The following is a 56278-nucleotide window of genomic DNA, read 5'->3' on the forward strand; positions in this document are numbered from 1 at the left end:
TGCAGATTTTAAGGCTGGCTGGCTTCCTAGAGTCCAGATTCTCCATTAAATATTTTAAGGTTAATCCAGAGTCTATAATATCCTCAACAATTAAGACGTGTTTACCTTTTAAATTTGTTTCTAAGTCCTTTAAAATCATTACTGCCCCAGATGTCTTTGTATCATCGCCATAACTAGATACAGCCATAAAATCAATTGCTAAAGGAATATCTATAGCTTTGATTAAATCGGCCATAAAACAAACTGCGCCTTTTAGGATACAAACTACTAGCAATTCTTTGCCTTGGTAATCAGCAGCAATTTGCTTGCCTAATTCTTGTACTTTTGCCGCAATTTCATCTTTGGTAAGTAAAACTCCTTTTACATCATTCATTAAAGATTCGGACACTATAATACCCCCAAGCTAGCTTTTATCTAAATTATTTTTTGTTTAGAAAAAATATTTATACCCATAAAAAAACAGCGAAGCTATATCTTCGTGACATACTTCGCTAATTTTTACGCTAATTCCTGCTTATTTAATTTTTTTTACGAATGTTTAATTATCAAAACAATTTATCGTTCGGGTAATGAATAAATTATTACTTTTCCTGCGGTGGATGCAGTTTGATTTTCGCATTATAATCTTTTAGTTCTACTAGCATTGATAATGTATCAGTTGGCTTAGCTTTACTATTGGCTGTTACTTCCGCTTTGACTATTCTCCTGCTGCCTTGTTCGACCCAGATTTTATATTTAAAATTATGCCAGAACTTGGCTAAAAACTGATTATATACAGTAGGTGTACATTCAAATACATAATATTTTTTAAATTTCTCCTTAGTTTTCCCTAAATAATTAAGCTTAATTAACTCTGAAAAATTAAAACTAGAAATAGGGTTAATTTCGGCCAAAAAAGACTCTGTTTCAAAAACAGGATTATCGGGAACTACAATCCATTTTTCCTGAAGGCCATTTTTTAAATAAGTAACATTATTAATTTGAAAAACTTCTACGTCTTGGTTTTGCATTTTTCCTTTAATATGAAAGTCTTTACTATTTGCTTTTTCACCTTGAACATCACTTAACTGAACTTGGCGGCCATCTACCTGCAGTTGCAGTTTAACATGAAAACGATAACTATCCGTCTGCAGCGTTTTCTTTAGAGTTTCTTCTATTAACTGGTTAGGGTCTATCTTTAGAAAATTGTTGTAGTAATAATAGCCTCCCCATGTCACAAAAGCTAGTGCCAGCATCAGTAAAATTACCAGCCAAATAATTTTCCAACGTGTCACCCGCACCCACTCCTTTTATTACCTCTCCTGCACTATGTTTACGAGTAATGGGTGCAATTTATTACTATTGTTTACATGAATTATATTGTTCAAGAACTTTTGTTACAGACTGCAAGTTCTCAATAGGTATGTCCTGGCTCAAAATTCCTGCAGCGCTGCTAAAAATAAATCCTCCTCCAGAAGCGGCTGCATTTAATATGTTTTTAGCTGCCTCCTGGACTTCGCTAACACTTCCCATTGCAAGTAAACCTAAATCTAGGTTTCCCATTAAACAGAGCTTATGGCCAAATTCCTTTTTAATAGCTCCAATTTCCATACCTGCTCCTGGTTCTAAAGAATGGAGACCATGAAAGCCTATTTCCACAAGATCACCTAAAATTTGATTTAAGTTTCCATCGCTATGCAAAAAAACCGGTATACCTTTTTGACGAAGTTCATTTACAACTTCAAAGTAAACAGGGAAAAATATCTTTCTTAGTGCTTCAGGAGAAATTAGAGTACCTCCATTAAAAGCAATATCATCGCCGATTAAAATACCGTCTGCCCCTGCTGCCAAAGACAATTGCACCTGTTCATATAAATACCGGGCTCTTTCAGCAGCCATTTTTTGAATGATTTTAGTGTTATTAACTGTAGCCATTAAAAATTGATTAAAATCAAGTAAGGAGGAAACACCTTCAAAAACTCCATCTACTAAGGCGAAAAGAAAAAAGTCTGTCTTTTCCCGCCATTTTGTGATTTTGGTATAGTCACAATCTTTAGCATTTGGAAATAGGTAATCTTCAGCTAAAGCAAGATCTTTAATGGGAGGTTCATTAAAAACTTTAAGCTCCTTTAGTTTTGTGTACTTACGTCCCCACATATCTTTATAAAGAGGTTCTTTACCTGAGAAATCTTCAGTTGCTGGCGGCTCCTTGGGGGAAATAGCTCGCAAGTCGAATTTTAAAGCATTTAAAGCTTGTACTTCTGCTTTAAAATCCCCTATATCCTCTATATCTGAAACTAATTTTTTAACCAAACCTTGTTCCAACCAAAACTCCCCTCTGGGAACCCGGTCAGGTTCTTGGTGGGCTATGGCCATCAATACTCTTTCAATATGATTCATATATTTATCACCTTTCAGCTATTCAATAAAGTTACTCCTTCCATAAGATTAATATACTATGCTTGTGACATCAAGATACAAAAAAACAAAAAACCCAGGCAAGGACTATTAATCCATTACCTGGGTTTTACCCGTTACATTCATGTACTATAAAGCTTTATTTTACAGAAGGAGTAATTCTTCTCCCGATTTCACCTAATTCCTTTGCGAACTCGGAAACAGGTCTTCCTTGTGAAATACCTTTGGCAATTTTATCTAGTCTAGTAACAGAGTCAGCATCAGCAGTAACTGCAACGTTGTCAACCCTCTTATCTGCCCTTTTCAACCTTTCCTGAACCATGTCCTTTATTTCATTAGTTCTGCTTTGTTCCGCATTAGCAGCCAGATCAATTCCACAGTAAACTGTATCCTGGAAGATTACAACGGTAGCTGATTTTACACCCTCAACTTTAGTTGCTTCTTTAGCTAAGTCTTTAGCAATTCTATTTGCTTCCGCTGGATCTGTGGGTAAAACTGTGTTTGGTTTATTATTATCTTGAGCTTGTGGATATACCCTATTTTGAGTATCATTAGGTTGAGGAGCAGGTTTTTGAGCAGGAGATCCGCAACCAGCCAGTAGTACAGTTAAAACAAAGGTAAAAATAAGCATGATTGCGCTGATTCTGCGCAGCTTAGTCATATTTTCACCTCCTTTTTGTCAAATCACAAACCTAATTGGCCTTATAATTCACTAGGTTTGCCTTATCACTAGGATTTACTGTTCAGGAATGTTTATACCCAGTAAAAATTGACAATAGGGAGGAAATTGTGCTTAATGTAAAATATTAAGATTTTTTAAATGCTTGTAAACATTACCGGCGATTGCTCCAGTTAAAAGTCCGACAGGTACTCCGATCAGTAATAAAAAGGGAAGATAAAAGAAAATACCAGGAGTCTCTGTAGCAAAGAAAGCAATTGCTAATTGAGCAATATTATGTACAACAGCCCCAGCAACACTTATTCCCAATATGCTAAACGATTTAATATTGTAGTATAGCAAACCCATTACTAATGCACTTAGGAGTGCACCAGCTAAACTCATTGTAAAGTTAAGTGTCAAGAATGTTCCCGTTAAAAATGAAGCAAATAAAACACGTAATAAGGAAACAGCTAAACCTTCTTTAAAGCCAAATTGCAATAAAGTTACTAAGGTTACCACATTTGCTAAGCCTAACTTTGTTCCAGGCAGAGGTAAGGGGTTTGGTATAAGTAATTCTAAAGCATGTAAGGCCGTGGCAAGTGTAACTAACATTGCTAATAGAGTTAATTTTTTAGTTTTGTTCAATTTAATCACTCTCACCTGGTAACATCATCTAAATCGCTTCTTTTACCTATTATTTCTACAGATACTTGGTTAGGTACACAAACAGCTGCTTCTCCGTGGTGCTGAATCCAGCCCCTGCGGACACAGATCTTATCACGGCATGGAGAATCAATAAATCTAATTTCTTCATCTTCAATTTTTAGAACAGATGTACCAATTAACCCCTGTACTTTTATTTCCTGTCCATTTTGTATCTCATTTAGCCTAATTTCTTGCTGAGGCTGCCCTTTAGCCTTAATAACGACAATTTCCCCCTGAGAACGAGTTTTTAACCAACCGAAAGAAAAAACAAGGGTTAACAGTGCTAGAAATAAAGTTCCATAAATAATAAACTTATCTGCCTTGGTCATAGCTATACTTTTTCCCCGCCTGTACTGTTACCTTATTTTTTAAACCAGATGAAATACGAATCTTTTTATCAGCTCCCACATAAAATGCTTCCACCCCATCTAATTTTTCTACAAATTTAAGACCCTCTTCAGGTCCTAAGACAAATAATGTTGTCGATAAAACATCGGCTAAAGCAGAACTTTTGGCAATAACAGTTACACTCCAAGTACCCCTGGCCGGTTTACCAGTCTTTGGGGAAAGTATATGATGGTATAATACTCCATTTTCCACAAAATTCCTTTGATAATCTCCTGATGTAACTGTAGCTTCATCCTCCAAGGAGAGAATGCCTACTACATTTTGCGTGTCCCTAGGATCTTCAATGCCGATTCTCCACAAATTATCCTGATCTTTTTTACCTATGACTACCACATTGCCGCCGGCATTAATCAAAGCTTGTTTTATGCCAGCTTGCTTTAGTACTTCTGCTGCCTTTTCGGCAGCATACCCTTTGGCTATAGCTCCTAAATCTATCGACATTTTTGGTTTTGCTAAAAACACTGTTCTATTGTCTTTGTTTAAAAATACTTGGTCACTGTCAACCAAAGATAATTTCTCTTGAATTAAACTTGCAGGAGGCACATGTTGTTTTTCTTTTTTTCCGAACCCCCAAATATCCATTAAAGGACCAATAGTTATATCAAAGGCTCCCCCGCTGAAACGCTCGTACTTTAAAGACATTTCAATCATCTCATAAACATCTTCTGAAACTTGGACAGGTTTTTTCCCTGCAGCATTATTAATTTTCACTACTTCACTCTGCTCATAGGCTGCTGTTCCCGGTTTGGCAAAACGATCAGTTAATAAAGCGATTTTATTCATCTCCTGATATGCTTTATCTACTGCTGCTTTTAATTGCTTTTCATTTTGCCCATAAGCTTCGATATTGATTAAAGTATCCATTAGAAACTGCTGGTCAGAATATTCTTTAGGTCCAAATAAGGAAGAGCACCCTACCAAAAAAGGAATTAATAAAAAACAAAGCATTATACTGAGTAATTTAATTGGTTTAACCACTTTACCACCCTCTCGGCATTAAAAAGCACTATTCTATACTCTGAAGATTACTATTGATGTATATCTTCTATAATATAACAAAAAAAGCAAAATACCAATAATCCAAGCATAAAAAAAGTCGCTGTTCTTTAGGAACAACGACTTTTTTATAAATTTTTTACATCATCCCAGGAGGCATGCCGCCGGGCATAGGAGGCATTTCTGGTTTTTCTTCAGGAATATCAGCTACAATAGCTTCTGTTGTTAATAACATGGCAGCAATACTAGCAGCGTTTTGTAAAGCGCTACGGGTAACTTTAGCCGGGTCAACGATTCCAGCAGCAAGCATATCTTCGTAGACATTTGTTAATGCATTATAACCAACACCTACTTGAGCTGCTTTAACTTTTTCAACAACTACAGAACCTTCCTCACCAGCGTTAATGGCAATTTGACGAACAGGCTCTTCTAAAGCTTTTTTCACAATGAGAACACCTGTTTTTTCGTCGCCTTCAACATTAATTTTGTCAAGGGCTGACATTACATCAATTAAAGTTGTTCCACCACCGGCAACAATACCTTCTTCTACAGCGGCTCTAGTAGCAGCTAAAGCATCTTCAATACGTAATTTTTTCTCTTTTAATTCTGTTTCAGTTGCAGCACCAACTTGGATTACACCAACGCCGCCGCTTAATTTAGCTAAGCGTTCTTGTAATTTTTCTTTATCAAAATCAGAAGTAGACTCGTCATGTAAGTGGCGAATTTGAGCAATTCTTTGTCGAATTTCTTCTTGGGAACCTTTACCTTCAACAATAGTTGTATGTTCTTTATCCACTTTTACTTGACGTGCTTGACCAAGCATATCAATTGTTACACTATCCAATTTGATACCAATGTCTTCGGTAATATATTTACCGCCTGTTAAAATAGCAATGTCTTCAAGCATTGCTTTCCGGCGATCACCGAAGCCAGGAGCTTTAATTGCAACACAGGTAAAGGTACCACGAATTTTATTAACAACTAAGGTAGCTAGTGCTTCCCCTTCAATATCTTCTGCAATTAGAAGTAATGGTTTACCTGTTTGGACAACTTTTTCGAGGATAGGTAATAAATCGTTGATTGCAGCAATCTTTTTGTCTGTAATTAAAATATAAGCATCATTTAAAACTGCTTCCATTTTTTCAGTATCAGTAATCATGTAAGGAGAAATATAACCGCGATCAAGTTGCATACCTTCAACAACTTCTAAAGTAACGCCCATACCTTGAGATTCCTCAACGGTAATAACTCCATCTTTGCCAACCTTATCCATAGCGTCAGCAATTAGATTACCAATTTCTTTATCATTGGCTGAAATTGAGGCTACTTGAGCAATAGCATTTCTGCCTTCAATAGGTTTGCTAATATTCTTTAACTCATTTACAGCAACTTCAACAGCTCTCTCAATACCTTTTTTAATAATCATTGGGTTTGCACCAGCTGCTACGTTTTTTAAACCTTCTCTAATCATAGCTTGGGCTAAAACTGTTGCAGTTGTTGTACCGTCACCGGCAACATCATTAGTTTTGGTAGCAACTTCTTTAACTAACTGAGCACCCATGTTTTCAATAGGATCTTTTAATTCAATTTCTTTGGCAATAGTAACACCGTCGTTGGTAATTAATGGACCTCCGAATTTTTTCTCAAGAACAACATTGCGTCCTTTTGGTCCTAGTGTAACTTTAACAGTTTCAGCCAGTGCATTAACACCTTTTTCTAAGGCATGTCTGGCATCTTCTGTAAATACAATTTGTTTCGCCACTTTAATTCCCTCCTATGTACAATACTATTTAATTGCTACAATATTATTTAATTACAGCCAAAATATCGCTTTCTCTAACTATGAGATATTCTTCGCCATCTAATTTAACTTCAGTACCAGCGTATTTGGAGTAGATTACTTTATCCCCTACTGCTACTTCTAATGCTGCTTTCTGGCCGTTATCTAATGCTCTGCCAGTACCAACAGCTACTACCTCACCTTCTTGGGGTTTTTCTTTGGCAGTATCAGGGATTACAATACCGCTTTTTGTTTTTTCCTCAGAAGACAATACTTTAATTACTACTCTGTCACCTAATGGCTTAATATTCATCAATCCTACCTCCTTGTAATGCTAATATTTATTGTTAGCACTCATTTTCGTTGAGTGCTAATATACACTTATAATAATAATTTGAGGTTTTAGAAAAAGGCAAACCCCTAAATTGACTATTATTTACCTTCAAAGCTAATATATTGCACTTTAAGCCTAATTATCTTAATTTTTCTTTATAATACAATATTATTCACTAGGGATTTGCTGGAAAGTATAAAATAACCATTAATTATAGATATTTCCAATAAAAAAATTTTTATACACTTTATATTATAAATTTATTTAGCTGCTTCTTGGGCTTTATAAAGAAGTGCTTTTTCAATTAACTCCTGCAGTACTTTTTCTTTGTTAGTAGAACCTTGACGAAGGACGCTTTTTAAATCAAATTCAGGCCCTTTAATTAGGCAAGGTTTAAGCTTACCATCTGGGGTTAGCACCATCCGGCTGCAAGTACTGCAAAAACTACTTTGTTCTGCAATAAAACCTATTGTTCCCCTAGCTCCCTTAACTTGATAGTAAACTGCCGGCCCATTGCCAGTTATCCCGGTAACGGGGTGCAGCCCGTAATGGTCTTCAATAACTTTTTTAATCTTTGATACTGTGAAATATTTATGTTGTGGACTTTGATTGTTTTCATCCCTATACTGCTCAATAAATCTGACATGCACAGGTATTTCTACTGAAAGATCGACTAAATCACAAATTTCCTGCCAAGTAATTTCCCTATTTACGTTGACATTTAATTTAACTGGGTCTAATCTAAAAGCCCAACCAGCAAAAATTCCAATATCAACTTTAGCATAATCTATCTTTTTTCCCTTTTTGTAATTTAAAGGATCAATGGTGCTTAAATTTATATTCACTCTTTTTAATCCAGCTCTTCTAAGCCGTCTTGCATATTTGGTTAACAACAAACCGTTTGTGGTCAACGAGACTTCCTCAATTTGCGAAATATCCACTAATTCCTTAACAAGATTAACTATGCCAGGCCGATCAAGAGGTTCTGCACCTGTCAGCCTGACTTTGGTAATGCCAAAGGGAACTAAAGCATTAACAATTTGGACGATTTCCTCAACTATTAATATTTCCTTTTGGTCATAATTTTCTTGACTGTTTACTGCTATCCTCAAATATTTTATTTGACGGTGGCACTGTTCGTGCAATTCGCTCCCCCCTTAAGCACCATTCACCATTTGTAATCATAACATAAATTACTAATGAGGAGGCTGATTTTCATGAAAGTTGGTATTGCATTAGGGGGAGGCGGCCTACGGGGTTTTGCCCATATCGGCGTTTTAGAAGTACTTTTAGCTAATGGAATTGAGCCAGACATTGTAGCTGGAACTAGTGCCGGCAGTATTGTAGGCAGTTTATTTGCCTCCGGGGTTCAACCTAAACAAATAATTAATTTTTTAACTATGTTTTCAAAACTTAATTTCTTTAATTTAGAAAAAAATTTGGAAGCTTGGCCAGGTAGAAGTTTTGGTCGTGAACGAATTTCCTTGCTGCCTAAAGGGCTAGTAAGTACAAAGCACTTAGAAGATGGTCTGCAGAAACTTCTTGGTCAAAAAAATTTTGACCAGTTGGATTATCCCTTAGCCGTTGTGGCTTCAGATTTAAATAGTGGTAATACAGTTATTTATACAACACACAATCAAAGGGGCCACGATTTTGGGATAGATTCGGCGGTTGTGGAAACTGGGGTTTTAGTTAAAGATGCTGTTGCAGCAAGTTGTGCTATCCCAGGTATTTTCACGCCAAAGGTAATAGGTACAAGGACATTAGTAGATGGAGGTTTAGTTGATAATGTACCTGCAGATATTCTGCGAGCTATGGGCGCAGACATGGTAATTGCAATTGAAATAGGATTTGCAGTAGAACAGGAAAGGCCTATTAATAATATGTTAGATGTGCTTTTGCAAAGCTACGATATTATGGGACATCGTTTAGTAGAAGCAACGCTGCCCCAATATGCCGATGTAATCATTAAACCTACAATAAGTCATGTATCTTTAACAGATATGGAAAAAGTGCCGGGGATTATAGAAGCCGGACGAAGAGCAGCCAATGCAAAGATTAAAGAAATTAAGAGGTTGCTTAAATTTACTTATTAAATGCAAGAGGTTATGCTGATTAAACACAAAAACACCCTTACAGGTGTCTTTGTGTTATCTACATATTTAAATTACATCAATAAGTTAAACATGTTCTTTTGCTGGTTTCGCAGGTTTTGCTTCAGCTTCTGCGCAAACATGGCAAATAGCATCTGCACTTTCTTGAGTTTCCGTACCTGGAACGATGCCCAGCACTGCAGGGCGAATAGCTCCTGTAGGACATTTAGCAATACATACAGCGTTATCACATTTCTCCATACAAATATGATAATCAACAGCAGCTAAGAAATTCTCAACTTTAATAGCTCCATAAGGACAGTCTTTAGCACAGCGAGAACAGCCGATACAAGCTGCGCTGCAAGCTTTCTTAGCAACAGTACCTTTATCCTTAGAATTACAGTTCACACGGACATGAGCTCCTAAGGTCATCATGGAAATAACATTTTTCGGACATACAGTTTCACATTTACCGCAGCCAGTACATTTTGCAGGATCAATAACAGGTAACCCATCAGGGCTCATAGTCATTGCGCCGAAAGGACAATTGCCTACACAGGTGCCTAAACCTAGGCAACCATATTGACAAGTTTTTTGTCCCCCCAGCATTAAGCTGGCAGCAACGCAATCTTGTACACCTTCGTAGTTATAATTTTTAACAGCCTTACTATTTGAACCGGCACATCTAACTTGAGCAATTCTTGGCTCAACAGCTTCAGCAGTTTTACCCGTTAAGTCCGCTACAATTTTAGCAACTGCTTCTTTACCAGGAATACAAAGGTTAGGCGGTACATCTGGATTCATGACAACTGCTTCGGCGTACTGCATACAACCAGCAAATCCGCAGGCACCACACTGACCTTTCGGCAAGGCATCTTCTACTACATGAATCAAAGGGTTCATTTCAATAGCAAACTTTTTATTCGCAAATGCTAAAACAAAGCCAAAAAATACCCCAACTGAGATCATTACGACTAGAATCAACACTGAAGTACCCATTTTCTATTTCCTCCCCTCCTCATATTATGCCGGAATCATGCCGGAAAAACCAAGGAAGGACAACGCTAATAAACCTGCTAGAACAAAAGCGATGCCAAGTCCCTGCAATGGTTTCGGAACATCTGCATATTGTAATTTTTCCCGGAGGCTAGACATTAAAATAATAGCTAAGGCGAAACCTAAACCTGAACCAAGAGCATTTACAATACTTTTTAGGAAACTGTAATTTGATTCAGCATTCAATAAAGGAATCGCCAAAACAATGCAGTTAGTAGCAATTAACATTAGGTATATACCCCACATACTGTATAAGGTGGGAGCATATTTTTTAATAACCATTTCCAACAGCTGCACAAAGCTAGCAATCAAGATAACAAAAACAACAGTAGTTAAAAATTGTAGCTGCAGTGGTACTAAGACATAATTATACACGACCCAGCCTAAAATTGAGCTTAAGGTCATAACACAAGTTACGGCCATACCCATGCCAACAGAAGCACTAAAGTTTTTGGAAATACCAAAGAAAATACATAAACCTAAGAATCTTGTTAAAACGTAGTTATTAACAAGCACTGCTCCCATAAACAGGGTAAAATATTCACCCACTATGCCTCACTCCTTTACTACGAGGATTTGGCCCGACGTTGGCCAATAAGATTAAACAATCCAATTAATAAACCGATAGTAATAAATCCTCCAGGCGGCAAAATCATAATTAAGGCAGGATTATACCAAGATCCCAAAATATGAATACCAGCTAGAGTACCGTTTCCAAATAGTTCACGAATTACCGCAATTAAAACCATAGCTCCTAAAAATCCCCAGCCCATACCAAATCCATCAAAGAAGGAAGGTATAACGGGATTCTTCGTTGCAAAAACTTCTGCACGAGCCAAAATAATCGCAAACACAACAACTAATGCTAAATAAATACTTAATGCTTTATAAATTTCAGGAGCAAAAGCTGATAATAACAATTGTGCTAAAGTAACAATTGTCGCAATTGATGTAATATAAACCGGAAGCCTAACTTTAGGATTCACCAGTTTACGAACAATTGAAATAACCGTATTATTTGCCGTGATAACGAACATTACTGTAAAACCCATACCCATGGCACTAATTAAATCTGAGGTAACAGCTAATGCGGGGCAAAGGCTCAGAGCAAGCACGAAAATTGGGTTGGACTCAAACAAACCATTTTTAAATATGGACCATAAGGATTGTTTTTCACTCATCGCTTATTTCACCCCCGTAAATTCCGTTACTTCTTCCACAGCCTCACGAACACCTTTAGTTACAGCTTTGGAAGTAATGGTGGCCCCAGTTAAAGCTTGAATATTTTCCTTATTTCCCGGGTCTTTTGTAACTTCTAATTGTTCTGCCGTTTTTCCTATAAACTGAGTTTTAAATGGTTCCTTGGCACCCTTATCACCCAAGCCTGGGGTTTCATTCATCTTCAAAACACTATAGTCAATAACTTTACCATCTGCGGTAACTGCCACTAACATTTGAATAGCTCCGCCATAACCTTTGCTTTCGCCAGGTACAACGTAGGCAATTTCTTTTCCACCTTTGATAGCAGCATACCAATCTTTCTTACCATCAACGGGTTTAAAAGTTTCAGCATCTTTAACCAATTCCTGCATGGCTTTATTCTTTGCCTCAATTTGCTTTTGTACTGCAATAGGATTTGTAAAAGCATAGGTTCCAGCAATAATCGCACCTGATACGAAGCAAGCCATAATAAGGTTAAATGCAATCTTTACGATGCTGTCGTTTTTTTCAGCATGTGCATCAGACATCTTCTCTACCCCCTTGCCCCAAATCTTGCAGGTTTGATAAAGCGGTCAATAAGAGGTGTTACACAGTTCATTAAGAGAATGGAGTAACAAACACCTTCCGGATAACCGCCTAAAAGTCTAATTAGAGTTGTAATAGTACCAGCGCCCACTGCAAAAATAATCTGACCTTTAGTTGTGATCGGAACAGTAACCATATCAGTTGCCATAAAGAAAGCACCGATAACTAAACCACCAGCCATCATATGGAAAATCGGGTCACCGGTAAAGAGGCCATTGGCACCACCAAAGGCCCAGGTTAAGATCCCTACTGTACCAATCATACAAACAGGAACTTGCCATTTGATATAGCCTTTGTAAATTAGATAAATTCCGCCTAGAACTAATAAAATAGTTGAAGTTTCACCTAAACTACCGTTACGAGTACCTAAAAACAGAGCTTTATACAATTCAGGTTGGCTGCCAAAAACTTGGATTAACTGATCGTAGCCATGTTGTTTTAAAATGTTTAATGGTGTAGCTGTTGTTAAAGCATCAACTTTACTTAATGGATTTACTGTCCAAGTTGTCATAGCTACAGGCCAGGATGCCATTAAGGCTGCCCTGCCAATATGTGCTGGGTTAAAGATATTAAAGCCCAATCCACCCATAGTATGCTTCGCTATGGCAATGGCAAAAGCAGCACCAAGTGCTGTCATATAAAATGGAATAGCCGGGGGCAGACACATTGCTAACAACAAACCGGTTAAGCAAGCACTTCCATCATTAATAGTAACTTCTTTTTTCTGCCATTTTTGAATTATAAATTCAGTTAACACAGCAGATGCAATACTCACTAGAACTGTAACTAATGCAGGTAATCCAAAATAGAATATCCCAAATAGGGCTGCTGGGGCAACGGCTAGGTTAACATTCCACATAATTTTAGGGATAGATTCCTGAGAACGAATATGTGGTGATGGTGAAACAGTTAAAAGATTTCCTCCCAAACTTGTTTGTCCATTCATTTGTATCACCTCCTACTTATTTTGCAGCTTTTGCTGCAGCAGCATTTTGGTATTTTAAGAGCTTAACATAATGAACAATATTACGTTTGGCGGGACAAGCATATACGCAAGTACCACATTCGGCACAATCTAAAAGATTATACTCTTCTTTTGCTTCCCGGAATAAGTTGCGCTGTCCTAATATGCTAAACATGTTTGGAACAAGACCCATTGGGCAAGCATCTACACATTTACCGCAGCGAATACATGGTGATTCTTTACCGGAGTTAACTTCGCTTGGGCTCAAAACTAAGATTCCAGAAACCCCTTTAATAACTGAAACATCCAGTGTATGTTGAGCCATACCCATCATTGGCCCGCCCATAACAATTTTTTCCGGTGTTTCTTTTAAACCTCCGCAAAGTTCAACAGCTTCTGCAAAGGTAGTACCGATTCTCAGCAATAAGTTTTTAGGCTGATTTACTGCTAAACCTGTAACAGTGGTAACTCTCTCAATCAGAGGAATGCCCTTAGTTACAGCATCACATATTGCAACTGCTGTACCGACGTTTTGTACAACTACACCTACATCCATCGGTAGGCCGCCTGAAGGTACCTCGCGGTTTACAATCATTTTTATGAGCATTTTTTCAGCACCCTGCGGGTACTTAGTTGGCAATGAAACTACTTCTACGTTTGAATTAGCAAATGCTTTTTTCATTGCTTCAATAGCATCTGGCTTATTTGCTTCGATGCCAACATAACCTTTATTTACCCCTAGTATTTTCATTGCAATCTGTACACCAGTAACCATGCGGTCAGCGTACTCTAACATAACCCTGTGGTCTGCAGTTAAATAAGGCTCACATTCAGCACCATTGATAATAAGACAATCAATCTTTTTGTCTTTTGGCGGTGCTAATTTTACATGTGTAGGGAAAGTAGCTCCACCCATTCCAACAATACCGGCTTGATGAACAATTTCCCGCAACTCATCAGCATTTAATTTCTGCCAATCGCGCTTTAGAGGTAACCCCTCTACCCACTCATCGAGGCCATCGCTTTCGATAACAATAGATAAGCATTTTCCTGAAACAGAGTGGGGATATTCAGCTATATCTACTACAGTACCCGAAATGGATGCATGAACAGGACTAGAAACAAATGCATCACTTGAAGCAATCAGCTGTCCTTTTTTAACTACATCACCTTTCTTAACAACCGGCGTACAAGGTGCGCCGATATGTTGGCTTACAGGGATGATAACCTTCTTGGGCAGCGGCGCTACTTCAATCGGTTTGCTAGCTGAATAGCTTTTTCGGTCGTTAGGGTGTACACCACCTCGAAAACTATTGGGCATATTTTCACACCTCTCCTCATTTAAATTTAAAAACAGCGGTTCGTCCTAAATAAAACGGATAACATGGCAAACTTTAGGGCAAAATACGGGTAATGACAGGTTGCATCTTATTATTGTCTTGGACATTTTTATCAAAAATTTTGATATAAATTATTGACAGAGCAAAAGTTAGCAACCCACCACCAACTTGGAAGTATATTGCCGGATGGTTCAATTTATTGGCCAGCCAGCCGCCGGCTATAACTCCTAAAAACATAGCAATCAGCGGCAAAATATACACAATAAACGCAGCCTTTAACATATTGGTTTCTTTAATTTCAAAAGCAATACGTTGACCCGGCTTCGCTCCAACCGGATTTTGTGCATCTAAAAGCATTGCCGTATTACCGGGACATGCACCGCAATTTTCACAATCATTATGCCTAGTGGCTCTAATCTTAGCTAAATTGCCTTCAATAGCAACAACAACGCCTTCTTTTTCTGATTTCATACTTCAACCCTGCTTTCTACAGACACATCTAATAATATTACTTTATTAACTAGTAAATTCGTTATTGTATTATAGCAAATTTTAAGAAAAGCCTTTTTGTCGATTAGGACAGTAATTAGCAAGAATATGTCTAATTTGCAATATAATGTCGTGTTTTTTATTTTTTGTGCCTGTTAATATTTTTCAAGCTGATCTAAAATCAAGAATTCTTTCCTCGGTTACGATAAATTGCATCTGTTTGTCATGGCTTTCAGGAAAAACTCGCTGAACAATTTGCAGCTCAAAAGCTAAAGCAAGAATAGTAGTATCTGTCCTAAGTTGAGGAATAAAGCGATCGTAGTAACCAGCCCCGTAACCTAAACGGTAGCCTTGCCCATCGAAAGCAACTCCGGGCACAATTAATAAGTCAATTTCCTGAGGATCAACAAAATGAAAAGCCTCTTTTTTAGGTTCAAGAATACCATAAGCCCCTTCTTCTAAATCCCCCGGATAATTCCTAAGCTCTGTAGGAATCAAGGCGATATTTTGCATATCGCTAACCGGAATAACCACTTTTTTACCTTCTGTCATTGCGTGCTTAATTAATAAGGTTGTATCAACTTCATTACGAAATGCAAGATATAGCATTATAGTTTTTGCCTTTTGATATTCTTCAAGAGCAATAACCTTATTAATAATTAAAGAACTTTTCTCAGCTACAACTTCTGGGACTAATTCTTTTCTTTTGGTCAGCACCTCCTGCCTAAGGTTCTTTTTCATAGTTTTAAACACCTCCTTATCCATTTTTATTAGATTATCATATTAAGATAAATATAATAATATGCATAGATAGATTAGATTAGCGTATATATCATATATAGTTTACTTTATATAACTATAGTAGGGATAGCAGTAAAGTCTTCCAATGCCCCAAAATATTCTCCAGTTAAATCCCTGCCTTGATTATCAAAAGCTTTAGATGGCAGAAGAATTAAATCGCATATGTCTTTCTTTTCCTTGGGCAGACATTGCCATTGCTTTTTAAAGTCATCTACCGTTAGTAAGCCTGCTACAAAAATTGAACCTCCAAAGAAATTATTTTTAACCGGTATTATTTCTGGAGCAACCTCAGTGCAAAGCTTTTTTAAGGCTGCTTTCAGCACTTGAAAGCCTGCCTGAGAAGCCATAAGCAATGGATAATGAGCTCGGTTAATATTAATTTGCTTTAGAATATCTTGTACTTCTTCAACACTTAAATCATAATCCATTACAATACCTGAAGTTTCATCTGCAGCTTTTGGCAGACGAAGAAATTTTATTTCATTACCCCTTTGGATTTCTAACTGAGGGGACTCTAAAGCAGCTATTTTGCGAAAAGCATCAACTCTCGAAAAAACTGGGCTTTCGTTAACTCGGCAAATGATATCTCCTTCCTGAAGCCCTGCTTGAGCCCCAGGAGAAAATTTAATAATCCCTGCTATTTCAGGAACTAAATCCTTTAAAAGAGGAGGTTCTAAAGTTAAAGGAACTGATACCTGTTTTCTCAAGTCTAATACAAAGTCCGTAAGTTCTTCCCATAATCCACTGGGTACTTGCAGCTCTCGAGGTGCATACTTGCTGTAGCCCGGCAAAAATATACGTACGGTTTTAGCATTCCATCTATCTAAGGATCGAATTGTTTGTTCAATGTCCTCCCAACCTACCAGCCAGGGCATCGCCACTAGACTGCCATGGTATGGCAATCCGGCTGCAGCTAAATTTTCCAGTATATCGGAATCTAACGAACAACTTTTTCCCATTAACCTTTCACGGCCCTTAGGGGTAATACTGTTAATTGAAAGGTACAATTCCATCAGCCCCAATTGTTCTAAATGCTGAATTTTATCCTTTGTCAACAACTTGCCATTAGTTGTAATTTGAATTGGAGTTTTAGGAAATTTATTGCGTAAATACTCTAAATATTCTAATAAATCTGGATATAAAAAAGGTTCTCCTTCGCAAATCCTTGTAGCAGACTCCCCAATAATAATTTTTCGGAAAGGATCAAGATATTCCGCAGCTTCTCTAAGGCTTTCCATGTTTTGTTCAGTAACAGAGTAAGCCTGAACCCCATCAGGATTTTGACGATGGCTGCAAAAAATACAGCTGGCATTGCATTTGGAAGTAATTGCTAAAATATTGTCTTCCTGGGCAGTTTGAAGTAATAAATGTTTTGGCGCTTCCAACTTTAAGCCATCCTTTCTTCTAGCGAAATATCTTAAAATTACAAAAGAATATCGTCTACTTTGGTGCTTTTGCACATTACCCACAAAAAGCATTATTAAGTGTGGATAACTTTTTTCCACATAAAAAACCCTTTGTGCTACAAGTTATCAACAGTTTTATCCACATTATCCACAAGCCTTGTTTCCACAAATTAATAACTATTCTGTGCATAACTTTTCCACTTTTTCTGGAAAACATTTAACAGTTGCACCTAATTAGTTAAATAGTGGCAAATTAGGTACAGCATTTAAATCTAAGCCGGATGTTTCGCCGCGCAAATATTGAAAATATGCGGCGCAGCCAATCATTGCAGCATTATCTGTACAATACACTAGTTCAGGGAAAATAATTTTTATACCCTTAGGCTGCCCTTTAGCAAACAGCTCCTCTCTTAGCCGACTGTTTGCAGCAACACCTCCGGCCAAGGTTAAGGTTTTAACACCTAACTGTTCGGCAGCAGCTAAACTTTTAGTTACTAAAACTTCTACAACTGCCTCTTGAAAACTAGCTGCCACATCTGGCACATTTACTTCCTGACCATTTTGCTTTAATCTATTTAAATAATTTAAAACACTAGATTTTAAACCACTAAAGCTGAAATCGAAGCTTCCCTCTTCCAGCCATGCCCGAGGGAAATCAATTGCCCTGGGATTCCCCTGAAGAGCTGTTTTTTCAATGGCAGGGCCCCCTGGATATCCTAAATGGAGTGCTCGTGCAATTTTATCAAAAGCCTCTCCTGCGGCATCGTCTCTAGTGGAGCCCAAAAGTTTTAATCGTCCATGTTCCTGCCAGTGTACCAAATTCGTATGTCCACCGGACACAACCAAACAAGCTACAGGCAATTCAAGATGAGGTTCAGTTAAAAAGTTGGCATATATATGCCCAGCTATATGATGCACTCCAATAAGAGGTTTATGCAAAGCATAAGCAATTGCTTTAGCAGTTGAAACTCCAACTAAGAGAGCTCCAACTAATCCTGGTCCATAAGTAACTGCTACCGCATCTAGATCGGCAAGATCCAAATTAGCTTGACGTAGTGCCTCATGCACTACTCCAATAATATTTTCCAGGTGCTTCCTAGAAGCAATTTCTGGAACTACACCGCCAAATTTTTGATGAGTAGCTATCTGTGAAGAAATAATGTTTGACTTGACTTCAACTCCATTGCAAACTACTGCTACTGAAGTCTCATCGCAAGATGTTTCTACCCCCAATATTACAATATCTTTTTTCATTCCTACACCTCTATCACTAATTTAACAAACTTATCCACTAATTAGAACAGGATAAAACATCGACTTCTATAAAAAAAAACGCATTTGTCAAGTTTTATATTGATTAAAATATTAAAAATCCAGCTTTACTTTTCTTCGGCAATATAGTTAAATTAAAGAAAAAGATACTTTAGGAGGATATTAATGAAAAAATTTCTTTTTGGAACTACAGCTGCACTTGTGATTTCTTCTCTTTGTTTACCTGTTACAGCAAGTACGCCTCTTAAATTATTTTTCAATGGTAAAGCATCTTCCATAAACGCAGTCATGATTAATGGCTCCGCTTACGTGCCTGTTCGCTACGTATCAGAAAATTTAGGGGCCAAAGTTACATATATAAATGGTACTATCAATATTACCTCTAAAGATGCTGCAGCAACTTCGGGTAATGTGTTAACCTTTAGTAAAGATGAGCTCAGTAAAATGCGCATCTTAAGAGTAGGTGAAAAGCTAGAAATCAATGACCTTAAATATAGTGTTTTAGCACTTGTTCACGAACAGAAAAAGGGAGTTGACTACGACAAAATTATCTACTGCGAAGAAACAACTGGGATAGTCGGCAACTTTGGCGAACTTCCCTCTTTTGCTATTCAAATTAATGGAAAAATAACTAAACTAACTGACTACTCATTTTCTGCTGAACAGGATACTAAAGATTACAAAAGGGTCTATTCCTATAGCTTTCCCCACAAAGGAGAAATTCAATGTATTTACTACTTTGTAAATGGCTTTCAAAAATCTAAAACTCCCATTGGACGTTGGATACCCTAAGAAAAAGCCTCAGCATAAGCTGAGGCTTTTACAGGTTAAATAAATCCTTCCACATAATCAGCGCATCTTCCTTTGTATCGGAATAATACCCTTTTCGGATGCCCACAGGAGCAAAGCCCATACTTTGGTATAGCTTTCGTGCTATAGTATTGGAGATGCGCACTTCTAAAGTAATCCGCTCAGCGCCTAACCGCATAGCCTCCGTAAACAAGTTAGTCAATAGTGCTCTCCCAATTTTTTGACCGCGAAAATCAGAGTGTACTGCAATATTCGTAATATGTGCTTCATCAAAGATAATCCACATTCCCGAGTAGCCTACTACTCTTCCTTGATAGGTACATACATAGTAATAAGCTAAGTCATTATCCCTCAATTCACCTAGAAAGGAGGCTTCTGACCAAGGAGTAGGAAAGGAAACCTGCTCTGTTTCTAAAACACCGGGAATATGCTGCTCTTTCATAGGTACAATTTCAAATTCCAACAGAGCCACCATCCGGCTGAGGATTTTTCTTTTTCCAGTTAACTTCTGCTTCCGAAGCTCTAATATAAATTGGTTCCAAAGTAAAAGTGTCTGCTATTTCCCCAGCTTGTAGTTTTTTTAAGCCTAAATCGGCAATTTGACTAGCACGGCATAAGGAATTAGTTGCAGCAGTAAACCTAGCTTGTGGGTATTTCTCCTGCAAAAAATTACCATAAATAGGAACGCCATCCCCTAAAAAAGTGACTTGTTCCTGCTTCTTCTGCAGTATGGACAGCAGCCCTTCAGGCGAAATCGCTAAATATTCACTAATGCGCTGTAAATCGTCACTTTCCCAACGATAAAGAGCCGTATATACTTCATTCTTTCCGGCGTTTAAAATAGGGCAAATTAAACCTTCCTGATTTCCTAAATTAGCTGCTAAACCATCTAAAGTTGAGATTGCCAAAAGAGGCTTTTGTTCAACGTATGCTAATGCCTTCATCGTCGCCAAACCAATCCTCAAACCTGTAAAAGAACCCGGCCCTGCCGCTACAGCAAATCCATCTAGATCTTTCAGGCTAAGCTGAGCTTCCTCTAACATCCAAGCAAGCATAGGCATTAAGCGTTCTGAATGATTTTTTTTAATATTAAAAGTAACTTCCGCTAATAATCGTCCTTCCTCAACCAAAGCAACGCTGCCCACATTAGTGGCACTATCAAGTCCTAACACTCGCACTTAGCCTTCAACTCCCCTACTAGTACCCTGAAGCGTTCTGAATTTATTGGTGTAAATTTGATTAGTCTTTCATCTTCTTTTTCCCCAGGCAGAAGTTCTACCTGCAAATAAGCATTTGGCAATAAGGAGCTGACTTTTTCAGCCCATTCAATTAGGCATACTCCATCACCTTCAATAAATTCCTCTAAGCCTAGTTCATTAAGTTCCCCACTACTTTCGATTCGGTATGCATCTATATGATACACGGGTATTTTACCCTGGTACTGATGTAAAATTGTGAAAGTAGGGCTGGTTACCTGACTCGTAACACCTAATCCAGCACATACCCCTTGGGTAAATGTTGTTTTACCCGCTCCTAACCCTCCTTCTAAACGCAAACAGTCTCCCGGCTGTAGTAATCCGCTTAGTTTAGAGCCTATCTCTTTAGTATCCTTAGCACTTTGTGCCCGTATTGCTAACATATCTCTCACTTCCTAAATAAACAAAAACTAGTAAACATCGTTTAAATATTATTCGCTTTTATAATATAACTCCTTTATCCCTTTAATAAACTTTGCCTATAATTATAATAATCATCGTAAATTGTCAAATAAAAAAGCTCTCGAAAAGAGCTTATAAACAAATTTAAACTTAATTTAATATTTCTCCCGCTTTTGCTAACAAATGCTCTAAATCAATTGGTTTAAAGAAGCATTCCACAGCGCCTAATTTAAATAGCTCTTTCATCTTTTGAGCATCAGTGTAAGCTGTCATCATAATTACAGGTAAATTAGGATTTATTTCCCGAATATTGGCAAGAGCTTCGTCCCCATCCATTACGGGCATTTTAACATCCATAATAACCAAATCGGGTTTTTCTTGTTGCGTTATTTCTACAGCTTCCCTACCATTACTAGCAGTGGTTATTACATAACCTTCTTCTTGCAAAAATAATTTCAAAAGCTGTCGTACCCCTTTCTGGTCATCAACAACCAAAATATGGTGCTGAGCCATGATAACCCTCCCCAACGGAACTTTTATAGTCAAAAAATCTCAAACCATGTACAATTCTAGCACAAATTGTAAATGCTGTAAACTTGTTTTCCAGCAATTAGGACAAATTCTACTTTAACATTTAGATCTAAAATGGAGCCTTCGGTTACAATTAAATCAGCATTTTTCCCTGGCTCAATACTTCCCAGCTGTTTTTCCAAACCGAGAATTTGCGCAGCCTTAATAGTAATAGCCTCAAGAGCTCCTGTAGTCGATAACCCAGCTTTAGCCGCCAATGCCGCAGATAAAGATAAATACTCAATGGGAACTACAGGGTGGTCTGTCATTAAAGCAACTGTTAAACCCTTTTGAGCCAAAATCCCCGCTGTTTCTAAAGTACGTTCTTTCAATTCAACCTTAGCCCTATTTATTAATACAGGGCCTACCACAAGGGGTACATTTTTTTTAGCTAACATATCGGCAATAAGGTGGCCTTCCGTACAATGTTCAACAACTATCTGCACTCCAAATTCTTCAGCAATTCTAATAGCTGTTAGAATATCGTCAGCCCGATGGGCATGGGCACGTATGGGGATTTTTCCCTCAAGAACTAAGCCTAAAGCCTCTAATTTTAAATTTCTATCTGCGTTTACTCCTTTTTTCAAATAATTCTCAGCAGCAACTAAATTTTCCCTTAATAAAGCAGCATTAGCCATTCTAGTTACAGGCATCTTTTTTTGTTCCCCATAATTTCTTTTAGGGTTTTCTCCGAAAGCAACTTTCAGTCCGGCAGGGTTTCTAACCAGCATTTGTTCAACTGAAGAACCACAAGTATGTAGGACAGCACCTAGACCTCCAATTATATTAGCGCTTCCCGGCAAGCAGCACACCGTTGTAACCCCGGCTTTTAAAGCATCTTGGAAACCTATATCCATTGGATTAATACCGTCAATGGCTCGTAAATGAGGAGTAATTGGTTCGCTTTCTTCGTTAGCGTCGTCGCCTTCGTACTGGTATATCTCTTCAATAATTCCAACGTGACAATGGGCATCTATTAACCCAGGATAAATATTTTTCCCAGCTACATCTACAACCTTTGCTTCTGCTGGAATTCCAATTTCCCGTCCTCCAACTGCCAATATTTCCTTATTCTTTATTAAAATACGCCCTTCCTTATATATGGGCCCTGCCATTGTATATATACAGCCGTTAATTAAAGCAAGCATAATTAAAACCTCACTTAAGCTTGTTTAGGATCTACAACACCGCTCATTCTTGTTACGCTTAGACCCTTTCTTTCTAACGCCTCAATAACTTTATTAATCCCAATTGAATCGCTAGCCATATGCCCTGCCACAATAACATTGCCAATGTTTTGTTCCCTTACAGCCCTAAGGACATCCTCAGGCATATGCATAACTACCAAAGTCCCTATTCCCGCTTCAAAATAAGCTTTAGCTACATTTTTTCCTCCACCTGTCCCGCCAGCCATGGTAACAAAGATTTTACCTGCATAACTTTCTTCAGAGCCTACCCTAATTTTTGGTTTAGCTAGGGTTAACTTGTACTCAGGAATTTCATTTAGGGCATTGATGATATCTTTTAATTTAGTTTTCTGGTTAGTACTAAATTTTTTATCTAAAAAATCCTGGACTGTTTTTTCAGCCAGTATATCAGCCGGCGTATGGATTCCGATAAAAGGCATTTTTAATAATTTTGCTGCCGAAACTGCTCGATCATAGTTGCCTACGTGGTGACCCCTATCCACTTCACCCATCCGCTCTTCCAGGGCCTTTTGTGCTTTATTAATAGGTACTCCCGCTTTAACCATTCGGTCAATTTGATTGTTCATGACTTTATATAGGTTAACCATAGGTTCCCCACCCTTGGGATGATGGGTAATAACGGCATCATAACCTAACTCTTTGGCAATGAGCATTTCCGTTCCTTCCACATCCACTCCAAAAAGAACCCTCTTAATATTATCTCCGTCCACAATTACTCCCGAATCCTCAGGCACTTCTGTTAACCCGCTGGCTCTAAGGGCAATGTTTAAAATTTCCTGTGCATTCATATTGATTTTCTCCTCCTTACTAGATTTTGATTAATCTTATTATGTATCTAACCTTGACAGGCCAGAATAAGTGCTTTAAACAATTCTAACTGCAAAGGATTTTTTTCCCACATACATTCCGGATGCCACTGAACTCCCATCTGAAAATTAGCTGTCTTAGACTCTATAGCTTCTATTATACCATCTTGTGCCAGTGCACTAACCATAAATTCTTCTCCTAAATTCTGTACAGCTTGATGATGAAAACTATTTACCCGAGTCTTGGCTAATCCCGTAAAAATACTAGACAATTTTGTATGGGCTAAAATATGAATTTCATGAGTTGGATACCATTTAGGGGCTTCTTGACTATGTTTTAAAGACTTTGGGCATTGGCTATTAAGGTCTTGCCAAATGGTTCCTCCCCCAATAATATTTAATACTTGCATTCCCCGGCAAATGGCCAAAATTGGTTTACCCTGATCTAGAAAATATTTAGTTAAAAGTAGCTCAAAGTTATCTCTTTCCGGCGTAATTTGACCCATACCGGGCTCCGGTTCCTGACCCATGTACACAGGGTCTACATCTCCCCCTCCCGTTAGAATCAATCCCTGAAGTAGGTCAGCATAGAAACTGATCCTATGTGTTTTTTCTGTAACAGGAAGCAATATGGGCAAGCCTCCTGCCTTTTCTACACCTTGGCTATAGTATTGGGTTACTGTGAAACGATCCAGCTCCGTACTGCAGGTAATGCCAATAAGCGGCAGCATATTAGCCCCCCCTTAAAAAGGAAATAAAAAAACGCCTTTAAACTTCCAGGCGCCGTCGATTAGATTTCTGTTAATCCTAAACTTACTTCAAGAGCTTTATTTACTTTTTCCATTATTTCATCATCTAAGAAAGTGACCTTTTGCTTTAGCCTGCTTTTATCAATGGTTCTGACCTGCTCAGTTAAAATAACTGAATCTTTTTCCAAACCGCTTTTTTCTGCGCTAATTTCCACATGGGTCGGCAGCTTAGATTTAAAAATTTGTGAAGTAATAGCTACAACAATAGTTGTAGGACTGTATTGGTTACCAATATCATTTTGAATAATTAGCACAGGACGTACCCCACCTTGTTCAGAACCTATAACCGGATTTAATTGGGCAAAAAATATGTCTCCACGTCGTACATGCATACTATTTACACTCCGCTAATTTTTCATCATAGTAAGCCTGTACTTCATTTTCAATTTCATAACTTTCTTTCGCTAAAGCTAAATTTATTTGTGCCATCTCTTGGTAACCCTTTTTCATTTGTTCTCTGATAGTACGACGCTTCCGTTCTGAAATATAAAGCCGCATGGCTTCACGAATAAATTCACTACGGTTGCGTTTCTCCATTGAAGCTAACCCGTCTACTTCTTCTAATAAACTTTCCGGTATACTAATCATAATTCTTTTAACACCTGACAAGGACAGCACCTCCTGAAGAAACCTTACCTCAAAGGTTATTCTATGAGATTAATAGTTAATCAATACCAAAATTCATAAAACTAATTTATATTTTAAAAAAAAATTATTTTATAAAGAAAACTTAATATTGTATAGCATAGCTCAATACTAACTTTAAATACCAAAATAGCCTTCAGCAAATATTGCTAAACAATATGGACACAAGATATACTTTATTATAGCTATTCCAATCTAAAAAAGCAAGTTTAAATGTATTTACGAGGTACACGCTGCCTAATCATACATACTAATTCATAATTGATAGTTCCAATTAGCTTCGCCAATTCCTCTGCTGAAATAACTTCCTCCCCTTGTTTACCTAGCAATACTACTTCATCACCTTCAGCAACTCCGGGTATGTCAGAAACATCTAGCATTAATTGATCCATGCATACTCTGCCCACAACAGGAACTCTTCTGCCTTTAACTAAGGCTACTCCACGATTAGATAGAAGCCTGGTATAGCCATCTGCGTAGCCAATAGGTATGGTAGCAATTGCTGCAGCCTTATCCGTTGTATAGGTACAACCATAGCTAATGCTGCTGCCTTTGGCAACCTGTTTTAAATAGACAATCTTTGCTTTTAAGGCCATAGCAGGCTGCAGCTTAATTTTATCCTTCCTTACTTGATCCGACGGATAAAGACCATACAGTATAATGCCCGGTCTAACTAAATCAAAGTGAGCTTCCGGTAAATCAACAATGGTTCCACTGTTGGCCGCATGTTTAAGGGGAATTTCCAAGCCAGAACGCTGTAAATTGTCACAAACCCAGGTAAATTTATCCAACTGTTGGTAGCTATAGGTCTTATCCTCTGCATCAGCATTGGCTAAATGGGTGAAGATTCCTTCGATGATTAGATTAGGCAGCTTAGCAATTTTTAATGCTGTTTTAATGGTTTCCTGGCTAATAGGAAAACCAATTCGCCCCATACCTGTATCTATTTTTATATGTATTTTTACCTGCTTATTGAGAGCTAGGGCAGCTTGACTTAAATTTTTTGCTTGCTCATAACTAAAAACTGTTTGGGTAACTTCTGCTTTAATCAAAGCAGGGTAATCTTCTGTACTAGTATAGCCTAAGATTAGAATAGGCTTATCTATATTATTGCGGCGTAATTCTAAAGCCTCTGCCAAAACGGCTACCCCAAAATAATTAACCTGATTTTGCAATACTTCAGCTACTTGGACAGCTCCATGTCCATAGGCATTAGCTTTAACAATAGCCATAACTTTAGTATTTATTGGAATATTACTTTTAATCTGCTGCAGATTATGAGCAACTGCGCTTAGATCTATTTCTGCCCAAACCTTTCTCATAACATGACCCCCAATATTTCATGTAATCCTAATTTATTAAAGGATTCTCCTCAATTTAGGTAAACTCGTTTCATTATCTACTGTTGCTGTTTCCATTTCTTTTAAAGCCATAGGAAGATAAGTCAATAAATCTCCAGCTGTCAAGGCTCTCTGCCCAAACGCTTCAGCTCCAAAATCGCCGGATAAACCATGTAAATACACAGCGCAAACACTTGCTTCCAGTGGTTCCATTCCTTGAGCAAGGAAACTTCCAATCATGCCAGCTAAAACATCTCCGCTGCCTGCTGTACCCATTCCCGCATTTCCAGTCACATTAACGTAGAGTATTCCTTTTGGAGATGCAATAATTGTTTTAGCCCCTTTTAACACAACAACTGCGTTGTATTTTTGGGCACATTCTAAAGCAATGTTTGGCCTAGCCTTCTGTATTCCCTCAATGCTTTTTCCTAATAGATGAGCCATCTCCCCTGGATGAGGTGTTAATACAATAGGTACCCTCACTTTAGATACTAGTTCCTCTTGGTTATTTATAGCCCAAAGAGCGTCAGCATCAATCACTATCGGTTTAACTGCCTTCGTTAAGAAATCTCTCACAAGGCTTAGAGTACTGTCGTGTCTCGAAATACCCGGCCCTAAAACAATAGAATCAACTTGCTCACTTATGTTTAGTAACTCCGGAAGAGCCTCTAGGGAAAGAGATTTAGCATCTGTTTCTGGCAGTGGTTTAGTCATAACCTCCGTAGTTTTTACTTCCATAATGTGATTAAGTGAACGAGGAAAAGCAATAGTAGCTTTTCCACATCCAGTCCGAAGTGCAGCATTACCGGATAAAGCAACTGCACCCGTCATGCCTTCAGAAGCTCCAATTACTAGCACATGGCCGAAAGTACCCTTATGGCCTGAAGGCTCTCGCTTTGGCAGTAATTTAACTATTAATTCACGAGTTATCACATATCGGTTAATTGGAACTTTGTCCACAAGAATTTTAGGAAATGAAATGTCCCCTAGCCAAAGTTCTCCTACAAAGGAGGCAGCAGGATCCAAATATAAGCCTATCTTAGGCAGCCCGAAGGTGACTGTCATCTTTGCTTTAAAGCAAGGTCCCTGTACATTTCCTGTATCTACCTCAACCCCCGAAGGTACATCTACGGCAATTCCAGGTTTTCCACTACTATTTAATAGATTTATTAATCCAGCCACTATGCCTTTAATAGTTCCTTGAAAACCAGTTCCAAATAAAGCATCGATAATTAAGTCTGCATAAACAAGGGATAAGTCTACTTTTTGTAAATCTTTTTCATTTAAAATAGTATGGAGCTTAACTTGCATTCGTTTTAAAATTTCACAGTTTATCTTAGCATCTCCACTAAAATCATCAGCCCTACAAGTTAAAAAAACTTTAACTTCAGCACCAGCATTAATTAAATGTCTGGCAATAACTAAACCATCGCCTCCGTTATTGCCTTTGCCGGCAAAAATTAAAATCCTTTTGCCAACCAATTTATTATTTAAATATTTCTGAATGGCCTGGAAAACACAAAGGCCAGCGTTTTCCATTAATACAATACCAGGGACTTTAAAAGTTTCTATGGCCTGTTGGTCTAAATTACGCATTTCACTTCCTGTAGCAATTTTCAATATTTTTACCTCCCTTACTCCCCTGCTACGTATGCTATAGCATAGTCGGCACTATGGGCCAAACTAAGATGCCACTGCTCAATTCCCCTTTGGGATGCAATTATTGCAGCTTGGCCCGTCAACTTAACTTGAGGAGCTCCCATGCTATTAACCTCTATGTTAATTTCCTGCCAAGAACACTTGCGCAAACCAGTACCCAATGCTTTTAACACTGCTTCCTTAGCTGCAAAACGTACAGCAAAAGAAGGATAGGGGTTATGCTTTTCCCGGCAGTACAGTATTTCCTCTGCAGTGAACAACCTTTTTTCCAGAGCGGGTCGACGTTGAAAAGCAGCATGCAAACGATTGATTTCTATAATATCAGTGCCAATTCCTTTAATCATTTTCATCCTCTTACTATCATTTATTCAATTTATAGCTACTTTACTATTTTAACCTATAATGAGTTCAAGGTGACCATAAAATGCCTGAAAAACAAAAAAAGGCCTTTCGCCTTAAATTAAAGAATTTATATATTTTTATGCTAAGATACTAATTAGTCGGTTTTTATGTTTATTTAAATAATTGTGCAAACGTTCAACACTAGCATTTAAAACCTGTTCCGAAGTAATTCCTGCCTGCTCAACAGCCTCTATAGCAGCATTTACTTCTCCTACTGCTGTAAAAATATGAGCATCGCTATTTATTACAAGCAAGGTTTGATATTTTTTGGCATATTCTAGCAGCTGCTTGCATCTAGAAACACTGCCTGGTCTGGACCGAAGAAAAGAACTATTATTAACTTCTATAGCTTTACCTAACTTATGAGCCGTAAAAGCAAGTTTCTCTAAATTTACTGGGAATTTAGGATTGCCAGGGTGACTGATGAAATAGACATAAGGTTTGCTAAGAGCGTTTAACATAGCTGTAGTATTTTCTTCAACGGTAGAAGATTCATAACCACATTTTTCATGAAAGCCAGCAACCACTAAATCTAAACTGCGCAGCAGATAGTCCGGCATATCTATTTCTCCGTCAGTATTGACTATATTTGCTTCAACTCCCTTAAGAATTTCCACACCTGCTAAATTCCCCGGAATTGCTGATATGTTTTCGAAGTAATACTGATGCGGCCCCCCGGGAAAATTTAAACTATGGTCTGTAATTGCAAGTGCCTCTAAACCTTTAGAGCTTGCTGCCTGTGCCATTTCCTGCACTGTACTGTAGGCATGACCGCTAGCAATTGTATGAGTATGCAAATCGGCCTTAATATGCATTACTTTTTCCTCCTTTTTTCTTATTTCATATTTATCATAACTGATAACTGTTAATTTCAGATTAAAATCAATTTAAAGAGAGATTAATTTTATTCAGTACTAGATTTGCTAAAACAGCAACGATGAGCCATACTCCTACACAACACCTCCTAGAAATACAAAAGCGGCACCTTATAAGTGCCGCCTGGAAAAATTATTTTATTGCCTTTTAATATCATCCGCTTTAGTTTCATTAGAACCTTTTTCCACAAATGTTTTGCAGCAGGTTTTAGTAATATCATCAACTGGAGTTGAATCCATTTGTAATCCTGCTTGATGGGCATCATAATTACTGGGCATAGCGTCAGCAACTAAATCTGATGTAACTAAGATTTCTTGTGCTTGGCATTTATTACCTTCTTCCCAGTAGTGGCAATTGCTAATACTGCAGTGTATATGTTGCATTGTTTTATCACCTCCTGAGGATAGGTTTCAGACAGAGAGGTTCTTTTATACTGCATAAAAAATACCAGTAAACGAAACTTGCTTAATTACAAAAACTTAAATATTTATAATATTAAATAAGCTAATACTTGAAAATATGTTTATAATTAATGTAAATATATTTCTAAGGAAGGTTAGAGATGAATTGCATTGAGTTACGAAACGTAGATTATATTTTTAAGGGGAAGAAAATTTTAACCAATATTAATTTACAAATAAAGTCCGGGGAATTTATTACGATTACAGGACACTCTGGCAGTGGGAAAAGTACTGTACTGCGTCTGCTTAATAATTTGATTTCACCAACTGCTGGAGAAATATTATTTAAAGGCCAAAACATTACCAACTATGAACCTACTCTACTACGGCAAAAAATCAGTTTATGTTTCCAAATGCCTAACTTGTTTCAAACAACTGTTTTAGAAAATTTGGCGTTTCCTTTTTTAATTCGCAAAAAGCCGGTAGAAAGAAAGTTAATCGAACAAAGACTAGGCATGCTAAATCTATCTCCAGATTTACTGGAAAAAGAAGCTGAGAAAATCTCAGGCGGGGAAAAACAAAGAATAGCTTTAATCCGCTCCTTGCTTTTTACGCCGGAAGTTTTGCTACTAGATGAAGTGACTTCGGCTTTAGACGAAGAGAATACTCTAGCCGTAGAAAAGTTAATTGAAGATTTAAATCAAAGAGGCGTAACAATTCTTTGGGTAACTCATAATCTGGAACAAACTGAACGACTAAACACAAGAAAAATCAAAATTGAGCATGGTGTCCTATGGGAGGGAGAATAATGCAGCTTTCATCTTTATTAATTGCTTCATTACTGATAACTTTATCCTTGCTTTTTTCTTATAGTCAAAAGTTAAAGCTTGAAAAGGACATAATTGTAGGAGTTATCCGAGCAATTGTACAATTAGCGATTGTGGGCTATATCTTAAATATTATTTTTGGACTAAAAAGCCCTTACTTTACTACCTTCTTTATTTTAACTATGCTTTATAATGCAGCTTTAAATGCCGCCAAAAGAGGTAAAGATATTTCAGGTGCCTTTGGAATTTCTTTTATTTCCATTGGGATTGGTGCTTTTATAACTTTAGCTGTATTGCTTTTAGCTGATTCCATTCACTATATTCCCAACGAAATTATCCCCATTAGTGGCATGATCATTAGCAACGCCATGGCTGCCATTGGGCTGTGCTATCGGCAACTAAGTGCAGATTTTAAAAATAAGCACACGGAAATTGAAACAAAACTTTCCTTAGGAGCTGAACCTTTCCTTTCAGCGCAAAATATAATTCAGGACAGCATAAAAACAGGCATGCAGCCAACAATTGACTCCATGCGCACTTTAGGTATTGTGTCTTTGCCAGGGATGATGACGGGTTTAATCTTGGCAGGTACTCCACCCCTGGAAGCTATTAAATATCAAATACTAGTCACCTTTATGATGCTTTCTTGTACTTCCGTAGCTTCCTTCACTGTCTGCTATTTAAGTTACAGAAAATTTTTTACTTCAAGAAAGCAATTGCTGCTTCCTAATTAATAGCACTTACAACTAAAATGAAGATTATATACAAACAGCCATTGAGGACTAAAGAAGTTGGACGAATAGCATTTTTATATTTAAGTGTAAAATAAATAAAACTTGAGCCCACTATAGCTAAAACAGCACTGATTACAGCTAAATTAGAAAGCTCCCACGGAGTCAACAGGATGCCTAAAGCCGGAATAATGGAACTTTGGAAAACCATTGCTCCAGTTATATTGCCTAAAGCTAAGGTATCTTTACCCTGTCTTACCCAAATAACGCTATTAAACTTTTCTGGTAGTTCTGTGGCTATTGGGGCAATAAAGATAGCTAAAACAAAAGGTGAAATATTAAATAGGACTGCTGCCATTTCAATGCCCTGAACAAACAAATTGGCTCCAAAAACAATTCCGCCTAAAGCTATTATCACCTGAAGCAAAATGACAGATAAACCGGGACTGCTCTTTCTTCTAGCAAAATACAAGGGATTTAAACCTTCGCCGCTTAATGATTCTCCGCTTCTAACAGTTATAATCACGTATACAATATAAATAAGTATAAGTAACGCAGCAATATAATGTTTATGACTTGAAGGCAAAAATGCTGCCAGAATAGCTATGGAATAAAGAGTTAAGAAAAATTTTAAATCCCTGCGCATAACGGTACTTTCAATTAACATAGTTTTTCTTGGTCTTCCATTGACTTTAAAAGCTAGAGCAGCCATACCAGTAATAGCAAATGCTAGAGTAGCTAACATAAAAGGAGCCCCTAATATCGCACCTATGCCTATTTCCTTAGCCGCCTCTCCAGTACCAAAAATAATCGCAATGACAGGAATCATTGTTTCAGGCAAAGCCGTCCCCACAGCTGCTAAAATACTCCCTACAGCACCTTGGGATAGGTTTAATCTATGTCCAAGCCATTCAACACCATTAGTAAAAACTTCAGCAGATACTAAAATTAAGGCTAACCCAATTAGTAAACTTAAAACCATTTTCTGTTCTCCCTTCTAATTTCCACAACACCCAAAATAAAAAGCAAGACCAGTACGCATTTGGTGCAGGCCTCGCTGCTCATACTAAGAAAAAACTTTTAAGATAAATTTTAAACAAGCCCATTCTACATTTTATAGGCTTATAAGTCAAGTTAGGTAAATTATAATAAATCCTTCTTTAAAAGAAAATAAAAGTATGGCATACTCAAAATTAGATTACTTTATTCCGCAAAAAAGGAGTTTTTTTATGAATTCCAACATAATGATAATAGTAATAATTGTAGTTTTTATTGCTCTCATCTTTGCTTTAACCAATGGACTACACGATGCCAGCTCTGTTGTGGCAACAATGATTGCTTGTGGAGCCGCAACTCCACTACAAGCAATTGGTCTTGCCTCTTTTTTTTGTTTACTTGGAGCCCTGTTAACAGGTAATGCTGTAGCAAATACTATTGCTAAGATAGTTACCCTGCCCTTAGAGCCTTCCCTATTGCCTGTGTTAATGGCGGCAATGGCAGGTGCCGTTGTCTGGAACCTAATTACTTGGCATTTCGGGCTTCCCTCCAGTTCAACCCATGCTTTAGTAGGTGGATTAATTGGTGCTGTTTGGGTTTCCGGCGGCCCTGGTAATGTGCTTTGGGGATTTCATGAACTTTTGAACGGCCATCTGACAGGAATTATGGAAGTTTGTGCAGCTTTAATTATCTCCCCTCTTCTCGGTTTTGGGCTAGCCCTAATCTTACAAACAGTCTTAAGCATCGCTTTGCGCAATGCCGAAATTACTATCAACAGTTGGTTGAAAAGACTGCAATGGGTTATGGCCGGGCTCTTAGCCTATAGCCATGGGGGCAATGATACACAAAAAATAATGGGGATTATAACTTTAGCACTAATGGCAGTTGGACTTTTGCAGGAACAAGTCGTTCCCCAATGGGTTAAGTGGTTAGGAGGCATAATTATGTTTGCCGGAACTTTATTTGGCGGCTGGTCAATTATGAAAACATTAGGTTATGGCATTTATGACTTACGTCCCATTCATAGCCTCAATTCGCAAATTGCCTCAGGAAGTGCAATTGTATTAGCTACTTTTCTTGGTGCCCCAGTTTCAACTACTCACGTAGTAGTAGGAACAGTATTAGGCGTAGGCACTGCCGACCGTTATAAAATGGTTAACTGGAATATTGGCAAAGATATTCTGGTAGCTTGGTTCATTACAATTCCATCGGTAGCATTTGTAGCCGCCCTTTGCTATTACCCGCTTTTATGGTTTATTAATCTACTGTAAAGGAGCTGTACCATGAGGCATAATTTTTTAGAAAATTTAATACCCCCTAAATACAATTTTTTTCAGATGTTGAGCAGCCAGGCTAGGACAACAGCCTGGGGCATCAACGCTCTCTTTGCCTGGGTTAAAGAGCCAAATAACGAAAATAACGAAAAGCTACAGCAATTGATACGTCAAGCTAATGAAACCCGTTTTGCTATGGAGAAACAACTAATTGAAGCTTTCACTACTCCTTTTGATCGACAGGATATTTATTTTATTTCCGTGCAAATGAACCGCATTTTAGAACATGCAAGCTCAACCAGCCAAGCTATTACCGCCTATCTTGTAACTCCAGATGAGAATATTATAAAAATGGTTGCAGAATTAACTGCAGGAACCGCTGCTTTTGCTGAAGCTATTGAAATGCTGGAAAAGGATGCCTTAAGTGCCCAAAGCAAAATTATAAAGATCAGACAAGCACAAGAAAACATTAACAACTATTACCGCAAAGGAATGGCTCATTTATTTGGAACAACAGATGCCATGTATGCTTTAAAGTACAGGGAAATATATCACCATATTAAAGATGCGGCCATGTATTTAGGGATGACAGCTGATACTTTTCACAAAATAGTAGTAGGATTAGCCTAGTTATCATTACACTAATTATTTCTCCCTCCTTGTCCTTATAGTTTAATTAGCAGATATGTCACAAAATATTAGTAAAATCAATAAGATGTACTAAGGCATAAGGAGGGATAAAATGTTTAATAAAAACTTTTCCTATGAAGATCAATATTCAGATAACGACAATAGACAAAACATGCAACTTGCTAGAGCTTATATTCCTAATCAAAAATTCAGAAAAATATTTAGTCCTAGGGAAGCTTTAGAAAGAGGAACTATCTTCTCTGAACTTTATGATCCTTATCACAAAAGGGGGTATAAGTAATGAGGTATGATCAAGTTGATGCTTTGCGCAGAATTCAAGAATTAGAATTTACAGCTGTAGAATTAACCCTTTACCTTGACACTCATCCCCAAGAAAAAGAGCCTTTAGCAATGTTTAATAAAATTAGCCAAGAGTTAAACAAAGCTAAAATGGCCTATGAAGACCGCTATGGTCCTTTATTATCTTATGGTTTTTCGCCCAACAACGGCTCTACTTGGCAGTGGACGGAATCACCTTGGCCTTGGGAAATTGAGTACTAGGAGGTAAGAGTTATGTGGATATATGAAAAGAAATTAGAGTATCCTGTGCAGGTTTTAAAACCCGATATTAAAATGGCTAAATATTTAATTACACAATACGGCGGGCCAGACGGTGAGCTTTCTGCTTCCCTGCGGTATTTGAACCAAAGGTACAGCATGCCAACTAGCAGGGCCAAAGCTATTCTAACTGACATAGGTACAGAAGAATTAGCTCATATGGAAATTATCGCTACTATGGTCTATAAATTAATTAAAGACGCTTCCCCTCAAGAAATGGAAGCAGCCGGACTAGGCGGCTGGTATGCTCAACACGATAACGGTTTATTCTGGACAGACGCTAATGGAGTACCTTGGTCTGCTAAATACGTAGCCTGCCTAGGCGACCCTGTAGCCGATCTGCATGAAGATATGGCTGCTGAACAAAAAGCGAGAGCCACCTATGAAAACTTAATAAATTTAACCGATGACCCAGGAGTAATCGATGTTCTTAAATTTTTAAGAGAAAGGGAAGTTGTCCACTTCCAGCGTTTTGGAGAGACTCTTAACCACGTGCAGGAAAAGTTGAATAGTAAAAAATATTATTAAGATGTATAAAATCCTTAAGGCAGCGGGAGTTTTAGCTGCCTTAAGGATTTTTAATGAGAATGTAATAAGTTTTGTAAGGGTTTCCCCTCAAAATACTTAGCCATTAATCCAGCCCAACCGTGTCTTCGACCTATGGCAGAATACTCAAAAAATATTGCAATATTTCCGGGTCAAACTGAGTTCCGGCATTTCTTACTAATTCCTCTCTGGCTTCTACGGAAGACATGGCTTTGCGGTAAGGCCTGTCTTCCGTCATAGCATCATAAGCATCGGCAATGGCTAAAATGCGCGCTAAAAGAGGAATTTCCTTTCCTTTGAGACCCTGAGGGTAACCTTTTCCGTCCCATCTTTCATGATGGGCTAAAATATACTTTGCTATAGGCATTAATTCGGGCACTGTTTGGGCAATCCGATAACCTATTTCCGGGTGCTTGCGCATTTCTAACCATTCTTCTTCCGTCAACTTCCCTGGCTTATTTAAAATGCTATCCTTAATAGCAATTTTCCCAATATCATGAAGCATGGCAAATACTTCAAGATCGTTAAGCTGATCTCCAGACAACTTCATCATAGAACCCACTTTTTTGCAGATCTCAACTATCCTATCGGCATGTTCTTCTATTTGACAGCTCCTCTCATACAAGGTTTTTTTCATAGATGCAAGAATATAATTATGGTGACTTCTGCTTTCTAAGAGCTTGTGTTTATACATATAGTCTTCAGCTTTAGTTAGAATACTATTAATATCTTCATTATGCTTATCTTTTGTGGCATAACCTAAAGAAATGCTTGGGGAAAATTCTGCACAATTATATTGGTTACAATGCCGCTTAATACGTTCACAAATTTCATTTGCTATTGGTTCAGGAGTTTCAGGCAGAAGCATGACAAACTCGTCGCCTCCCCATCTGCCAATAATATCTTGGCTGCGGCAGGAGGCACATAATATTTTAGCAATGAGTTTTAAAAGCTTATCTCCTTGCTGGTGTCCAAATACATCGTTAACTAGCTTTAATCCATTTACATCTCCCATAATCAAAGAAATAGGCAGCTTCTTTTCCGTATCTAACCTGTGCAATTCTTTTTCCAGAAAAGCTCTGTTATAGAGGCCGGTTAATTTATCATGGTAGCTTAAATAAGTAATTTCTTTTTCTCTTTTAATAATTTCTGTTATATCTACAGCAATTTCCAGGCGTACATTCCTTCCATCCGGCCATTTGATGATCCGATCTGTAATTTGATAATGTTTCTGGGCAATTTGGTTAAATTTTTCAAACCTAAAGGTTTGATAAGTCTGCCACTTACCAACTTGATCTGCGCAGCTTTTACATGGGCGATCCCTTTTTTCCATGACCTGAAAGCATTTTTTGCCAACTATATCTGAGCCAAAAATATCTTTGACATTTTGATTGGCAAAAAGTATTTCATAGCTCTCTAGGTCGGAGACAAAAATAGGCTCATCAATACTTTCTAAGAGGGATAATAGTTGAGCCTGTTCATTTTGCAGCGCCTCTTCTATTTTGATTTTTTCCAATTTATTTTCGTCTTCTGCTAACTCTGCAGTAATATCGTGGAATTCTGCTACAAAATAATCCTGCGCAGGGGAGTAGGCATAGACCTTACACCAGCGCCGGACATTTTCAAAATAGATATTTAATGTATTGCGTCCACCTTTAGCTAATTTATTCAGGTAAAACATCCAACAATGATTCTTTCGCTTAACACCAGGAACAACTTGGCTAGATTTTTTCCCGATAATATCGGCGGCTTTTAAATTCATTAATTTTTCAAAGGCAGGATTTACTGCTATGTATTCATAATCTACTGCTGAACCATCAGCACTATAAATAATTTTATAGTAGGCATAGGCTGTGGAAGAATTATCCACTGCTACTCTATAGAACACATTCTCATCCACGTAAGTTCCACCTCTTATTTGGGTTTATCAAACTAATCTTTCGACATTTCTTACGATGTACCTCCTTTCCTTCTAGGTATTGCCCTAGCCACAAAATTAGCAAAAAAACTACTCATGGCAAGAAAGTTTTAGTAGTACCTAATAAAAACTAACTTTATAGTTTAAACTTGGCTACTGCCTGCATTTTATTCAAAGGTTTTGGAAAAATAAAAATTAAATGCCTCAAAAAGCAGTAAAATATTATAATAAACTCATAAATTATTATTAGAAACGAATTACACAAAAAATAGGGTGGTTTCGATGAGCATGGAAAAAAGTTTTATAAGTAAGTTTTTACAAGGAGTACAGAATAGTTCCTTTACTGTTTCCTACTGGGATGGTACCACTGAGAAATATGGCAGTGGGGAACCTAAGTTTAAAGTTTTCATTAAAGAAAAAATTCCCTACAAAAAGATTCTACAGGATCCTTCTTTAGCTTTCGGAGAAGCTTATATGGCTGGAATTATCGACTGCCAAGGCAATTTGCAAGAGGCTGTGGAAACTCTATATAAAAGCGATAGCCCTATCTTAAATAAGAAAGCATTTAAGCTTATTAATATGCTTTGCAACAGAAATCGCAAGTCAACTTCAATCAAAAAATCTAAAAAGGATATTCATTATCATTATGACTTAGGAAACGACTTTTATGGACTTTGGCTAGATGAAACCATGAGCTATTCCTGCGCCTATTTTTGTTCCCCTGAAGATACTCTTTATCAAGCACAACTGCAAAAAATTGATTATACCCTTAAAAAGCTTCAGCTTAAAGCGGGAGAAAGGCTTTTAGACATTGGCAGCGGCTGGGGTTGGCTAATTATTCGAGCAGCTCAACAATATGGTGTGAAAGCTGTGGGGATTACATTAAGTGAGGAACAGTATGCCAAAACCAAAGAACGGATTAAAGAGCTTGGATTGGAATCATTAGTTGATGTTGAGTTAGCTGACTATCGTACTCAGGCCGCAAACGGTGAAAAATTCGATAAAATTGTCAGCGTCGGTATGGTTGAGCACGTTGGCAGAGCAAACTTACCTAAATATATGGAAGCTGTAAACACAATGTTACGTCCTAAGGGAGTCTCAGTTTTGCACTGCATTACGGGTTTAACGGAAGGGCCTTCCAATGAATGGATAGTAAAATACATCTTTCCTGGAGGCTACATACCTTCAATTCGGGAACTGATTGGGTTATTGCCAGAATACAATTTTCATCTGCTGGATGTAGAAAGTTTACGGCTCCATTATGCAAGAACTTTGGAACACTGGGCTAGAAATTTCGAAGAGCATGTTGACTCAGTCAGAGAAAAATTTGGGGAAAGGTTTGTGCGCATGTGGCGGCTATATTTAAATTCCTGTGCTGCTTCCTTTAAAGCAAGTGGTTTAAATATCCACCAAATTGTCTTCACGAAAGGGTTAAACAATAATTTAGCAATGACAAGGCATTATCTTTATCAATAATTTTTCCTATACTATTAGATACTTTCTCTTGACTTAAAAATGAGTATAAGCAACAATATTATATAGTAAATAATTAAAGGAGGTTTCTGCAATGGTAGTTTGTGCTAAATGCGGCCAGGAATTGGCATTAGACGATGTTTATAAAGTTAATGGACGCGATTACTGTGAAGATTGTGCCATGTCCAAACAAACGGTTTTAAAACCTTGTGACACCATGGCTGTACACAGTGCTACCAGTACCAGAAAGCAACTGGGTTTAAAAGGAACCGAAGGACTCACCCCCCGGCAGAAAGCAATTTACGAATTTCTTAAAGAAAAAGAGGGGGCTACCGTTGAAGAAATAATGAAGAAGATTGGAGCTAGTGAAACTGAGATTCGGAAGGAACTGGCTATTTTGCGCCACTGTGAATTGGGTAAAGCCTATAAAAAAGGGGATCAAATTCTCTTTGTTCCTTGGGATTATAAAACAGAAGATTAAAAAAGGTTCAAAGCTTTGGCTTTGAACCTTTTTAATCTTTATTTTAAGTTTATTTTATACTTGTTCTTGTTCAGGAATAATACCTGCTTCTAAGGATAATGCTTTCAAGGAAATCGGGAATATGTAAGGTTTTATTTAGGACTAATATTCAAGCTATTTTTGGGCTTTTAAAATAGTGCTACTTTCTTTCCCCATGGTAAAAAATGGTTCTATTTCGATTGCTTTAAAACAAACTTTTTCTAATATATTTTTGGATTTTTTATTATTTTCTGTACTATCAACTACAAAAATACTACCATTAGGTACCAGTATTTCCTGAACTTCGGTCCAAAATTCCTCAGCTTCTTCTACTTCTAAGTTGTTGAAATTGCCGATCAATAGATCTACTTTTTCCCTACCAAGAGCCAAAAGGGAAGTATCGTCTAAGATTTCAATATTTCCAATTTCCTGAACTAATTCTTGATAAAGTTGAAAAAAAACTTCTGTTTGACTAGCGAAGGGTAAAACATAAACATGTCCTGTATGACCTGCATGGGAGCCGGCTAATAAAATTTCTAAAATACTTAAATTGCCACAAGCAAAAACGGTAAATCCTTCTTTGATTTGGGCAGAAATAAGGGGGCTTGAACAACCTAATGATACAGCTAATACTTCCGGAGGTACACCTTTTAAATTTTCCAGTTCAGTAAAAACTAATGGCCTGCTTTCCTGGCATTGGTCACCATCTTCTCCAAAACAGTCGGCACAATCACCTTGGCATTTAGAATTATTTAGTTCTTGCTGGTTCATAATTTACTCCTTTCCATTTCACACTAAAATGCATTAAGGTTGCAAAACAAAGGTTTTGAAGATATAGTTAACACCATTTTCGTGGTTTGAATACGTAACAAAATCCGCAATATTCTTTAATTCTGAAGGGGAATTTCCCATGGCTACGCCTAAACCTGCATACTCAATCATGTCTAGGTCATTATAATTATCTCCAATGGCAATAATTTCTTCTCTTTTAATATTAAATTTGGCAGCTAAAAATTGAAGAGCATTTTTTTTAGTAGCTTCTTTAGCATACACTTCAACAAAATCGGGCAAATAAAAATAAAAATTCAAATCCTTCTGGAAAAGTTCCGCTAGCTTGCGACTGTGCTCTGCCAGTTTCTGCTTATCAGCAGCATTAATTAAAAATTTAATAATTGAATCCTGAAATTGCTCTTGTCCAGTTAGAATTTGGGGTGTTGTCCAATCTCGGTAAGTATGAATTTCCCAATTAATGCTCTTTTCATCTATAAAAATTTCATCTTGCCGGTAAATACTTATATCTAAAGAATTCGCTTGACAATAATCAATTACTTCAAGGGCGCAGCTTTCCGCAATTGTTTTTTCATAGTACTTTGTTGCCGTCTTAGCACCCTTAATCACTGCTCCGTTGCAGGTGATTAAGGGTACGTCTAACTGAAGCTTTTGGGCAAAAGGAAGTGCAGAATTATAAACTCTTCCTGTAGATAAGGTAACTAGTACATTTCGGGCTGTTGCTTGACGAATATTATCAATTGTTTCTTGCTCAATATATAAGTTATCAGTTAATAATGTACCATCTATATCAATTGCTATTAATTTATATTTCATAAAATCACCTTATTTATAGTTTACCTTTTATTATAGCATTACTCCGATTTCTTTGACAAAAAAAAGCAATTGGTACTTATATCGAACCAATTGCCTATAATTTACCCTTCTTCTGAATTTAGCATAGAAGATAATGCTATTTCCGCTAAAATCATTTTAGCCCAAAGCAGCTCTTGTTTAGTACTATCTTCTGCTCCAAGCTCCTCCGTTGTAACAGTTGCCCTTGGCGTACTCTGAGGCTGAACCTGGGCTGCCGGCTGGTACTTGGGAGGGGAAGCAGCAACGTTAATATTTTGAGCAGCAGCTTGTTGGCTGCCTGAGTCCAAATAAGACAACACTTTACTAATATATTTTTGGGTTTCCGCAAAAGGAGGCACTCCCCCATATTTTTGGACATTGCCGGGCCCGGCATTATATGCGGCTAAGGCTAATTTGATATTTTGATCATAACGATTCAGCATTGAGCTTAAATACTTGGCGGCTCCAAAAATACTTTCCGCAGGATCAAATGAATTGCTTACGCCTAAAGAGCGAGCCGTTTTTGGCATAAGCTGCATTATTCCCTGAGCACCGCTTTTGGAAACTGCATTAGGATTAAAACCTGATTCAGCCTTAGCTACAGCTTTAAGCAAAGCAGGTGAAACGCCCCATTTTTCACCTGCAGCTTGAAATAAATAATCGTATTGATTATTTCCCTTTTGCAAAGCAGCATTGAAAACCTGATTAAATTGCTGAGTCTTAGCCCCAGAGGAAACAGTGGAACTCTTCACCTGTTGTCTATTTAATTCAGTTACTCCAGATGTTTTCATTAATACAACCCTTTATACAAAGTATTTTTACTTTATTATTCTGCTTTAAACTTTATATTCCTTCTTAAAGTAGAAAGAATAGACAAAGCTTAGAATGTTTAAAATAAATAATGATTTTTACCAAAGGAGGGTGATGTTTTGTCTATTATTCTAGTTGTAATTATTCGTTCCTTTATTGCCTTTATTGGCCTTTTATTCTTAGTTCGCTTAATGAATAAACAGCAGGTAGCAGAATTAACTTTTTTTGATTATGTTGTTGGCATTACAGTTGGATCAATTGCTGCTACTCTTTCCGTCTCTGTAAACCAAAATACATTGGCTACCTTAGCAGGCATGGTAGTTTGGGCTTTACTGCCTATTTTGCTAGCCTACCTTTGCGTCCATAATCTTTGGATTAGAAAAGTAGTAGAAGGTGAAGCAACTATAGTTATTCAAAATGGCAAAATCATGGAAAATAACTTAAGAAGAATTCGCCTGACCATTGATGATTTGCTTTCGGAACTAAGGGTGAAAGGAATATTTAAAATAGAAGATGTAGAGTTTGCTCTCTTTGAAGCCAACGGGAAACTGAGCATTCAAAAAACTTCCCAAAAAAGTCCCCTTACTCCCAGCGATTTAGGAATTACTACTGCTTACGAGGGGCTGCCTACTGTCTTAATTCAAAATGGGGTTGTGCTGACGGACGCTCTAAAGTCTTTAAAATTATCTCAAGCCTGGCTTCTCCATCATTTAGCTAAAAAAAATATTTTAGATATAAAAAATGTTTCCTTGGCTCAATTAGATACCCAAGGAAACATTTATATCGACTTAAAGGACGATCAAACATTCTTCACAATTGACACCCAAAAAAATTAAAGGTGATGACAATGAAAAAAATATTATCTTTATTTTTAACTTTAGCCTTAGCTGTAATTATGGTAATCTCTGTGGTAGTAGTTAAGGAATATAATAATCTAAAAAATGATTTCTCCCAGGAAGTGAAAGAAACAGAAAATTTAATCCGCTCTGCAAATTGGTCAAGTGCTCTAGACAGTTTAAATACCACTCAGGCAACTTGGAAAAAGTTAAGACCCTTAATGCAGATTAATATTGACCATGACTACGTCAACGATATTGAAAACAATTTTACCCTACTCCAAGGCTATCTGGAAACTAAAGAGCAATCCAGTTCACTGGCCACAATTCTTTTAATTCAAGAATTTTGGCGGAGTATTGGCGAAATGTAACTTAGCAAAATAACTTAGCAAAATTTATTCCAATTCTGAGCAACAACTTTTTTGTCTTTGTAGATGCCTTCAACCTTAATTTGTTTTTCAGCTATTTTTCCTTGTACAGCTTCAATATATTCTTCAGTAATTAACAATGAAATACCACAGCATTTGCTAAATTTCCGGGGAGTAGGTGCAATAGTACTTTTAATGCCTGCTGCCTTCAGCTCCTTCCGGAGCAGCAAACCCTCATTATGATTGGCAAATAAAATATAGTATTGGAAGCTTTCTTGATCAGTCATAGAAACTACCTCAGCATTTCCAGAAAAGCTTCAATTCTAGTGCGTAGCTGCTCTGCGTCTTGTTCGCTGTAATCAGTTTCTAAATGCATTACTGGGATGCCTGCTTCTTTTAAAGCTTTCTCCACGTTATAGCTTTCTGTGGCATAAAGACTGCAGAATTTTAAGTTTGTATCTAAAACACCATCAACTTTATATTCTTTAGCCAAACGTATAATATCTGTTATACGATTGGTATTTGGTGAAAAGCAAGCGCAGTTAATTTTCATATAGCGTTCAGCTAAAGCCCGAATCTGTCCATCTAAAGTAGTCTGGGTTTCATCAACTAAATTTTCATAATAGCGGCTGCCTGTGCACATTTCTTCCACCACTACGGCTGCTCCGCTGGTTTCAACAATATGATGCAGCTTCCAATTGGGAATAGCCATGGGGGAACCAGTAATCATAATACGAGGTGTATCGGCAGGAAAGACCCCTTCTCCTTTAGCCACCCTTCCTTCTATTTCGTCACACAGAGAATTAGTCTGCTCAATGAAACGGGTAGGATCATCGTAAAAGGATACTTGAGTTGCCAGCAGTACATCTTTACCGCTAATAGGCAGAGTTGCATTTTTTCTAGCCCCATGCAAACGAGCCAACGCTTTCCGTTTTGCATTAATTAATTTAATTTTTTCTCCCAATGCTTCCGGGGTTACTTTATTTCCTGTTGTCTCTTCAACCTTTGCTAAAAATAATTTTATTTCATCTTCCCAAGCAGCAATATCTTTTGCTCTCTTCATTTGAGGCAAATCCATTACGTAGACAGGAACATCTTCAGCTAATATCTCCCAAGCTTTCTTCTTTCCATCGCAAGTTGTTTCCCCAACATAGATATCAGCAATCCGGAAAAATGGGCAGGTTTTATCTAGCCGTGCTCCCACAGAAGCTTTAATTAGTGGACAAGTATTGGCAGGAAGCACTTTTTCTCCTCCAGGAACCCAAAACTGAGATCCTCCACAGAGGCCAGTGGCAATGCCACCTGCTGCAAAAATAATTTCGTCTGGCACAAAGATACAAAAAGTACCAAACACTTTTCCACCCTTTTTTTGGTGCTCAATTAGCTCAGCTGGGCGAACACCGTGAATTTCCGCCACTACAAAATTAAAATAATCCATTCCTTCCGGACGATTATCTTGACTTAGATAAACATTAGTATAGACCTCAGGCAATACTTCGCAAAGTTTATCATGGTTTTCCAAATCCATCCCCAAACTAGTCCACATTTGTCGGTAATCAGCCATTATATTGACCTCCAATTAAATAAAATAATTCAGCAAGCTACATTTGCTACATACGTAATATATTTTTCCAAGGGTAGATTAATTACCTTTATATCTGTGATTAAATCTTTTAATGATTGCCCGACAAATTATTAAATTAATTTATACCTCTAAGCCTAGCAAAGCAGCACCTAATGCTCCTGCTAGCTGACAATATTTGGGGACATAAAGCTTAGTGCCTAACTCTTGTTCCAAATATTTTTGCACTGAATGGTTTAAAGCCACGCCGCCTGTAAAAACAATCTGTTTGCCGCTGCTCATGCGCTTAACCATAGCAGCAACCCTTTTGGCTACGGCAAGGTGTAAACCTGCTACAATTGCTTCTTTTTTTATTCCTTGGGCTAAGAGTCCAATAATTTCTGATTCTGCAAAAACTGTACAAATATTATTAATGTTGACTGGTTTTTCAACCTGGGAAAACTCCGGAAGTTCACTAACATCTAATCCTAAAGCAGCTGCCGTAACCTGTAAAAACCTTCCGGTACCGGCAGCACATTTATCGTTCATGGCAAAGTCCAGAACTTTTCCCTTAGGATCGATTTTGATTACTTTGCTGTCCTGTCCTCCGACATCAATAACCATATCAGCTCCAGGCAGCAAAAAAGCTGCTCCTTTAGCATGGCAGGTTATTTCCGTAACTTTCTGCTGTGCCAAATCTAAGGCAATTCTGCCATAGCCTGTGGCAACTATTTTATCTATTTGTTTTGCACTATACCCTTCCCGGTTCAGCAACTCGGCGTATATATCCCTTCCCGCTTGACGAGGGCTCCAACCCGTAGGACGAATTAAAGCTTTAATTTTGTCTCCGTCAATGAGCACAGCTTTAGTTGCAGTTGATCCTGCATCAATGCCAACAGCTATCATTTTAAACTCACTCCACTTTTAGCAACTACGGGCTAAAATTTTTTTCAAACTATCAAGTACATAAGCTATTTCCTGTTCAGTTGTATAGTGGCCAATACTTATTCGTAAAGCACCTTCTGGAAAAGTACCTAAGGTTTTATGAGCTAAGGGCGCACAATGCAACCCGGGGCGGGTCATGATTTTAAACTGTTGATCAAGAACATAGCATAATTCAGCATTATCCATTTGAGCTGCATTGAGAGCAATTGTACCTGTCTGCAGTTGGGGGTTGCGGGGGCCATAAACTGTAATTTCAGGCAGCTCGAGTAAACCTTCTAATAAATATTTAGTTAAAATTATTTCCCTCTCTCGTATTTTGTCTAAACCAACTTTTGATATATACTCTACTGCTGCTGCTAAACCCACAATGCCTAAGGTATTAAGAGTCCCGCTTTCAAATTTATCCGGCAGAAAATCCGGCTGAACATCTTGATCAGAAATACTTCCTGTGCCGCCTACATAAAGGGGGCGCATTATTTCTGCCACATCTTCCCGAACACAAAAACCACCTATGCCCATAGGGCCCAGCAAATGTTTATGGCCCGTAAAAGCCAGAACTGAAGCTTTTAAGTTTTGAAAATCCAGGGGCAGACAACCTGCAGTTTGGGCTGTATCGATAACAAAATATAAGCCATGAGCTGCTGCTATTTCGCCAATTTCTTTAAGAGGCACAATTGTCCCTGCCACGTTGGAAGCATGGGTAGCCACAATCATTTTAGTATTTGGCTGCAGAACTTTTTCCACTGAAGAAGGTTCAATAAGACCCTCACGGCTAGTGGGTATAATACTATAACTTACGCCAATTTTCTCCAAAAATTTTAAAGGGCGAACTACTGCATTATGCTCCAAACCAGTAATAAGAACGTGGTCGTTTGGCTGCAGAAGCCCTTGAATTGCTGTATTTAAAGCCTCTGTAATATTTGAAGTAAAAATAATTTGGTTAGGGTTAGGAACATTAAAAAACCTAGCCAAAGTTTCCCTTGCTTCCAGTACTTTTCTTCCGGCTTCTAAGGAAAGTTCATATCCTCCCCGACCAGGGTTGGAATTAATTTCTTTAAAATAATATTCAATGGCTTGCAGCACACTTGGTGGCTTAGCTTGACTTGTGGCTGCATTGTCCACATATACCTGCATTCCAATCACCTCTACTATCTAGCATATTAACATAAAAAATTTCTGATTAGAGTTAAGCTAAATATAAAATTATTTAATATTTTTTCATTCTCCATTAAAAATTTTAATGTAATGAACATATTTATCATAATTTGTTTAATTAACTCGTATCTTTTTTAAAAAAAGTAAAGGAGGTTAAAAAATTGAACAAGTTGAAAATTGTTGCAGCAGGAGCCATTATTGGCATCCTAGCAGCAGCCCTAGTCAAGTTTGGCAATCCGCTTAATATGGGGCTTTGTGTAGCCTGCTTTTTGCGGGACACTGCTGGCGCCCTAGGATTGCACCAAGCATCTACAGTCCAGTATATACGTCCTGAGATTATTGGCTTTATTTTAGGTGCTTTTGTAATTGCTTTTGGCACCAAAGAATTTAAAGCCAGGGGAGGTTCCTCTCCTCTTATCAGATTGGTCATTGGATTTTTTGTCATGATTGGTGCTCTAGTCTTTTTAGGCTGTCCTTTAAGAATGATTTTACGTCTAGCCAATGGAGATTTAAATGCTTTAACTGGTCTTTTAGGTTTTATTGCAGGAATTATCATTGGTATTCAATTTCTTAAATCCGGATTCTCCTTAGGGAGAAGTTACGGCCAGTCCAATCTGAATGGTTATATTATGCCTGTGATTGCCTTGATTTTATTATTTTTTGTAGTTATTCACCCATCTTTTATTAATTTTAGCCAAAAAGGTCCCGGGGCAGCACATGCACCTTTACTAATTTCCTTATTAGTAGGGTTAATTGTTGGGGTTGTAGCCCAAAGAAGCAGATTTTGTACTGTTGGTGGCATTAGAGATGCTTTCTTAATTAAAGATTTTCATCTTTTAAGTGGTTTAATAGGTATTTTTGTTTTTGCTATGATTGGCAATTTAATTTTTAATCCTTCCTTGATTAAAATTGGCTTTATTGGCCAGCCTATAGCCCATACTGATTTCTTATGGAATTTCTTAGGTATGACTTTAACTGGTTTAGGATCTGTACTTTTAGGCGGCTGTCCTTTTAGGCAAACCATTTTAGCTTCCGAAGGGGATTCAGATGCTGCTTTCACAATTTTAGGGTTATTCGCAGGGGCAGCATTTGCTCATAACTTTGGCTTAGCTGCAAGCCCTAAGGGTGTTTCTTTGTCTGGGCAAGTGGCTGTTATCATCGGGCTGGTTGTAGTTTTAACTATTGCACTTTTTGTCACCTGGCAGAATATAAATGCTAGTAGAAAGGTTGGTGTGCCCGTTGAGTAAAAACGTTGTTGATACTAGAGGCAGGTCGTGCCCAGAACCTGTTCTCATGACTAAGAAAGCTTTAGAAAATACTAATGAGAAGGAAATTCAAGTACTAGCCGATACTCAAGTTGCTGTAGAAAACATTAAAAGATTTGCCGAAAGAAAACACTATTCTGTTGAAATAGCTGGAGCTAATAGTGAATATACACTTACAATTAAAAAGGTGTTATGAGATGGCTTATTGTGTTGCTACTTTTCATTCATATTACACCGCCTTAAGATTTGAAAAGTCCTTAAAATTTTTCGGGATAGCAGTTAGATTGGTACCTGTGCCCAGAAAAATAAGTTCCAGCTGCGGAGTTTCCGCCAAATTTCCCGTGGAACTAAAAGAAAAAGTTATTTCTTTAGCGGCAAACCAAAATCTTGAGTACGATAAAATTTATATTTTAGATGAATAAACCTAGGTGTAAAATCCTAGGTTTTTTTTACAAAGTCACGTTCATAAATTTACTTTCACGGCAATACAAATTTAGGAAACCATAAGTTTAATTAAAGGAGCTGTTAGTTAAGATGAAAAAATGTTCCATTGTCATCCTGGCTTTCTTTATCTTCATCCTAACCTCCATTTTACCCGCAGGGGCCCAAACCCTTAAGGAAATCGGTTCTTACCAAACTCCACTTTATGACCGCAGTTCCGGACGAATTACCAACATCACTTTAGCTATGCACAAAATCAGTGGATATATTCTGGAGCCCCAAGAAGTTTTTTCTTTTAACCAAGTAGTTGGGCCTCGAACAAAAGCAACTGGTTTTAAGATCGCTAAAATCTTTGAAAATCGCCAAGTAGTTAGCGGGTACGGAGGAGGCATTTGCCAACTGTCCTCTACTTTATACCAGGCAGCCTTAAAGGCAAATTTAGTCATTACAGAAAGGCATAGTCACAGTCTAAGCGTAAAATATATTCCTCGAGGCAAGGATGCCACTGTGGCCTGGGGAAGTAAGGATTTAAAATTTGTCAATGCCACTAAGGATAGAGTGATGATAAAGAGTTTTTTTGCCAATAACTATGTTGTGGTTAAAATATTTAAAATTGCAGCGGAAAAACCCGTTACGGTACTTTTAAATGACGAGAAAGTTAGTTTCCCCGTCCCACCTTATTTTGAGGAGGGTACAGTCTTTGTTCCTCTCCGAGGGATCAGTGAAAAACTGGGCTTCTATGTTAATTGGCATCAGGATGACCAAGAGGTTAATATTTATAATAGCAACGCTGAAGTAAAGCTAAACATTGGCAGTGAAACAGCTCTTTTAAATGGGCAGGAAATTTCGTTAAGCCGCCCACCATTTTTGAAAGGTAATTATGTGTATGTTCCTTTAAGGTTTGTAGCAAAAGCATTTGGTAAGAAGGTTCAATGGCAGGAAAATGAACAAACTGTACTAATTTCCGATTGGTAATCCTAAAAAACAGGTTGCGCAGAAACGCAGCCTGTTTTACTGTAGTTTCGGGTGACTAAAAAGCAGCACTGGGCGCAGCACGTAGCTAAGAAGTTTAAAATAGTCGACCTTTCCCAAGCTAAAAGCTTTACTTACCAACTTACTTTCTAAGAAGCGAACTAATAAATCTAGCTGAGGATTATTTAGCTGCTCCATGATTCTTCTTAGGACTAGGGAGTTTAGATAATTTTTTTTGATTCCCTTAGTTAATTCTTCATAATCTCCCAGGTTGCATAAATGTTTAGCGGCATAAATCCCCGTTAAAATAGAATTAAATTGCCCAAAACCGAAGGCTGGATTAATGGTTCCAAAACAATTGCCGGTAAAAAGGATATTATTGATTCTAGGCTTCAGGCAGCGGCCAATGATATACTTTTTAACCTCAAATGTATCTGTTACTCGTAAATTTTGTCCAAGATCTTGGCAAACCCGGGTATAGAATTTTTCCCATAAATCCTCAATATTAAGTGCTGCATTATGGGGATAATCGGGAAATGCAAAAACAATATTTGCTTCTTTCCCGGAAAAGGGTATTAAATAAGCATAGCCTTGAGGCGCAAAATTATTATTGAGCCAGGCAGCAAGTTGATTAAATTTAAAAATGCCTTCAACTGTAGCACCTTTTAAAGTTACGGTCAAATCTACTTCATAATTTTGCATCTTAGTATTGTAGGCCGCATCTCCCGTAGCTACTACAACTTGGGTAAAATTTTTTGCTAATTCTTCAATAGTATAGTCAGAGTTATAAACGATTTTTGCTTTAACCTGCTTTGCTAACTGATGATCAAAAGAATCCGGGTGTCTTCCCCGCAAGTTGCTATAACCCAAATTTCCTCTAATTATACCTTTTGAATTCTCCCCAAAAAAAGTAATCTTATTAATTTGGGCAATTGGCCTAAGATAAATTCCATATTGATTAGCAAAGTAGGCTAAAGAATTTGCATAAGGCCGATTAAGGATATCCAGTAGTATTTCTCCATTAACAAAGCGATCTCCAGCAATTTTCCTTTTTTCAAAAATAACAGGATTAATACCATGCTGCTCTAAAATTTTTGCGCAAACTAAACCAGATAAGCCTGCTCCCATAATAGCTACTTCGATGACAAACACCTCTTATCCTGTTTATAAAATCCCCGATTTGCGCAATTTTATGCAATTACCGCACAGTCTACAGCCGCCCCCAGTCAGCTTCTTTTTTTATCCACTCTACAATGGCAAGTCTACCACTGGGAAAACTCCCTATGGTTATTTATTTTCTAAACCTTCAGTATAAATAATATCCTACTTTTCACAATTAACTAACAAATAATCAGATGTACAAACTGTTAGTAATTTTTTTCTTATCCTTTAATAAATTTAACTTCAGGAGATGATAAAATGGTTATTTCAGTACAAAAAATTGTAAAGCTTCTGGCAGTATTTTTTCTTTTGACTTCTACATTACTCGTATGGTACCTATGGGTTCCTAATTCCACTCAATCGGTAATGGGAGGTTTTGTTCATCAGTCCAAGTATGATCTAGAGAACTATGCCAAAATCAGAAACAAGGAAAATGAATATAGCGAAAGATTCCAGCGCCCAGCTAAGGAGCAGGCTCTGAATCTCAAGTATCATTTTCAATTGCCAGAACAAATTGATGAAGGAAAGCTGCCCAAAATTGCCCCAGGTTATCCGGGAAATTATGCTAATGCCGTAGATGTTATTCATGCCTATTATTCCATTCTAAAAGAGGCAGCTAATATGTACGGCTATTCCGGAGGATGCGGTACTGTAGGCTTAGATAAACTACCTTATCCCTATGCTTATGAACTGCTAAGCCCTAGTAAAAAAATGCAGTTGCCTTTAAGTTCCTTTATCCAATCCTTTTCCGGAATTGGCCACACTACCCTTTTAAAAGTTCTTCCTGCATATATGCCTCCCGATACACCGGAAAACAGACAATATCATTTAGTAGAAATTGAAGTAATTACAGGCCCCCGCTATAAGGAAAACAAAGCTCAGCCTAGCTGTTTTGCTTATTATTATGGGCTCATAACTACCGAACAGGTTGCTTCCGGTGGCTGGAAAATTAAATCATTAAATTATCTACCAGAAGATTTTTTATGTGCTCCTTACCACCATTGGGACTGGGATGCCCCAAGTATTGTTGAAGCTATTTATAAGAACTGGTACGGACTAATCGATAAAATTGTCAATATTGAAAGAAAAGATTCTCTCATCTACGTTTACGCTATAGGCAAGCAAGGTAGATATAGGTTTGATTTTGTTCGATTGACAAATGGTTATGATATTTTATTACATGAGTATATTGCACAAGGTATCCGCTGGAAAGAAACAAATTTACTAAAAAAAGAACATCAAGATTTTAAATTTTCCATCTTAAATTCCTGTTTTAAAAATTAGTTTCAACTATGGCTGTTAATTCAGGGGACTTCAATGGGAAGGCACTAGATTTATTAACTGTATTCCTTTGGAAGTAGGATGGATTTCTTTGCCCTTGCGCTCGTAACAGTTGTCTGCTCATAAAGAAAAGGCTGGCTTAAAACTGCTAAAAACCTCCGGGCAACTAAATCATAAATTTTACGTTCCTCTGAACTTAAAGCATTTATGTCCAAATAAAGCAGCCTGTGAACTTACCAGGCTGCTTTGTTTTATTGAATATCGATTTTTCTTCCTTTAGACTTTGAAGGTTCACTCTTTGGAACTGTAATAGACAAAATACCATCTTTATATTCAGCTTTTGCTTGATCCGATATTACCCCTACAGGCAGGGGAATCGTCCTAGAAAAATTTCCATAATACCTTTCTGTTCTGTAGACGTTTTCATCCTTTAACTCATTTTCCTTTTTTGTCTGTCCAGAAATTCTTATGGAGTTTTCATCAATATACAAATTTAAATCTTCTTTTGCAACACCAGGTATTTCAGCCTTGACTATTATATCAGCGTCTGTTTGGTAAATATCCACTCTCGGTGCTGACATTCCGCTAAATAATTTTGTTGGTAAATAATCAAAGAAATTGCTCATTTCCCTTCCAAAGTTATCCATATCCCTAATAGAATTCCACGGAATAAGACTCATGTAAAATCCTCCTTTATATTTTTAAGTTTAGGATTTGCTTTTTTTAATTTTTTATAAGTATTTTTCGAACATGTTTAACAAAATTCTAGCTTATAAATAATTAATCCTTAATCATGGCTAGCAAATTTTAGGTTTATATTACTCAATAATTATCCTTTGTTGCTAATAATCCTCTGCTTAAAACTTACCATCTATTCCTATGTATCCTTGCTGGGTAAAATCGTTCCGTAGGTTCTTTAGTCTCTGCGGGGTAACCAATTGGCATGATGGAGAGAGGTATAATGCTTTCCGGTAATCCTAATAGCTTTTGCAGTGCCTTTACTCTGTCTTCCATGGGATATACACCAAGCCATACTGAGCCTAACCCCAGTTCCTGTGCCATCAAAAGCATATTTTCCATGGCAGCAGAACAGTCCTGTACCCAAAAGCCTGGAAATTTTTCCAGAGACAGATCACCACAAACAACAATTGCTTGGCTAACCTCTTTTAGCATTTGGGAATAGGGGTGAAACTTTGGTATCTCATTAAGAACGGCTTTATCATCAATAATAACAAAGTGCCAGGGCTGCTCATTGCCAGCAGATGGTGCTGCCATGCCTGCTCGTAATATCTTTTCAATCAGTTCCTCTGAAACTACCCTCTCGGTATATTTTCTAATGCTTCTCCTATCGAAAATTGCCTGCATAATTTACCTCCTTGTTTTCCTTTAATAAGGTTTTATCCCAACATAAGTTTTTCTATACAACGTATAAAAAACTGGTAAATTATTATTATAAAAAACGCTATCAAATATAGCAAATTTTAATTACTAATAGAAAAGGGGAGAAAAATGAACGAAACTGTAAAAACCATCTTAAACAGACGAAGTATACGAAAGTTTAAAAAGGAGCAGATTAAGGACGAAGAACTACAAACTATCCTTGAAGCAGGTAAATTTGCTCCAAGTGCCATGAACCAGCAATCCTGGCACTTTACTGTGGTACAAAAGAAGGAAATGCTGCAAAGGATAAATGAAGTCTGTAAAGCTGCTTTTCTAAAATCGGGCAACAAAAACTTTGAGGAAAGGGCTAAAGCCGAAGACTTCAGTATTTTCTACAATGCTCCCACCTTTATTATCGTTACTGGCGACCAAAAAGCCATTGCACCGTAAAATGACGGAAGCTTGGCACTAGGAAATATGTTTCTGGCAGCAGAGTCTTTAGGGATTGGCTCTTGCTGGATACATACAATGAATTTCGTATTTCCTACTGAAGACGGGCAAATTCTAATAAAAGAATTGGGCATTCCTAAGGATTATGTCTCTGTTGGTTCTGGTGCATTCGGTTATAAAGGCGAGGGCCAACCCTCCCCTGCTCCAAGGAAAGAGGGCACAGTAAATATTATTAGATAACCTGGATAAAGTGTAATTGAAAGCACCATCCAATGCTCTATTGAGTAATATGGTGCTTTCTAAGTACCTGAATGCAATTTATTTTATAACACGCTATTATTTAGACTACAAATATTAGTATTCCATTTAAGCCATTAAATAATAGATTTGATCGGAGAAGCTCATATTTTTTGTGTCCCATTTTCTTGGTGGACAATCTATAGTCTCATAAGGAACCCCTAACTCATCAACAAATTGAAAAAATCTTTTATCTAACCAAGGAGGTGTCCAAGCACCCGACCTGCAAATATGTATTGCTGTCACTTTAATGTCCCCATCCAAATCATTTAATGATAGGTATCGTACATTGTAAAAACTATTTATAGCTTTAAAATACTCCGGCTTTTCGGCAGTATACGGGCTATAAATAATATTTGCCTGTTCTATCAATTTGCTCTTTAAGAGCTTACCTAGCCAATTAGCGCAATTAACTTCAAAATTTAAATTAGAAAGACCTCCATAGCCCAAATCGGAATGGGCATCAAATAAGTACACCGTAGAACAGCCATTATTTTTGGCTATATCAAAGGACAATGCATGGGAGTCGGAAACATAAGCTTTTATACCCTTTACAAATTGAAAGTGCTTTTTAATCTTCTTCCAAAACGTATCTGCCTCTAAGGATAACTGAAAGGTTTTTTTTATATCTTTTCCACTTGCCTTTAATTGAAAATACCGTTTATACCATAGATTAATCCTGTTCTTATTATTCTCTAAATATGAACCCCCATTTTCATTTTTTGTATTAATGAAGTAATCCCAATCAATGGATAGTAAGCACTTTTGCATAATATCACTCGCCCCCCAAGTAATAGTAATTACTTATGACCTAAAGTGCTTTTGCAGCAAATTAAAATTCTCTTCCCTTATAAAACAATACTGATAGTCCATAGGATAGAAGCATGAATATAACAACCCCGGCACTTAGCAATACTCCAATGGCCACATTCCCTTGGGATTTTATGAAATTAGCTCCCTTAAGGCTAAAGTCTTTAAAATCTTTACGCAGGCCCTTTATTTCTAGAATCGGTGCTATCTTTTACCCCTCCTCATACAGCAGCTTCAGCATTTCCTGGAGTTCTTCCAAGGAAATGTTGATAGTCTGGGCAGCTGACACTCCCTCTAACAATTTCTCTTCTACAATTCTAGTCCTTGCCTCTTTAAGCAATTCCTTCTTCTGCGCTGAAACGAAAGAGCCTTTTCCTGGCATACTTACAATGTAACCTTCTTTTTCTAATTCCTCATAAGCTCTTTTAGTCCGGGCTATGCTTAATTCTATTTTTAACCGGCTTGATTGCTGTAAGTAACTGTTAATTTATTTTTAAACCTTAATAAAATTTGGTAAAATGTTTTTCCTAATAGAAGTGCAAAAATAACATTCGCTACAGCATGCAAAGTATCAAAAGCAAAACTAGCGATATACGTTGCAATAAAAGTTTGTAAATTTAAAGGGTAGACAAAACCGACCCAATGCCAAATATTCATAATCCAGCCAAACAAATATCCCCATAAACCACCTAAAACTGTAAATGCCCCTAAATGCATTTGCTCTTTCCCATGAGCAAGCACCGCTGCAGATACTCCGGTCAGTCCCCAGCAAAACATTTGCCATGGTGTCCATGGTCCCTGGCCTAAAAACAAATTAGAAACTAAAGCAGCAATAGCACCAGTTAAAAAGCCCGTTTGGGCACCAAAAACATATCCTGTAATCATTACCATAAAAGTCGTGGGCTGAAAACCGGGAATAATAGCAAAAGGCACCCGGGCAATAGCAGCTAAAGATGCCATTGTAGCTATAACGGCAACATCCTTAGCTGATGTTGAACTGCCCTCAAAGCGGCAAAAAAATGCCATTAAAGCTAAACATAATAGGACAGCCGACAGTAAGGGCCAGTAGTTTCCAAGTAAAGAATTTCCCTGAAACAAGCCGACTGCCAAGATAACACCTATGCCCAATACTAAGCCGGGGAAAAAATACTTCTTCATTTCGTCCCCTTCTTTGGAACAGTTTTTTGCACAGTTGACTTCTTCACTACCGGATCAACATATTTTCCACCGTTAACCGGATGAGGATTACCAGATAAAGCTAATAAGCTATACGCAGTAACCAACACTTTAGAAGAAGGGGTTTCTGCAGTCCAAGAAAAAAAGCCCTTTTCCTTTTGCAAACCCAGCAGATGAGTCAGCACATTTTTACCATTAACGCTCCACTCTTTTGCCGCCGGGTCAATCCCTGCCGCCACTAATCCCTGGATCACCCAAGCATCAGTTGCACTATTCGATTTATCTCCCATCCAACCGCTGTTAAAACCTCCATCCTTGCCTTGGCAAGTTTTTAAATAAGTCACGGCCTTTTGCATAGCCAAGGAATTGGACTGATTTTCACCTAAAACCGTTAAGGCTTGAAGAGCAGCACCAGTATCGTCAGCATCGCTGTCTACGCCTTCAAACCAGCCAAATCCACCATCTTTATTTTGCCGATCCAAGAGCCATTGCTTAGCCAATTCCTGATTAGGAATTTTTTCTCCGGCAGAAGCAAGAGCTAAA

At 37.6% G+C, this 56278-nt stretch carries 68 protein-coding genes and 1 pseudogene (2 of these 69 running past the window's edge); 19 read left to right on the top strand and 50 right to left on the bottom strand.

The window, feature by feature from the left end; genetic code table 11:
- The 10 genes from hpt to RDV78_01555 form a co-directional block, all read right to left on the bottom strand.
- A protein-coding gene (gene hpt / locus RDV78_01510) for a hypoxanthine phosphoribosyltransferase (GenBank protein ID MDS1029181.1) crosses the window boundary here: on the bottom strand, nt 1-373 show its 5' portion. The gene continues 164 nt to the left of window position 1, outside the view; the window shows 373 of its 537 coding nt (coding positions 1-373); it begins with the start codon at nt 371-373; its stop codon lies beyond the left edge, outside the window.
- A 208-nt stretch (nt 374-581) separates the two neighbouring features.
- Nucleotides 582-1274 carry a hypothetical protein gene (locus RDV78_01515; GenBank protein MDS1029182.1) on the bottom strand — a complete coding sequence of 231 codons (693 nt, stop codon included), beginning with the start codon at nt 1272-1274 and terminating at the stop codon, nt 582-584.
- Between the two features lie 64 nt (nt 1275-1338).
- A complete protein-coding gene (locus RDV78_01520) occupies nt 1339-2379 on the bottom strand; it encodes a uroporphyrinogen decarboxylase family protein (GenBank protein MDS1029183.1) in 1041 nt (346 codons plus the stop codon).
- A gap of 157 nt (nt 2380-2536) precedes the next feature.
- On the bottom strand, nt 2537-3058 hold the full coding sequence (locus RDV78_01525) for a YhcN/YlaJ family sporulation lipoprotein (GenBank protein MDS1029184.1): 522 nt from the start codon (nt 3056-3058) through the stop codon (nt 2537-2539).
- 132 nt (nt 3059-3190) lie between these two features.
- Nucleotides 3191-3703, bottom strand: a complete 513-nt coding sequence (locus RDV78_01530; GenBank protein MDS1029185.1) for a Gx transporter family protein — start codon at nt 3701-3703, stop codon at nt 3191-3193.
- Between the two features lie 11 nt (nt 3704-3714).
- Complete coding sequence (locus RDV78_01535) at nt 3715-4092, bottom strand: NusG domain II-containing protein (GenBank protein ID MDS1029186.1); 378 nt, start codon at nt 4090-4092, stop codon at nt 3715-3717.
- Nucleotides 4076-5149, bottom strand: coding sequence for an FAD:protein FMN transferase (locus tag RDV78_01540; GenBank protein MDS1029187.1), 1074 nt, complete (start codon nt 5147-5149; stop codon nt 4076-4078). The genes RDV78_01535 and RDV78_01540 overlap by 17 nt, the downstream gene beginning before the upstream one ends.
- A 157-nt stretch (nt 5150-5306) precedes the next feature.
- Nucleotides 5307-6929, bottom strand: coding sequence for a chaperonin GroEL (gene groL / locus RDV78_01545; protein ID MDS1029188.1), 1623 nt, complete (start codon nt 6927-6929; stop codon nt 5307-5309).
- 43 nt (nt 6930-6972) lie between these two features.
- Nucleotides 6973-7260, bottom strand: coding sequence for a co-chaperone GroES (groES, locus tag RDV78_01550; protein MDS1029189.1), 288 nt, complete (start codon nt 7258-7260; stop codon nt 6973-6975).
- A 281-nt stretch (nt 7261-7541) separates the two neighbouring features.
- The gene (locus RDV78_01555; GenBank protein ID MDS1029190.1) at nt 7542-8426 is read right to left on the bottom strand and encodes a radical SAM protein; all 885 of its coding nucleotides are present in this window, start codon (nt 8424-8426) and stop codon (nt 7542-7544) included.
- 72 nt (nt 8427-8498) lie between these two features.
- Between RDV78_01555 and RDV78_01560 the strand changes: the two genes are divergently transcribed.
- Nucleotides 8499-9377, top strand: a complete 879-nt coding sequence (locus RDV78_01560) for a patatin-like phospholipase family protein (GenBank protein ID MDS1029191.1) — start codon at nt 8499-8501, stop codon at nt 9375-9377.
- Between the two features lie 84 nt (nt 9378-9461).
- On the opposite strand, the gene RDV78_01565 is transcribed toward RDV78_01560, so the two are convergent.
- The 10 genes from RDV78_01565 to tsaD all read right to left on the bottom strand — a co-directional run bounded on the left by RDV78_01565 (nt 9462) and on the right by tsaD (nt 18490).
- Nucleotides 9462-10373: a Fe-S cluster domain-containing protein gene (locus RDV78_01565; GenBank protein MDS1029192.1), complete on the bottom strand. Its 912-nt coding sequence runs from the start codon at nt 10371-10373 to the stop codon at nt 9462-9464.
- A 24-nt stretch (nt 10374-10397) separates the two neighbouring features.
- Nucleotides 10398-10979 (bottom strand): RnfABCDGE type electron transport complex subunit A, encoded by a 582-nt coding sequence (locus tag RDV78_01570; GenBank protein MDS1029193.1) that lies wholly within the window; start codon nt 10977-10979, stop codon nt 10398-10400.
- Between the two features lie 17 nt (nt 10980-10996).
- Nucleotides 10997-11611, bottom strand: a complete 615-nt coding sequence (gene rsxE / locus RDV78_01575) for an electron transport complex subunit RsxE (GenBank protein MDS1029194.1) — start codon at nt 11609-11611, stop codon at nt 10997-10999.
- A 3-nt stretch (nt 11612-11614) separates the two neighbouring features.
- Nucleotides 11615-12178 carry an RnfABCDGE type electron transport complex subunit G gene (locus tag RDV78_01580; GenBank protein ID MDS1029195.1) on the bottom strand — a complete coding sequence of 188 codons (564 nt, stop codon included), beginning with the start codon at nt 12176-12178 and terminating at the stop codon, nt 11615-11617.
- Between the two features lie 5 nt (nt 12179-12183).
- Complete coding sequence (locus tag RDV78_01585; protein ID MDS1029196.1) at nt 12184-13182, bottom strand: RnfABCDGE type electron transport complex subunit D; 999 nt, start codon at nt 13180-13182, stop codon at nt 12184-12186.
- Between the two features lie 16 nt (nt 13183-13198).
- A complete protein-coding gene (gene rsxC / locus RDV78_01590; protein MDS1029197.1) occupies nt 13199-14521 on the bottom strand; it encodes an electron transport complex subunit RsxC in 1323 nt (440 codons plus the stop codon).
- A gap of 73 nt (nt 14522-14594) precedes the next feature.
- Nucleotides 14595-15011 (bottom strand): SoxR reducing system RseC family protein, encoded by a 417-nt coding sequence (locus tag RDV78_01595; GenBank protein ID MDS1029198.1) that lies wholly within the window; start codon nt 15009-15011, stop codon nt 14595-14597.
- A gap of 183 nt (nt 15012-15194) precedes the next feature.
- Nucleotides 15195-15770, bottom strand: coding sequence for a 5-formyltetrahydrofolate cyclo-ligase (locus tag RDV78_01600; protein MDS1029199.1), 576 nt, complete (start codon nt 15768-15770; stop codon nt 15195-15197).
- A gap of 107 nt (nt 15771-15877) precedes the next feature.
- On the bottom strand, nt 15878-17215 hold the full coding sequence (locus tag RDV78_01605; protein MDS1029200.1) for a DUF512 domain-containing protein: 1338 nt from the start codon (nt 17213-17215) through the stop codon (nt 15878-15880).
- Between the two features lie 255 nt (nt 17216-17470).
- The gene (tsaD, locus tag RDV78_01610; protein MDS1029201.1) at nt 17471-18490 is read right to left on the bottom strand and encodes a tRNA (adenosine(37)-N6)-threonylcarbamoyltransferase complex transferase subunit TsaD; all 1020 of its coding nucleotides are present in this window, start codon (nt 18488-18490) and stop codon (nt 17471-17473) included.
- Nucleotides 18491-18673: 183 nt separating this feature from the next.
- On the opposite strand from tsaD, the gene RDV78_01615 reads away from it, so the two are divergent.
- Nucleotides 18674-19300, top strand: a complete 627-nt coding sequence (locus tag RDV78_01615; GenBank protein ID MDS1029202.1) for a stalk domain-containing protein — start codon at nt 18674-18676, stop codon at nt 19298-19300.
- Between the two features lie 28 nt (nt 19301-19328).
- Here the strand turns inward: RDV78_01615 and rimI are convergent, their stop codons facing one another.
- From rimI to RDV78_01685, 14 genes are all read right to left on the bottom strand, one after another.
- Entirely contained in the window at nt 19329-19790 is a 462-nt protein-coding gene (rimI, locus tag RDV78_01620) for a ribosomal protein S18-alanine N-acetyltransferase (protein ID MDS1029203.1), read from the bottom strand.
- The gene (gene tsaB / locus RDV78_01625; protein MDS1029204.1) at nt 19771-20496 is read right to left on the bottom strand and encodes a tRNA (adenosine(37)-N6)-threonylcarbamoyltransferase complex dimerization subunit type 1 TsaB; all 726 of its coding nucleotides are present in this window, start codon (nt 20494-20496) and stop codon (nt 19771-19773) included. Before tsaB ends, rimI begins: the two co-directional genes overlap by 20 nt.
- Nucleotides 20484-20957, bottom strand: a complete 474-nt coding sequence (gene tsaE, locus RDV78_01630; protein ID MDS1029205.1) for a tRNA (adenosine(37)-N6)-threonylcarbamoyltransferase complex ATPase subunit type 1 TsaE — start codon at nt 20955-20957, stop codon at nt 20484-20486. Before tsaE ends, tsaB begins: the two co-directional genes overlap by 13 nt.
- Before the next feature lie 169 nt (nt 20958-21126).
- Nucleotides 21127-21489: a response regulator gene (locus RDV78_01635; protein MDS1029206.1), complete on the bottom strand. Its 363-nt coding sequence runs from the start codon at nt 21487-21489 to the stop codon at nt 21127-21129.
- A gap of 56 nt (nt 21490-21545) precedes the next feature.
- Nucleotides 21546-22694, bottom strand: a complete 1149-nt coding sequence (locus tag RDV78_01640; protein MDS1029207.1) for an amidohydrolase — start codon at nt 22692-22694, stop codon at nt 21546-21548.
- 14 nt (nt 22695-22708) lie between these two features.
- Entirely contained in the window at nt 22709-23542 is an 834-nt protein-coding gene (locus RDV78_01645; GenBank protein ID MDS1029208.1) for a Nif3-like dinuclear metal center hexameric protein, read from the bottom strand.
- A gap of 47 nt (nt 23543-23589) precedes the next feature.
- Nucleotides 23590-24291, bottom strand: coding sequence for a gamma-glutamyl-gamma-aminobutyrate hydrolase family protein (locus RDV78_01650; protein MDS1029209.1), 702 nt, complete (start codon nt 24289-24291; stop codon nt 23590-23592).
- Nucleotides 24292-24350: 59 nt separating this feature from the next.
- Nucleotides 24351-24701 carry a type II toxin-antitoxin system PemK/MazF family toxin gene (locus RDV78_01655; protein MDS1029210.1) on the bottom strand — a complete coding sequence of 117 codons (351 nt, stop codon included), beginning with the start codon at nt 24699-24701 and terminating at the stop codon, nt 24351-24353.
- Between the two features lies 1 nt (nt 24702).
- On the bottom strand, nt 24703-24978 hold the full coding sequence (locus RDV78_01660) for a ribbon-helix-helix protein, CopG family (GenBank protein ID MDS1029211.1): 276 nt from the start codon (nt 24976-24978) through the stop codon (nt 24703-24705).
- Between the two features lie 245 nt (nt 24979-25223).
- The gene (gene alr, locus RDV78_01665) at nt 25224-26336 is read right to left on the bottom strand and encodes an alanine racemase (GenBank protein MDS1029212.1); all 1113 of its coding nucleotides are present in this window, start codon (nt 26334-26336) and stop codon (nt 25224-25226) included.
- Nucleotides 26337-26372: 36 nt separating this feature from the next.
- Nucleotides 26373-27974 carry an NAD(P)H-hydrate dehydratase gene (locus RDV78_01670; GenBank protein ID MDS1029213.1) on the bottom strand — a complete coding sequence of 534 codons (1602 nt, stop codon included), beginning with the start codon at nt 27972-27974 and terminating at the stop codon, nt 26373-26375.
- Between the two features lie 14 nt (nt 27975-27988).
- The gene (locus RDV78_01675) at nt 27989-28357 is read right to left on the bottom strand and encodes a holo-ACP synthase (GenBank protein ID MDS1029214.1); all 369 of its coding nucleotides are present in this window, start codon (nt 28355-28357) and stop codon (nt 27989-27991) included.
- A 135-nt stretch (nt 28358-28492) separates the two neighbouring features.
- Nucleotides 28493-29230 (bottom strand): phosphatase, encoded by a 738-nt coding sequence (locus tag RDV78_01680; GenBank protein ID MDS1029215.1) that lies wholly within the window; start codon nt 29228-29230, stop codon nt 28493-28495.
- A gap of 198 nt (nt 29231-29428) precedes the next feature.
- Nucleotides 29429-29674: a DUF1540 domain-containing protein gene (locus tag RDV78_01685; GenBank protein MDS1029216.1), complete on the bottom strand. Its 246-nt coding sequence runs from the start codon at nt 29672-29674 to the stop codon at nt 29429-29431.
- 179 nt (nt 29675-29853) lie between these two features.
- On the opposite strand from RDV78_01685, the gene RDV78_01690 reads away from it, so the two are divergent.
- Both RDV78_01690 and fetB read left to right on the top strand, forming a co-directional pair.
- The gene (locus tag RDV78_01690; GenBank protein MDS1029217.1) at nt 29854-30501 is read left to right on the top strand and encodes an ATP-binding cassette domain-containing protein; all 648 of its coding nucleotides are present in this window, start codon (nt 29854-29856) and stop codon (nt 30499-30501) included.
- Entirely contained in the window at nt 30501-31253 is a 753-nt protein-coding gene (fetB, locus tag RDV78_01695) for an iron export ABC transporter permease subunit FetB (protein MDS1029218.1), read from the top strand. Before RDV78_01690 ends, fetB begins: the two co-directional genes overlap by 1 nt.
- Here the strand turns inward: fetB and RDV78_01700 are convergent.
- Nucleotides 31246-32232: a sodium:calcium antiporter gene (locus tag RDV78_01700; protein MDS1029219.1), complete on the bottom strand. Its 987-nt coding sequence runs from the start codon at nt 32230-32232 to the stop codon at nt 31246-31248. The two genes, fetB and RDV78_01700, sit on opposite strands and share 8 nt — an antisense overlap.
- A 247-nt stretch (nt 32233-32479) precedes the next feature.
- Between RDV78_01700 and RDV78_01705 the strand changes: the two genes are divergently transcribed.
- From RDV78_01705 to RDV78_01725, 5 genes are all read left to right on the top strand, one after another.
- Nucleotides 32480-33517 (top strand): inorganic phosphate transporter, encoded by a 1038-nt coding sequence (locus RDV78_01705; protein MDS1029220.1) that lies wholly within the window; start codon nt 32480-32482, stop codon nt 33515-33517.
- A gap of 12 nt (nt 33518-33529) precedes the next feature.
- Entirely contained in the window at nt 33530-34150 is a 621-nt protein-coding gene (locus RDV78_01710; protein MDS1029221.1) for a DUF47 family protein, read from the top strand.
- Nucleotides 34151-34262: 112 nt separating this feature from the next.
- Nucleotides 34263-34451 carry a spore coat associated protein CotJA gene (locus tag RDV78_01715; protein ID MDS1029222.1) on the top strand — a complete coding sequence of 63 codons (189 nt, stop codon included), beginning with the start codon at nt 34263-34265 and terminating at the stop codon, nt 34449-34451.
- A complete protein-coding gene (locus RDV78_01720; protein MDS1029223.1) occupies nt 34451-34711 on the top strand; it encodes a spore coat protein CotJB in 261 nt (86 codons plus the stop codon). The genes RDV78_01715 and RDV78_01720 overlap by 1 nt, the downstream gene beginning before the upstream one ends.
- A 12-nt stretch (nt 34712-34723) precedes the next feature.
- Complete coding sequence (locus RDV78_01725; GenBank protein MDS1029224.1) at nt 34724-35296, top strand: manganese catalase family protein; 573 nt, start codon at nt 34724-34726, stop codon at nt 35294-35296.
- 130 nt (nt 35297-35426) lie between these two features.
- Here the strand turns inward: RDV78_01725 and RDV78_01730 are convergent, their stop codons facing one another.
- Nucleotides 35427-37214 carry a diguanylate cyclase gene (locus RDV78_01730; protein ID MDS1029225.1) on the bottom strand — a complete coding sequence of 596 codons (1788 nt, stop codon included), beginning with the start codon at nt 37212-37214 and terminating at the stop codon, nt 35427-35429.
- 306 nt (nt 37215-37520) lie between these two features.
- Between RDV78_01730 and RDV78_01735 the strand changes: the two genes are divergently transcribed.
- Both RDV78_01735 and RDV78_01740 read left to right on the top strand, forming a co-directional pair.
- On the top strand, nt 37521-38708 hold the full coding sequence (locus RDV78_01735) for a cyclopropane-fatty-acyl-phospholipid synthase family protein (GenBank protein MDS1029226.1): 1188 nt from the start codon (nt 37521-37523) through the stop codon (nt 38706-38708).
- Nucleotides 38709-38799: 91 nt separating this feature from the next.
- Nucleotides 38800-39186, top strand: a complete 387-nt coding sequence (locus tag RDV78_01740) for an HTH domain-containing protein (protein MDS1029227.1) — start codon at nt 38800-38802, stop codon at nt 39184-39186.
- A gap of 153 nt (nt 39187-39339) precedes the next feature.
- On the opposite strand, the gene RDV78_01745 is transcribed toward RDV78_01740, so the two are convergent.
- The 3 genes from RDV78_01745 to RDV78_01755 form a co-directional block, all read right to left on the bottom strand.
- Nucleotides 39340-39975: a hypothetical protein gene (locus RDV78_01745; protein MDS1029228.1), complete on the bottom strand. Its 636-nt coding sequence runs from the start codon at nt 39973-39975 to the stop codon at nt 39340-39342.
- 33 nt (nt 39976-40008) lie between these two features.
- Nucleotides 40009-40809, bottom strand: coding sequence for a Cof-type HAD-IIB family hydrolase (locus RDV78_01750; protein MDS1029229.1), 801 nt, complete (start codon nt 40807-40809; stop codon nt 40009-40011).
- A gap of 101 nt (nt 40810-40910) precedes the next feature.
- The gene (locus tag RDV78_01755; GenBank protein MDS1029230.1) at nt 40911-41618 is read right to left on the bottom strand and encodes a lytic transglycosylase domain-containing protein; all 708 of its coding nucleotides are present in this window, start codon (nt 41616-41618) and stop codon (nt 40911-40913) included.
- A gap of 138 nt (nt 41619-41756) precedes the next feature.
- Between RDV78_01755 and RDV78_01760 the strand changes: the two genes are divergently transcribed.
- Together RDV78_01760 and RDV78_01765 are read left to right on the top strand one after the other, a co-directional pair.
- Complete coding sequence (locus tag RDV78_01760) at nt 41757-42473, top strand: DUF421 domain-containing protein (GenBank protein MDS1029231.1); 717 nt, start codon at nt 41757-41759, stop codon at nt 42471-42473.
- 11 nt (nt 42474-42484) lie between these two features.
- Entirely contained in the window at nt 42485-42844 is a 360-nt protein-coding gene (locus RDV78_01765) for a DUF4363 family protein (GenBank protein MDS1029232.1), read from the top strand.
- Between the two features lie 14 nt (nt 42845-42858).
- On the opposite strand, the gene RDV78_01770 is transcribed toward RDV78_01765, so the two are convergent.
- From RDV78_01770 to RDV78_01785, 4 genes are all read right to left on the bottom strand, one after another.
- Nucleotides 42859-43128, bottom strand: coding sequence for a DUF3343 domain-containing protein (locus RDV78_01770; GenBank protein ID MDS1029233.1), 270 nt, complete (start codon nt 43126-43128; stop codon nt 42859-42861).
- Between the two features lie 5 nt (nt 43129-43133).
- On the bottom strand, nt 43134-44405 hold the full coding sequence (locus RDV78_01775; GenBank protein ID MDS1029234.1) for a double-cubane-cluster-containing anaerobic reductase: 1272 nt from the start codon (nt 44403-44405) through the stop codon (nt 43134-43136).
- A gap of 141 nt (nt 44406-44546) precedes the next feature.
- A complete protein-coding gene (locus RDV78_01780) occupies nt 44547-45308 on the bottom strand; it encodes an acyl-CoA dehydratase activase (protein MDS1029235.1) in 762 nt (253 codons plus the stop codon).
- A gap of 18 nt (nt 45309-45326) precedes the next feature.
- The gene (locus RDV78_01785) at nt 45327-46481 is read right to left on the bottom strand and encodes an aminotransferase class V-fold PLP-dependent enzyme (GenBank protein ID MDS1029236.1); all 1155 of its coding nucleotides are present in this window, start codon (nt 46479-46481) and stop codon (nt 45327-45329) included.
- Between the two features lie 182 nt (nt 46482-46663).
- Here RDV78_01785 and yedE point away from each other — a divergent pair, with 182 nt between their 5' ends.
- The 4 genes from yedE to RDV78_01805 all read left to right on the top strand — a co-directional run bounded on the left by yedE (nt 46664) and on the right by RDV78_01805 (nt 49183).
- Entirely contained in the window at nt 46664-47749 is a 1086-nt protein-coding gene (yedE, locus tag RDV78_01790) for a YedE family putative selenium transporter (protein MDS1029237.1), read from the top strand.
- A complete protein-coding gene (locus tag RDV78_01795) occupies nt 47742-47963 on the top strand; it encodes a sulfurtransferase TusA family protein (GenBank protein ID MDS1029238.1) in 222 nt (73 codons plus the stop codon). The genes yedE and RDV78_01795 overlap by 8 nt, the downstream gene beginning before the upstream one ends.
- A 1-nt stretch (nt 47964) precedes the next feature.
- Nucleotides 47965-48189 (top strand): DUF3343 domain-containing protein, encoded by a 225-nt coding sequence (locus tag RDV78_01800; GenBank protein MDS1029239.1) that lies wholly within the window; start codon nt 47965-47967, stop codon nt 48187-48189.
- Nucleotides 48190-48301: 112 nt separating this feature from the next.
- Nucleotides 48302-49183 (top strand): VanW family protein, encoded by an 882-nt coding sequence (locus RDV78_01805; GenBank protein ID MDS1029240.1) that lies wholly within the window; start codon nt 48302-48304, stop codon nt 49181-49183.
- Between the two features lie 36 nt (nt 49184-49219).
- Here RDV78_01805 and RDV78_01810 read toward each other — a convergent pair whose 3' ends face one another.
- Nucleotides 49220-50332: an NAD(P)/FAD-dependent oxidoreductase gene (locus tag RDV78_01810; GenBank protein ID MDS1029241.1), complete on the bottom strand. Its 1113-nt coding sequence runs from the start codon at nt 50330-50332 to the stop codon at nt 49220-49222.
- 267 nt (nt 50333-50599) lie between these two features.
- Between RDV78_01810 and RDV78_01815 the strand changes: the two genes are divergently transcribed.
- Nucleotides 50600-51625, top strand: coding sequence for a hypothetical protein (locus RDV78_01815; GenBank protein ID MDS1029242.1), 1026 nt, complete (start codon nt 50600-50602; stop codon nt 51623-51625).
- A 248-nt stretch (nt 51626-51873) separates the two neighbouring features.
- On the opposite strand, the gene RDV78_01820 is transcribed toward RDV78_01815, so the two are convergent.
- Together RDV78_01820 and RDV78_01825 are read right to left on the bottom strand one after the other, a co-directional pair.
- Nucleotides 51874-52302 carry an Hsp20/alpha crystallin family protein gene (locus tag RDV78_01820; GenBank protein MDS1029243.1) on the bottom strand — a complete coding sequence of 143 codons (429 nt, stop codon included), beginning with the start codon at nt 52300-52302 and terminating at the stop codon, nt 51874-51876.
- A 184-nt stretch (nt 52303-52486) separates the two neighbouring features.
- Nucleotides 52487-52987 (bottom strand): nitroreductase family protein, encoded by a 501-nt coding sequence (locus RDV78_01825; GenBank protein MDS1029244.1) that lies wholly within the window; start codon nt 52985-52987, stop codon nt 52487-52489.
- A gap of 144 nt (nt 52988-53131) precedes the next feature.
- Between RDV78_01825 and RDV78_01830 the strand changes: the two are divergent.
- Nucleotides 53132-53692, top strand: a pseudogene (locus tag RDV78_01830) (nitroreductase).
- A 126-nt stretch (nt 53693-53818) separates the two neighbouring features.
- Here the strand turns inward: RDV78_01830 and RDV78_01835 are convergent.
- From RDV78_01835 to RDV78_01850, 4 genes are all read right to left on the bottom strand, one after another.
- Entirely contained in the window at nt 53819-54520 is a 702-nt protein-coding gene (locus RDV78_01835; GenBank protein MDS1029245.1) for an arginase, read from the bottom strand.
- A 250-nt stretch (nt 54521-54770) separates the two neighbouring features.
- Nucleotides 54771-54941, bottom strand: a complete 171-nt coding sequence (locus RDV78_01840; protein ID MDS1029246.1) for a hypothetical protein — start codon at nt 54939-54941, stop codon at nt 54771-54773.
- 71 nt (nt 54942-55012) lie between these two features.
- Entirely contained in the window at nt 55013-55717 is a 705-nt protein-coding gene (locus RDV78_01845) for an ECF transporter S component (GenBank protein MDS1029247.1), read from the bottom strand.
- A protein-coding gene (locus RDV78_01850) for a terpene cyclase/mutase family protein (protein ID MDS1029248.1) crosses the window boundary here: on the bottom strand, nt 55714-56278 show its 3' portion. The gene runs 497 nt beyond the window's last position; only the last 565 of its 1062 coding nucleotides appear in the window; its start codon lies off the right edge, out of view — the gene reads right to left on this strand; its stop codon occupies nt 55714-55716. Before RDV78_01850 ends, RDV78_01845 begins: the two co-directional genes overlap by 4 nt.

This window comes from Bacillota bacterium LX-D (genome assembly GCA_031628995.1).
Classification (GTDB): Bacteria; Bacillota; DUOV01; order DUOV01; family Zhaonellaceae; genus JAVLUO01.

Excerpts from the sequence above, each read along its gene's own strand:
- RDV78_01520 (MDS1029183.1), bottom strand. The coding sequence starts at position 2,379 with ATGAATCATATTGAAAGAGTATTGATGGCCATAGCCCACCAAGAACCT.
- RDV78_01525 (MDS1029184.1), bottom strand. The coding sequence starts at position 3,058 with ATGACTAAGCTGCGCAGAATCAGCGCAATCATGCTTATTTTTACCTTT.
- RDV78_01535 (MDS1029186.1), bottom strand. The coding sequence starts at position 4,092 with ATGACCAAGGCAGATAAGTTTATTATTTATGGAACTTTATTTCTAGCA.
- groES (MDS1029189.1), bottom strand. The coding sequence starts at position 7,260 with ATGAATATTAAGCCATTAGGTGACAGAGTAGTAATTAAAGTATTGTCT.
- RDV78_01560 (MDS1029191.1), top strand. The coding sequence starts at position 8,499 with ATGAAAGTTGGTATTGCATTAGGGGGAGGCGGCCTACGGGGTTTTGCC.
- RDV78_01565 (MDS1029192.1), bottom strand. The coding sequence starts at position 10,373 with ATGGGTACTTCAGTGTTGATTCTAGTCGTAATGATCTCAGTTGGGGTA.
- rsxE (MDS1029194.1), bottom strand. The coding sequence starts at position 11,611 with ATGAGTGAAAAACAATCCTTATGGTCCATATTTAAAAATGGTTTGTTT.
- RDV78_01580 (MDS1029195.1), bottom strand. The coding sequence starts at position 12,178 with ATGTCTGATGCACATGCTGAAAAAAACGACAGCATCGTAAAGATTGCA.
- RDV78_01585 (MDS1029196.1), bottom strand. The coding sequence starts at position 13,182 with ATGAATGGACAAACAAGTTTGGGAGGAAATCTTTTAACTGTTTCACCA.
- rsxC (MDS1029197.1), bottom strand. The coding sequence starts at position 14,521 with ATGCCCAATAGTTTTCGAGGTGGTGTACACCCTAACGACCGAAAAAGC.
- RDV78_01595 (MDS1029198.1), bottom strand. The coding sequence starts at position 15,011 with ATGAAATCAGAAAAAGAAGGCGTTGTTGTTGCTATTGAAGGCAATTTA.
- RDV78_01600 (MDS1029199.1), bottom strand. The coding sequence starts at position 15,770 with ATGAAAAAGAACCTTAGGCAGGAGGTGCTGACCAAAAGAAAAGAATTA.
- tsaD (MDS1029201.1), bottom strand. The coding sequence starts at position 18,490 with ATGAAAAAAGATATTGTAATATTGGGGGTAGAAACATCTTGCGATGAG.
- RDV78_01615 (MDS1029202.1), top strand. The coding sequence starts at position 18,674 with ATGAAAAAATTTCTTTTTGGAACTACAGCTGCACTTGTGATTTCTTCT.
- tsaE (MDS1029205.1), bottom strand. The coding sequence starts at position 20,957 with ATGTTAGCAATACGGGCACAAAGTGCTAAGGATACTAAAGAGATAGGC.
- RDV78_01635 (MDS1029206.1), bottom strand. The coding sequence starts at position 21,489 with ATGGCTCAGCACCATATTTTGGTTGTTGATGACCAGAAAGGGGTACGA.
- RDV78_01640 (MDS1029207.1), bottom strand. The coding sequence starts at position 22,694 with ATGCTTGCTTTAATTAACGGCTGTATATATACAATGGCAGGGCCCATA.
- RDV78_01645 (MDS1029208.1), bottom strand. The coding sequence starts at position 23,542 with ATGAATGCACAGGAAATTTTAAACATTGCCCTTAGAGCCAGCGGGTTA.
- RDV78_01650 (MDS1029209.1), bottom strand. The coding sequence starts at position 24,291 with ATGCTGCCGCTTATTGGCATTACCTGCAGTACGGAGCTGGATCGTTTC.
- RDV78_01655 (MDS1029210.1), bottom strand. The coding sequence starts at position 24,701 with ATGCATGTACGACGTGGAGACATATTTTTTGCCCAATTAAATCCGGTT.
- alr (MDS1029212.1), bottom strand. The coding sequence starts at position 26,336 with ATGAGAAAGGTTTGGGCAGAAATAGATCTAAGCGCAGTTGCTCATAAT.
- RDV78_01675 (MDS1029214.1), bottom strand. The coding sequence starts at position 28,357 with ATGATTAAAGGAATTGGCACTGATATTATAGAAATCAATCGTTTGCAT.
- RDV78_01680 (MDS1029215.1), bottom strand. The coding sequence starts at position 29,230 with ATGCATATTAAGGCCGATTTGCATACTCATACAATTGCTAGCGGTCAT.
- RDV78_01685 (MDS1029216.1), bottom strand. The coding sequence starts at position 29,674 with ATGCAACATATACACTGCAGTATTAGCAATTGCCACTACTGGGAAGAA.
- RDV78_01690 (MDS1029217.1), top strand. The coding sequence starts at position 29,854 with ATGAATTGCATTGAGTTACGAAACGTAGATTATATTTTTAAGGGGAAG.
- fetB (MDS1029218.1), top strand. The coding sequence starts at position 30,501 with ATGCAGCTTTCATCTTTATTAATTGCTTCATTACTGATAACTTTATCC.
- RDV78_01700 (MDS1029219.1), bottom strand. The coding sequence starts at position 32,232 with ATGGTTTTAAGTTTACTAATTGGGTTAGCCTTAATTTTAGTATCTGCT.
- RDV78_01705 (MDS1029220.1), top strand. The coding sequence starts at position 32,480 with ATGAATTCCAACATAATGATAATAGTAATAATTGTAGTTTTTATTGCT.
- RDV78_01710 (MDS1029221.1), top strand. The coding sequence starts at position 33,530 with ATGAGGCATAATTTTTTAGAAAATTTAATACCCCCTAAATACAATTTT.
- RDV78_01715 (MDS1029222.1), top strand. The coding sequence starts at position 34,263 with ATGTTTAATAAAAACTTTTCCTATGAAGATCAATATTCAGATAACGAC.
- RDV78_01720 (MDS1029223.1), top strand. The coding sequence starts at position 34,451 with ATGAGGTATGATCAAGTTGATGCTTTGCGCAGAATTCAAGAATTAGAA.
- RDV78_01725 (MDS1029224.1), top strand. The coding sequence starts at position 34,724 with ATGTGGATATATGAAAAGAAATTAGAGTATCCTGTGCAGGTTTTAAAA.
- RDV78_01735 (MDS1029226.1), top strand. The coding sequence starts at position 37,521 with ATGGAAAAAAGTTTTATAAGTAAGTTTTTACAAGGAGTACAGAATAGT.
- RDV78_01740 (MDS1029227.1), top strand. The coding sequence starts at position 38,800 with ATGGTAGTTTGTGCTAAATGCGGCCAGGAATTGGCATTAGACGATGTT.
- RDV78_01745 (MDS1029228.1), bottom strand. The coding sequence starts at position 39,975 with ATGAACCAGCAAGAACTAAATAATTCTAAATGCCAAGGTGATTGTGCC.
- RDV78_01750 (MDS1029229.1), bottom strand. The coding sequence starts at position 40,809 with ATGAAATATAAATTAATAGCAATTGATATAGATGGTACATTATTAACT.
- RDV78_01755 (MDS1029230.1), bottom strand. The coding sequence starts at position 41,618 with ATGAAAACATCTGGAGTAACTGAATTAAATAGACAACAGGTGAAGAGT.
- RDV78_01765 (MDS1029232.1), top strand. The coding sequence starts at position 42,485 with ATGAAAAAAATATTATCTTTATTTTTAACTTTAGCCTTAGCTGTAATT.
- RDV78_01770 (MDS1029233.1), bottom strand. The coding sequence starts at position 43,128 with ATGACTGATCAAGAAAGCTTCCAATACTATATTTTATTTGCCAATCAT.
- RDV78_01775 (MDS1029234.1), bottom strand. The coding sequence starts at position 44,405 with ATGGCTGATTACCGACAAATGTGGACTAGTTTGGGGATGGATTTGGAA.
- RDV78_01780 (MDS1029235.1), bottom strand. The coding sequence starts at position 45,308 with ATGATAGCTGTTGGCATTGATGCAGGATCAACTGCAACTAAAGCTGTG.
- RDV78_01785 (MDS1029236.1), bottom strand. The coding sequence starts at position 46,481 with ATGCAGGTATATGTGGACAATGCAGCCACAAGTCAAGCTAAGCCACCA.
- RDV78_01800 (MDS1029239.1), top strand. The coding sequence starts at position 47,965 with ATGGCTTATTGTGTTGCTACTTTTCATTCATATTACACCGCCTTAAGA.
- RDV78_01805 (MDS1029240.1), top strand. The coding sequence starts at position 48,302 with ATGAAAAAATGTTCCATTGTCATCCTGGCTTTCTTTATCTTCATCCTA.
- RDV78_01815 (MDS1029242.1), top strand. The coding sequence starts at position 50,600 with ATGGTTATTTCAGTACAAAAAATTGTAAAGCTTCTGGCAGTATTTTTT.
- RDV78_01820 (MDS1029243.1), bottom strand. The coding sequence starts at position 52,302 with ATGAGTCTTATTCCGTGGAATTCTATTAGGGATATGGATAACTTTGGA.
- RDV78_01825 (MDS1029244.1), bottom strand. The coding sequence starts at position 52,987 with ATGCAGGCAATTTTCGATAGGAGAAGCATTAGAAAATATACCGAGAGG.
- RDV78_01835 (MDS1029245.1), bottom strand. The coding sequence starts at position 54,520 with ATGCAAAAGTGCTTACTATCCATTGATTGGGATTACTTCATTAATACA.
- RDV78_01840 (MDS1029246.1), bottom strand. The coding sequence starts at position 54,941 with ATGCCAGGAAAAGGCTCTTTCGTTTCAGCGCAGAAGAAGGAATTGCTT.
- RDV78_01845 (MDS1029247.1), bottom strand. The coding sequence starts at position 55,717 with ATGAAGAAGTATTTTTTCCCCGGCTTAGTATTGGGCATAGGTGTTATC.